The following is a 50,075-nucleotide window of genomic DNA, read 5'->3' as shown; positions in this document are numbered from 1 at the left end:
TTTGTCATGCTCACTTTTCAAGAATAAATCTAAATAAAATTCTAGTCTTATTTACTTGACTTCATATAGTTAGTCTAATAGAGCCTTGTAAATGTTTCATAGTGATCTTTGGTATAATAGATGAGTCCATCGTTTGAAAAGACGATGCGGTATGCGTTGCGATAGCCACCTTCGTAGTTCACATCACATTCATAGTACTTGCGTCCAGTGGCCTCTGCCAGCTTGTCTTCATAGTTACCAAAGTAATCGCCACCGATGACCATGCCCTTAGCGACATCCCATAGGTTACCTTTATCAGCGACCCAGCCCATTTCCTTGGCCTGATTTTTAGTGATATAATTGGGGGGAAGATGTCCAAATGTGTAAAGGTATAGTGCCACGTCATTTGCTGTATAGTAGTAAGAAGATTCATCTATAGTGGTTTCGTCGACAGCTTGGGTTGTCGCCTCAGTTGGTGCCTTAGTTGGTGCCTCAGTTTGCACCTCTGTCATAACTTGAGTTACAGTTTCGGTGAATCCTTCGCTTGCCGATTCAATTATAGCTTTAGATGTAGTATCAATTTCAGTTTCAAGTGTTGTAACATTAAGATTTGCATAAATATCATTTGAGTTTGTCAACTCACCAATGATTTTTATACCAAAGATCATGATCACTACAAGTAAGATCACAACTGGCAACATGCCATTATATCGTGTACTGCGTTTGTTCATATGTATCCTCCTGATTGACCTTAAAAAATTTTAAGCGTTAATTCGATTTCTTTTTTAGAAATTTGGTAAAATTTAGTTTCAAAATTGCATATTTCATTATATCATAAGATTATGACGTACGAATATAGGAGGCTTAATATGAGTGGTTATGTCGTGTATTTTACCCGTAGTGGTAATTCAAAACGCATCGCTGAGTCAATTGCTAAGAACACAGGATATGAACTTGTAACTTTATCAGATAACATGGACTGGAACGGACTATTGGGGTATCTTAAGGCTGGTTATTATACGATGAAGGACAAACAAATTGCAATTCGAACTTCCGTTGAAGTTCCTGCTGATTCAAAGGTCGTTGTTGTTACACCTCTTTGGGCTGGTGGTGCCGCACAAGCCGCAAGACAGTTCCTTGCCACTAGACCTGTTAACAAAACATGCCTTATATTGTCTTCAAATGCCAGTGTCGCTGCAAAACTTCCAAATAGAGAAAATTATTTATTTGTTGGCGATATTGTAAAAAAACTAGGTAATGAAGAACAAATTGTTAGCGCTATCAGCAAACGATTAGTTGATTGATTTTAGCTTTAATATAGTTAAGGAAGGTAATTAAGTTGAATATCCAAATATTTGGCAAAAAAAAATGTTTTGACACACAAAAGGCTGAACGTTATTTTAAGGAAAGACGGGTTAAGTTTCAAGCGATTGACTTAGTCAGTAAAGGAATGAGTAAAGGCGAACTTGAAAGTGTCGCTCGAGCTGTTGGACTTAAAAACCTCATTGATGTAAAGAGTCCTTTATATCAGACTAAGAATCTAGATCGCATCAGCACCCCAAGTATCATCCAAGAGATATTACTTGAGAATCCTAAATTGATCAAGACACCTGTGGTGAGAAATGGACAAAAAGCAACGGTTGGTTATGTTCCAGAAATATGGAGTACATGGGAATAAGTTTTCCCATCCTCCTTTAAGATGAGATAACGAGGTGTGTACTATGAAACTCGAAAATTTGTTTGACGAGAACATCATCAAGATTGATCAATACATATTGACCCATCTCAACTCCGCAGATGTGCCAAGTATATATGAAATCTATAAAGATCCAAGATGTACTGAGTTTCAAGCACTGAAATCGATGCATGACATTTCAGATGCAAGTCACTATCTCGATAACACCAGACTGCATATATCAAAGCGTTATTTTATGAAATGGGCGATAAGAGAAATAAGTTCTCATGAACTTATAGGGCTTTTTTCTGTGCATCATTTGGACTTAATCAATCACACTTGTCAATTTGGCTATATTCTAAATCCTCGTTATTGGCATATGGGAATCATGAGTAAAGTTTTATCTCATATGACAAGCGCCCTGCTAGACGAGCATGCTTTTCACCGAATCGAACTCAACATACATCCAGATAACAGTGCGTCTATCCATGTTGCTACGCGCTGTGGTTATGAACGAGAAGGGTTAAAAAAACAATGTGCTTTTAATCCCACTTCCCATACTTATGAAGATCGTTATCTGTATAGTAAGCTGCGTTAACCATATTAGATTTTCATTAAACACATTTAAACTGGAGGCCTCATGCATAACAATAGCGTCAAATGTAATCATTGCTCAAAAGAAATAACTTCAAAAGAAGATTTGGTCATTAGCAAATGGTATAGTTTTATCTTCAAAAAATACCACAAAGAATGTTATACACAGGTTGTCAGTGAACATCAAAATAAAGTCTCAAAACCTTTGGACTTAAAATCAAATATCATCTCACTTGCAATACTTAATGTGATCATATTAGCTTTTGTAATACTTACTGTGGGTACCACTAAACTTACTTTTGTAGGTTTACTTTTACTTGCCATTATCGGCCTTGATATCCCTTACTTCTTGATCTGGCTAAAAGTACTGCGTCCGCTTACTAAGTAAATCACATAAATTTTTCAGAAGTTTTTAGATGCTTTTAATACTTGTTTAATATCTAGACATTAAAATGGTGTTATATTTTAAGCAGAATATCAAAGCTATTCTGAAACTCCCCTTACGAAACCCTCAGTTAGATGAAAGGAGCGCTTTTATGGACGATCAACCTAAAGAACCAATTGAAATGAGTGAACCCGTTGAGATGGTAGAGAAATCTGAAATAACTGAACCTTCCACTCTTCAACCAAAGAAAAAAGGCACTAAGGCGGTAGATAACGACTATTTCGCTTTATGTCTGTGTTTCGGTGTAACATTTGGTATTATTTTTAAAAACTTAGCAATAGGAATAGCACTTGGAGTCGCAATAGGTTTAGGACTAAACAATTCAAATTCTAAAAAAAATAAAAGTTAGTTTTTCTATTTAGAAAGTAGGGAAAATGTACAAAAATCCTCAAAATACTGAAAAAGATATCCTTTTGGAATCTGAGAGACTTATTCTCAGAAGATTTACTGAAAGGGATTGGATGGATCTTTATGAGTATCTATCACTAGAAAATGTCGTTAAATACGAGCCTTATGACGTTCAAACTGAAAATGAATGTAAACTAATTGCTCAAAATCGTGCAACGAATAATGATTTTTGGGCTGTATGTCTTAAAGAATCCGGAAAAGTTATTGGAAATATATATTTTAGCAGACAAGAACCTTTAGATTTTCTCACTTGGGAAGTAGGTTACGTATTTAATCCTAACTATGGAAAACAGGGCTATGCCACCGAAGCCACTCAATTGATTATCAACTACGGTTTTCAAACACTTGGTGCGCATCGAATTATGGCAAGGTGTAATCCTCAAAACATCCCATCTTGGAAATTAATGGAGCGTGTAAATATGACGCGTGAGGGGCACTTTAGAAAGCCCGCATTTTTTACATCTGATGACTGTGGTAATCCTATATGGCATGATGCCTACCAATATGCAATTATCGAAGATGATTTTAGTAATCAAAAATAAATCCATACTCAAAAAAAGTACAGCTGAACTTAACTTTAAGTCATCTGTACTTTTTTTGAGTATATCGATATTAACATACAATAATGATATTACACAGTTTGGTTATTTTGCATAGTTTGAGTATATTGCATAGTTTGGTTTGGTATGGTTTAATTGAATAGTCTAGTTATAACCTATCGCCTCGTATCGTTAAATTACTTATTATGTTTGCTTTTGTACATCTCATACACCGCCTTTAGTGTAGTTGGTTTTGAACCATAATATCCTTGGTATGATTCACATTTTAAGGTCTTGATCAATTCCAATTGTTCCAAGGTTTCTACACCTTCCACAACCATGCTCATACCAATTTCTCCTCCCATGCTAATTATTGCTTTGATGATTTTTCCATCGTCGCGTTCAGGATAGTCCATAATAAACATGCGATCAATTTTAAGCTCATCGGCTAACAACTGCTTTAGATATCCGAGTGAAGAATAACCTGTGCCAAAATCATCAATCGATACTTCTATGTTTTCTTCATGAAGTAAATGAATGATTTCATTTGCTATTTCTAAGTTTTCAACCAACGTGGTTTCAGTGATTTCTAGGCAAAAGGATATCCCCTCTATCCTACTGGTATTGATCATATAAACTAAGTCATTGATTACTTTTCTATTGATGAACTCTTTACTTGTTAAATTGATGGACACTCTTGATGGCATCTTTTCCCAATCAAACTTCATCAGATCATCAATTACGAGTGCCGCAACGGTTTGACCCAATTGATAAATTTGATCCGTCTCTTCCATTATAGGTATAAATTTAAGTGGTGAAACATTGCCCAATGTTGCATTTTGCCATCTTACAAGTGCTTCAACACCCATAATTTCATTTGTTTTAACGTCAAACTGCGGCTGATACACAATATAAAATTCTTGATTTGAGAGTGCGCCTTTTAATTCATTCCTAAGTGTATTCTCATATTTAATAAACTCATAATATTTTTCATCATAAACCAAATAAGAAGATTTTTTATACTTTGTAAGTGCCTCAAGTGCGATCAAAGAATTCTGAATTATATCGGTTCCACTATCAGTTTTCAAACTTGATATAGCTACCCCAGTTTGATATTTGCACTCTAAGTTAGAGTAACCTAGTCTAATCTGAAGTTTCTTTAGCATAGCATCTATGTCCATCATAGCTCTCTCGACGATGATATCCTCTGGTTTTATGAACGCCTCTCCTGGCGCAATTTCTAGATTAGAAACCACAGGACTAACGAGTATTAAAAGGTCAGTCCTTGGCACTGCTATGAGATTATAGCCCATATCGATCTGCATTTCTTGCTGTCCAGCAGTGATGAATTTTCCATGAACTGATTGACTAGATTCTAAAAGCTTACGGCTATCTCCCATCAATTGTACGGTTATTGCCATATATTCTTCATACTCTTTTTCCATCTCATCAATATATCGCCCTATTTTCTGAATATCATCTTGATAGATTAAGCTCGATTGGTATTCAAGTTTCTCTAAGGATTTATTTAGCGGATTTACTTCGACAGGTGTGGAATATATGCCTATATAATAGATCAAAATATCTTTAGAATCTCTTATTTCCTTTATGGTGAGGTTTTTAAGTATCCAGTTCCCCGCTTTCGTTTTATTCCATATGTTATCACTCCAAACTTCATCAGCGTCATTGGCAATTTCAGATTTATGAATATTGCCCTCAAAAAAATCAGTTATTTTTCTGTTAAGTAATTCATTGAGTTTATAGCCATATATATCTTGAAATACAACATTGCAATACACGACTTCATAGGATTGGTTAACCACTAAGATACCATCATGTGTATTATTTGAAATATATGCTGAAGTCAAGATGAGAATCTGTTGATTTTTCTTCTGTCTAAGCAATCGACTTATTGTAAAGCCAATGAAAAAGACAATTATACTACTACCTATCTGAACCATAACTCGATTGGCATAATAAGGATGATTATTAGCAATCAACATCTTTAAATCAAAGAAACTCACAAAGTACCATGAAAATGATTTTCCCTCAAACACATATTTGCCTTCATCTATTTCATCTATCTTTTTATAGTAAAAATGATAACCATTATTTCGAAATTTGCCTTCATCTTTATCTTTGCTATTGATCTGAACTTTTTCAAATATATCTCTCATTTGGTCAGATTGATTTGACTTTACGGTGACTACGATTTCATCTAGGTCTGTCATATCAGAATGGTTTAAAGACCAATAATTGTTAAGATCAAGGATGCCAATTTCAAGATTTTCTACATCCAAGTTCTCATATTTATTAATAACAGAAAAGAATTCCTCACCATCAAAATTTAAGATTAGGATTCCTTTCACTTGATTTGAGGAATCTATAAGTTTCGCAGCAAACCTAATCGTTGGCTCATATGGTTCAACGATTACTCCGTTTTCAATGTTTAAGTCAAAGTCTGATACATAAACTTGTGTTTCATCAATCACTATTGCATGTTGAAAATAATACCTATCAAATTTATTTTGTAGATCTGATTTGGGAACTCTTTTAATTAGTTCTTTCGCTTTATTCACTCGTACTATTTCTTCGCCAGTTTCATCTAGTATTCGAATCTGCGTTAGACCATTTTTGTTGCTTGCATATCTGATAAACATGTCCTCTACTTCATCTATTATAGGCACCGCATCAGGTTCGCGGAGATAGCTCGTCATCTCACTTGAATTTCTGAGTATATTTAACTCCTCATATATATCTACAAATTTATCTGAAATGAATAAATCAGTTATATCCACTGCTGTATGTTGATTTTCTTGATAATTGCCAACCAGTGCATTCATTTGATTTGAAAACACGATTGAAAACCCAATATTATAAATAATGACACAAATAATCGCTATAGCTACTGCATATGTATTGGTTTTCTTTGGTAGTTTGTCAGGCTCAAAGAAATTTTGCATTAAATTCTCCTTCCTAAATATAATTATTTCCTTTTCATATATTCAAAAATTACATATCTTAACTTATAGAATAAGTCTTTATTACCCAAAATAGTTCTAATATAATCTCGTTCAAAAAACTAATTGATTATTTCGCTGTTTATACATCAAAAGACTCTACCTTAAAAAATGAGTTGGCTTAAAACCTACTACATCTATAAGATAGAGCCCTTTTTTATAAGTTGATTAATCATCTACATCCGTTTGATTCGATTTTACGATCATTCTATGAATATTCTCTAATTGAGTTGGTTTTGAACCATAATACCCCTGATAATAATCACATTTTAATTCTTTAATGAGATCAAGTTGTTCAGCAGTTTCAACGCCTTCAACAACGATATTCATCTCAATTTCTGCCCCCATACTAATAATTGCTTTTATAATTTTACCGTTATCTTCATGTGGGTAATCCATTATAAACATGCGATCAATTTTTAATTCATCTGTTACTAATTGTTTAAGGTAGCCCAACGATGAGTAGCCCGTCCCAAAATCATCAATTGAAATCTCTATATTTTCTTTGTGTAGTAACGCAATGATTTCATTTGCTTGCTCTAAATTGTCAACAATTGTAGTTTCTGTTATTTCGAAACAAAACTTAACTCCATTTATCTTATTTTTATTGATAATCTCAATTAAGTCTTTAATTACGTTCTTATTTGTAAATTCTTTGCTTGATAAATTGATTGATACTCTTGTTGGTGTATCTTTCCAGTCAAAAGTCTTCAAATTAGCTATTACTAAGTCAAAAACTCTTTTCCCAAGACTAAATATATCGCCCGTCTCCTCTAAAATTGGAATGAATTTATCAGGCGGTACATTTCCCAAAGTTTTATTTTCCCATCTTACAAGCGCTTCAAATCCAATTATTTTATTTGTTCTCACATTATATTGTGGCTGGTAAACCGTGTAAAACTCATTATTATCAAATGCTGATCTTAATTCACTCTTTAATGTATTTTCATATTTAATGAAGTTATAATGTGTCTCATCATAAATCAAATATGAAGTTTTCTTATATTTATTCAGTGCTTCTAAAGCAATCAACGAATTCTTGATTAAGTCTGAACCACTTTCAACTTTCAAGTCAGAAATTGAAACGCCAACTTGATACTTAAATTCAATCGTTGAGTATCCAAGATTTATTTGAATTTTATTTAGAAGGCGGTTAATATGTTGTATAGTTTTTTCTACGAGTATTTCATCTTTATCATGATATTTCTCATTGCCAAGATAGTTATCTTCATCTCGTGATAATACATCATAATTTAATGGAAGTACAAATATAAATAATTCAGTTTTAGGTAAAGCTATCAATGTATATTCAGGGTCCAACATGACATCTAATCGACCTTCACCAAAGAATTTTCCATGAATTGATTGACTAGATTCAAGTAATTTCTGACCTTCACCTCTCAATTGAACTGTTAGTGCCATCATCTTTTCACTTGATTTATCCATTTGATCAATTACATTACCGATCTTTAAAATATCTTCTTGGTCCATCTTACTCGAATAATAATTATAATCTTCGCTTAAATTTGTCATTTTATTTGTCTCAAGAGGTGCTGAGTAAATCCCAATATAATAGATCAATTTGCCTTTCGCATCTCTGATTTCTTTTATCGTCAAGTTTTTAAGTAACCAATTGCCTGATTTTGTTTTATTCCATATATTTTCCTTCCATTGTCTCCCGTTTTCATTTGAATACTTCTGTTTGTTGATTTTACCTTCAAAAATATTAATTACCTTTGTATTTTTTATTTCTTCTAGCTTATAGCCATAAATATCTTCAAAAACTCTGTTACAATATACTATTTCATATAATGAATTTAGCACTAAGATGCCATCATTTGTATTTTCAGTGATATAGGCTGAAGTCAATATCGTTATGTCTTGATTTTTTTTCTGACGTAATAAATAGGTAATAATATAAATCGAAAAAAACACTATAATGCTACTAGAAATTTCAATTAAGTACCTATTATTTAACAATATGTGCTTAGCATCAATTATCTTGTTAATGTCAAAATAACTAATAAAATACCACGCAAACTCTTTTCCCTCAAATACAAATTTACTTTCCTCAATTTCATCTATTTTTTTGAAATAATAGTTTAGTCCTTCATTATCAAAGTATCCAAAGGAAGTTGCTTTTTTGTTCTTTTGAAATTTTTCAAAAATAGTTCTCATCTGATCAGACTCATTAGATTGTACCGTTAAAAGAATTTCTTCTAAGTCCACATTTGCTCGATTCAAAGACCAGTAATTGTTAAGATCTAAGATTCCTATTTCTAGATTGCCAAAATCTAATTTTTCAAATTTCTTTATGACTGAAAAAAAGTCTTCACCATCAAAATTTAAAACAAGCATCCCCACCAACTGATTGTTTTCATCAACAAGCTTTGCAACAAATCGAATAGTGGGCTCATAAGGCTCAACAATTTTTCCGTTTTCAACATTTAAATCTATATCAGAAATGTATATCTGATTTTTGTCGATATCTAAAGAATGTTGAAAATAATATCTATCACTTTTATCTTGTAATTCACTTTGTTTGACAATTGATATTTCATTATCTTTTTTGTTGACTCTTATGATTTCATGACCTTCTGTATTGAGCATTCTTATCTGGGTTAAACCGTTTTTGTTCTTTATGAACCTGGTAAACATTTTTTCCACTTCATTTTTCTTCACTGTATCTAATGGAGCGTTAACATAGTCATACATCTCGTTAGAATTTCTTACAATATTTAGCTCATCATATGCTATATCAAATTTTTCTGAAATAAATAAATCAGTTATATCAACTGCTGACTTTTGATTATATTCATTGATTTTAATTAGATTTTCTTTTTGCACATAAAAAATAATTGAAAAAATGATATTGTATAAAATGATACTAATCAAAGCAATTTTAAGGGCGTATGTATGTGTTTTTTTATTTAATTTTTCAGGCTCTATATAATTATGCATTTAATCACCTTTCATTAGTTAATTGTAATTACGACAAGTATTTATTTCTTATTATATCCCAAACTTGTCTATCCTAAAATTGATTTTCATATTTTCCTATTTACATATTTTTCTATTTTCATATTTTTCGTTTATAAATTATTTGTAGTCATTTTAAATTATATAAATTTCTTTGAGGTATATTCATTCTTCTCATCCTCGCCCTATACCGTTACGCACCTTTGGCTCAAATAAAAAGCTCAGTGACTACATGTTCTGTAGTACTGAGCTTTTAGTTTATTTATGAGACTATGCTATCCATGATAAATTAATTGTCAATCTTGGCATGTTCTTTCTTGGCTTACTCTATCTTTGTGCTTCAAATTGTCTTAAGAGTTTTACAAAAAGTTCAGGAATCTTTGCCATGTTCTCAGGTGTTTCAACGAAAGAGATTCTAAATTGAGTGCTTCCTGGGTTTTTATCGCCTGCCTTAATATCGTAGAAACCTTTCATTGGCGCAACTAAAAGTGTCGTCTCTATTCCATCGATATTTACAGCGCCTTCCTCGGCACAGTAAAGTACGAAATCAATTGCATCAAAACCAGGTTTTACAACATTTCTAACATCTATTACTGTATATATAGATGCATCTGGACTCGATACGATTAGGCCAGGTTCTTGCGTTTTAAGTCCATTATAAACCATCATAATCTGTTCTTTATAGTATTCTCTGATGTTTGTACACCAACCCATGATTTGCTCAGGCGTTTCATGTGCAAGTGCGCCAAAGATATATTGACCTATAACATTTGCACAAAGATTTGCAGTATACTCAGCGATTGATCTGTTGTTAAATTCAGGACTATCAGTGATCACAGCGCCAATTCTAAGGCCACATGCATTCCAAACTTTAGAAGCTGTTTCTATGCTGATGCGTCTACCTTCGATTCCCTCTACGTCTGCGTCTGTTATGCCCCAAATACTTACAAGGTCTTTTCCTGCTTCATAATAAAGTTCTCTATAGGCTTCGTCGCTGATCATCCACATGTTATATTTTACGCAAAGTTTAGCGAGTTTAACTAATGTTTCGTGATCATAAAGTTGACCTGTTGGATTATCATACGGGATGACGAGAAGTGCACCCGGTTTATTTTCAATGATTGTTTTTTCAATAAGATCCATTTCTGGGAGTGTAAATTTACCATTCTCTTCTAAGTGGCGTTTAACAGTTACTGTTTTACGGCCGACTCTCTCTGCAAAAGAGATATAGTTTGTATAAGCGGGGTCTATCATCATCAATGGTTTTTCATCTGTTCCCGCAGGACCACATACACCTATTAATAAAAGCTCCATTCCTGAAGAACCACCATCGGTAACTTGGACATGTAATTTACTTGTATCGAAACCTTCACATTTAAGAATATTCTTAAACGCATCTTGACATTCAGGTGTACCAGCAGTGCCTGAATATCTAACAACACCCTTTGAAAATGGGCTTTCTGGTGCACTAAGTTCGAACATTCTTTTCATCATTGCAGGATTGGTTGGAAGTGATACATTTCCGATACCTACGTTGATAACAGCTTGTGGTTTAACTTTACGTTCATCATATTTCATCTGAGCCAATCTAACATCAGATGGCTTTCTAGATTCAAAGTGTGCCGAGAGAATTGGTTTACTCATAATACATCTCCTCTTAAAATAGATTTATCCTTTACCCACTGTCATTATAATATATTATCGAACTTATTTACACTAAAATTTGATAACTACTGTCTATTTTAGGATAAAAGGTGTCAGGTCATAGTTATCCTTTTGGATAACTATGACCTGACACCTTTTATCCCTTTTTATCTACGGTTGATCACTTTAGCAATTTCACCAAAAAGAACAGGTAAAATACTAAACCCGATAACTGTTAACAGTTGAATTGGTGTCAATGCTATTGTACTAAATATACCTTGTAGTGAAGGGACATAGACGACAATCATTAAAAGTGCAATCGCCACCACAACTGATAGGTTGAGGTATTTATTGGAGAAAATGTTGAAATGCCAAACAAACTGATTTTCTCGTCTTGCTGAATAAGCTCTTAACATCTCTCCAAATATGAGGGTTGCAAACGCAAATGTTCTTGCTGTTACGATTTCGTTGTGTCCATCTGCCATCATATAGCCAAGTCGATAAGATGTAAGTACTGCTACCGCAAGGCCAATACTTTGAAAGATTATGGCGATTGCCATCTTTTTATCGACGATTGGTTCATCTCGTTCTCTAGGTGGCACATCCATAATCGTCTTTTCACCTTTTTCCATACCTAAGGAAAAGGCTGGCAGTGAGTCTGTTATAAGGTTCACCCATAAAAGTTGTATCGGAACAAGCGGTACGCCCCAGTTGGCAACCATGGCGATAAAGATAATGAGGATTTCACCTACGTTGCACGAGAGCAAGAACCCAACGAATTTTCTGATATTACTGTAAATAATCCGTCCTTCTTCCACTGCGCTGACGATGCTTGCAAAGTTATCATCCGTCAAAATCATATCTGCAGCTTCTTTACTGACGTCTGTTCCTGTGATCCCCATCGCGACACCGATATCTGCATTTTTAAGTGCTGGTGCATCGTTGACGCCATCACCTGTCATAGCGACGACTTCACCACCCGCTTTAAGTGCTTTTACGATTTTTACTTTATGCTCTGGTGAAACTCTTGCAAATACACGCTTATGTTTTAGAATTTCCAAAAGTTCAGTTTCTTCAATCCCGTTAACTGCTGCGCCTTCTATGGCTTCATCATCTTGAGTGATAATCCCCATACGTTTCGCAATTGCTGTGGCAGTTGTGATATGATCGCCAGTGATCATCACTACTTTGATGCCAGCTTTCTTACAGATCTTGATCGCTTTGATGGCTTCTTCTCTAGGCGGATCAATCATACCCGACATCCCTATAAATGTCATCTCCTCTTCAGCATCTACTGCACGTTCACCTGAGTCCATCGTTTTCTTAGCATAGCCAATCACTCTAAGTGCATTTTGTGCATAGGTTTTGTTTTGCTTTAATATCACTTCTTTAAGTGCGTCAGTAAGCGGTTTGATCTCCCCATCTATCATCACGGTATCACATCTCGAGATCAGTTCATCTGTTGCACCTTTGGTTAACAATGTTTTTACACCGTCAAACTCATGGACGGTTGACATAAGCTTCCTATCAGAGTCAAATGGAAACTCATCTATACGAGGATACTCTTTTCGAAGTGATTTGTAGTCTATGCCAGATTTTTGCGCCAATACCACCAAGGCACCTTCTGTTGGATCACCTATGCAGTTTTCATCCTCTATCTCAGCATCGTTACAAAGTGCCGCTGCTCTAAAGAGCCATGTCGCTTCTTTGGGCAAACTATTGTCAGGTGTATTTTGTGTATTTTGTGTATTTTGTGTATTTTGTGTATTTTCTATTTTATCGTTTTGACTTGTTTTATCTGATCTAATTTCTCCTTCAAAGCTGTATCCAGTTCCTGTTACTTCATATAAATCTTTATTGATAAAGATACTTTGAACGGTCATTTTGTTTTGTGTGAGCGTACCTGTTTTGTCTGAACAAATGGTTGTAGTAGAGCCTAACGTCTCAACTGCACTTAACCGTTTCATAATAGCGTTGCGCTTTACCATACGCTGCATGCCGAGTGCAAGTACTGTTGTAACAACTGCTGGTAATCCTTCTGGTATCGCTGCAACGGCGAGTGAAACTGCTGTTAAGAAGATTTCCAGCATATCTTCACCTCTAACAAATCCCAAGATGATGATGATCAAACTTACTGCCAAACAGATGATCCCTAGCATCTTACCAAACTGCGTCAGTTTCTTCTGAAGAGGTGTCATCTCGTCTTCTGCTTCGTTTAACATTTGAGCGATTTTTCCGATTTCAGTATCCATCCCCGTGTTAACGATAACACCTTTGGCACGTCCATAGGTGACGATGGTTCCTGAGAAAGCTGAATTTGCTCTGTCGCCGATCCCGGTGTTCGCTTCTAATGTCACTGTTGCGTCTTTTTCTGATGCAACAGATTCACCTGTCAGTGCAGATTCATCTATTTTAAGGTTTGTACTCTCTAGTAGTCTAATATCTGCGGGGACAAAGTCACCCGTCTCAAGGTGTACGATATCTCCTGGGACAAGGCTTGGCGAATCCACCTCAGAAAGGGTTCCATCTCTTGAGACTTTCGTTTTTGGCGATGCCATCTTTTTAAGGGCTTCTAGTGCGTTGCTCGCTTTGTTTTCTTGGTAAGTGCCCAGACCTGCGTTAAGTGCAACGATACCAATGATGACGATTCCATCTACCCATTCTTTAAGGACCATAGACAGTACTGCTGCAACGATTAAGATAATCACAGTAAAATCCTTAAATTGATCAAAGAGCATATTGAAGATTGTTCTCTGTTTTTTCGCTTCCAGCTCATTTTTGCCATAGGTGTTTCGATTGGCTTCCACTTGGCTATTGGTTAATCCGCTTTCAAAATCGGTTTTAAATTCACTTTTCAGTTGCTCCAGTTGTTCACTATGTACATTTCGCAAATTGTTTCTCCTTCCACTAAAAGGTGTCTGGTCATAGTTTGCCTAGTTTGCCAAAACGACTTACTTGCCGACGCTCTTTTTTTCTTAATAATCATCTCGAATTTCTGCTTTGATCTTGTTTTGTGACTACACTATATCTATTATATCAGTTATAATTATATCTGAAAGATTAGGAGGCTATTTTGTATAATTTATTCACTATTTGGGGTGTTTTTCAGACTTTTATCCCATCAAAATCCATAGATTTTATATTTTCATTTGTTTTGATTATACTAATCAGCTTTGCAGGGTATAAATTTCTTGAAATTTTAAAGTTCCCAGCAAGTAAAATTGTAGGACCCATCTTGGCCATTGCCCTTGTTCAACTCACTGGTATCACGTTTGAGATCCCATCGATTTTTAAAACAGTGTTTTCAATCGTTTTCGGGATTTTTCTTGGGTTAAGATTTGACAAAAAAGCTGTCAAGCAGCTGCGAAAGCTTGCTATCCCTACAATCGTTATCTCTTTGGTCTATATCTTTATCACTCTTGGCTATGGTGAACTTTTGATGCGCATCAGTGACATGGACCAAAACACATCTTTCCTGTCAGTGATCCCTGGAGGCGTTGCAGAGTCAGGTGTTTTAGCGGTTTCATATGGTGCTGACCTTGCGCAAGTATCAGCCTTCCAACTACTGCGCTATCTCTCTATTGTGATGATTATCCCTCTTCTCACAAAAACAATAATCATAAAAGTGGTTAACTCAAAATCAAATACGAGCACAAAATCAGATATGACACTCAATAACCAAAAATTTTCAGAGGATTTTACACCTCTTAACACAATGCGTTACGCATATTACTGGCTTTTCATTGTAGGTATCTTTGGTGCGATGTTGTTTAAATGGCTTCGCTTTCCAGCGGCACTCCTTTTAGGCGCAGCATTTGGCGTTGCCATACTGCAGTTATCGGTCAAATCAAGTTTTAAGAAACCACCACAGGCCATCTATGGATATTCACAAATTGGCATGGGCGCTGTTATTGGCACGAGTTTTACCCTCGAAAGCATGCGCATGATCCTCTCTTTGTGGTTTCCGATGCTTGTGATGACCACACTGATCTTGACTACCAGCATTATCCTTGGATTTGTCTTCTCAAAACTTTTTAAATTAGATTATCTTACTGGACTTATGAGTGTTCTCCCTGGCGGGCTCTCCACCATGATCGTATTAGCAGAAGACTTCGATGTAAATATAGTAACCATCAGCACATTGCAGCTTGCCAGATTACTAACCGCCGTGATGGTCATCCCAATACTCTACACCATCATACTTGGCTAAAAGGTGTCAGGTCATTGTTTGCTTTTTACTAATTTTTTCCAAATTGTTAATATGTCATTGAAAGGTGTGATATTATGATTTCATTACGAATATTAATGCTTGATATTGAAAGTGAATTGCAGGCGTTCATTACAAGTGAGTTAAAAATTATTGACTCTTTTAGTCTACTTGACATTACACTTTTAACTGACACGTTAGATCAATATTCGATTCACCAGCAATTTGAATTTGATCTAATTATCTTTGATAATAATACATCTACATTTCTCAAAAATTACTTTTCATCAGTAAAAAGTAGTTATTTAAATACAAAAAGAATTATCCAAGTTAATGAAGATGCTTCCTACACTGAGGTTAGGAACTCTTTTTTTGAGGGTGCTTATGATTATTGGATTAAGCCTTACAACTATGAATTAATTAAGAGTACACTGACTAAAGTCGTTAGTGAAGTTTACTTTAAAATAAGTGTGACAAATGCAAAACGCAATATTCAAAATGCAATTACTGGAAAGTCTGCTTTACTTAATCATGATCTTAAAGTATTCTTTCATGAAAATATCCCGCCCTCAATAAGTCAAAGTCATCAGTCTCTCAACTTATATGTTGCTCTACTAGATCTATTAAGCGATATTTCATTTAATCCTATGCCACTTGAGAAGTCTACTATCGCAGATATCTGCTCCACTTGGATCTCTAAGCATGATCATCAATTCCTTGCTTTTCAAGAGTGTATCAAAAAAATCACTTCGATTTATCAAGAAATATTTATTCCAAATGTTCAAACTATTATAGTGAGAAAAGCGATTTTCGAAGTATTATCTCCTTCTACTCATATCAAGACAGTCAGTTATGTTGCTAAAAAACTTTATATCAACCAAAGTCATCTTAGTATGACTTTTAAACGCCAAACCAACATTTCACTCTCTGAATATATCAAGAAAATAAAAATCTACGGTGCAATGTTGATGCTACTTGATCAAAACTACAGCATCGATGATATCTTAAATATACTCGGCTATAAAGATGAACAACATTTCTCTAGAATTTTCAAAACATACACTGGTACCTTACCTATTTCATACCGTCAACTTAACCATCGCCTTCTTAAACAAAAATCTACTCAAAAAGGCATCCCACTAGATTAGCATCTACTAATATAGTGATGATTTTCATCAAAATACCAATATAATTCTCTAACTCCCACTATTCTTCTGTTATAAACTCAGTACAGATTAATTAAACTGGAGGTCTAGATGAATTTAGGAAAAAAGATTGGAATTGCAATTATTACTTTGGTACTTATCACTTCTTTGGGATTAGGCTATTATTCATTAAAAGTTAGCTCTAAAGAGTTAACTAATATCATATACGATAATATGCTTAGTTATGGTGCAGAAACTGCAAATCAAACGGGATTTACATTAGATCAAGAACTAAAGATTCTTGAAGAGATTGCGCTTCGTGATCGTGTGAAAAGCACCTCTTTACAAACACAATTAAGTGCAATTAAAAACGATGTTGATCGTCTGGATTATCTCGATTTGGCAATTATTAGCTCCAACGGCGATGCTTATTTTTCTAAAGCAGGCAGTTCACGTAATTTAAGTAATGTCCAAGTAGTAAATGATGCACTTTCTGGCAAATCCTCTTTTTCAGAGATTTATATGGGCGAAACGGATGTACCTCTGATTATGAATGCTGTTCCTATTTTAAATGGCACTCAAGTTGTAGGTGCTATTTTAGGTGTAAAGGAAGCCTCTTATCTTCAAGATGTCATTTCAAGGTTTAAAATTGGGGAAAATGGCTATGCTTTTTTATTAGGCCCTACAGGTGTCATCTATTCACACCCCGATATGAACTTAGTACTCTTTCAAACCAATGTACTTGAAAATCTAGATAGCGATTCGGCAACTTCTGCTTTTGGTAAAAAGTTCAAAGAACTTGGTTTCGGAGTTTCAGGTATTATTGATTATGAATATGATGGTATAAAACGTATTACTGCAGTGACACCTATTCAAGGCACAGACTGGACCATGGCAATAAGCTCAAATAAAACCGAGATGTTAAGTGGATTAACGGCATTACAAGCCAAACTATTTTGGATGGCGCTCTTTTTCTTAGCACTTGGAATTGCCATGTCATTTATAATCGCACGTTCAATTAAGAAGCCTTTAAGCGAACTGAAAATTCATGCTGAGGAAATCTCAAGACTAGATCTATCAAATACCATCAATCCAAAACTAATAAACCGTAAAGACGAAATTGGAATACTAGCAAAAGCTTTCCATGAAGTGCTGGGTGCACTGAACAATATAATCTCTAAAATCGAAAATTCTGCTGATCAAGTTTCAAGTTCGGCAAATCATCTCAATGAAACGGTTCAGTCTACTACATCTGCATCTATCGAAATTGCTAAAACTATAGAGGAAATTGCGCAAGGTGCAAGCGTTCAAGCATGTGAAACTGAGCATGGCGTTACGATGCTTAGTGAACTCGGTTTAATTATCAATCAATCTGGGAATGCTGTTGAGCTTCTTGGTGATGAAGCAAAAAATGTCAATGAATTGAAATCTCACGGTTTTGAACTGATGAACTCACTGACAGAGAAAAATGATAAAGTTAAATCTGCGAGTCAATTGATCTATACACGTGTAAATGAAACCAATCATTTTACAGAGAAAATTCACCAAGCGAGTGAAATGATCAAAACCATCGCCGATCAGACAAATCTTTTAGCCTTAAATGCCGCAATTGAAGCTGCAAGAGCTGGCGAAAGCGGTCGTGGTTTTTCGGTGGTGGCAGATGAAATTCGAAAACTTGCCGAGCAATCTACTCTATTTGCCGGTGAAATTTCAAGTGTAATTGGTAATCTAGCAATTAAGACGAAAGAAAGTATAGCTGCTATGGCTGATGTGAGTGAAGCCCTAACTGAACAAACTACTAGTATAGACATGACTCAAAGTAAATTTAATGGCATCGCAACTTCTATTGAAGAAATTCAGCAGTTGATCCACCAAATAACTGAACTTTCTGGAGCGATTGACCATAACAAAAATAGCTTGGTAGAAACGTTCGAACAATTTTCTGCTATTTCAGAAGAAAATGCTGCAAGTACACAAGAAGCTTCTGCTTCTATCGAAGAACAAACTGCTTCTATGGAAGAACTCTCTGAATCAAGTAACACACTTAACAGCTTATCTATAACACTTAAAGCATTAGTAAATATCTTCACAAGATAAAATTTGAACGCGTACCATGTGGACATAATGTTATAATAAAAATGATACTTTTTATACTATAGTTGCCTAATCACTAACGAAAGTCTCATTAATAGGCAACTAAGGATAACTAAAAGGATAACTATGACCTGACACCTTTTATCCATTTTATCCTAAGGAGGTTCACATGAACGCAATTCAAATTGAGCTACTGAGTGAAAGAAATAATCGCATCATAAAGGCTGTTATCCAGAAAGCGGAAACAGTTTGCCCTGGTTCTGTTGCACTTATAGGCATCTACGGGTCCTTCTTAACTGGTGATATCCATGATAAATCAGACCTTGATCTTTTTATCGTTATAAACGATGATGATGGCTGGAAAGTTGCTACTTGCTTTATTTTAGATGATGTTGGCCACGATATTTATTGTAACTCTTGGGACTATCTTGAAAAATCAACGCAGGATATATCGCCCCACCTATCACGTATCTTAGATAGTAAAATTGTGTATACAGCAGACGAAGCAAGTCTACACAGGCTGGAAAAGATAAAAGCTCAAATTCTCGATAGACTTGAATTACCTCTTTGTCTTGAAGAATTAAATCAGGCTAAAAAACATCTTGACCAAGCCACTACTGCCTTTGGAAGACTAATGCTCGTTGAGACACTTAGTGAAGCAAGACAGGACCAAGCTAAATTAATTGAGGCAGTTGAAACCACAATATGTCTGCTCAATAAAACTTATTTTAAGAAAAGCATCAAACGTATTAGAGAAGAACTTAGTGAGATGCAAAGAATGCCTGCTGACTTTATGCACGGTTATGATCAAACTGTATGTGCAAATTCACTGGATGCGCTTAAAACTTCGTCACGTAATTTAATCCGTTCACTTCATCAGTATGTCGAGGAAATAACTCAAGACCTCAGTCCCAATAAAGCCAAACCAACTGTTGATGCTTTACGGTTTTCGTATGAAGAGATATTTTCAAACTGGCGTCACAAAATGACACTTGCAATGAAAACTAACAATATACATCTTGCTCTCATGACACTTAATAGTTGCCAATCTTTTTATGATGATATGTATAGTCAGTTTGATATGCCACACTTCGATGTGATTTCTCACTTTGATGCTGATGATCTGACTAAAAGTGAAAAGCACTTTATTAAGGTACTGGCTGACTACTTAAAAGAATATGAGAAAGTAGGACTTTCTCCAGTGAGTTTTACAACACTAGAAGCATTTGAAAACGAATATCTTAAAAACTCATAAAACTAAAAAAAATCTGGTCAATGCCACTTAAATTAGAGGCAATGATCAGATTTTTAACTTTTATATTTCGACGTTTTTACGCCCTTTCCCAGTTACTTACTTATTACTTTCCAAGTTATTTACTTATTACTTTCCGGTTACTCTCCTGTTTCTTTCCATTCAAGTGTTTCAATTGCTATGTCTTGAACGACTTCAGAATCAGAATTGTAGTTGACACTGTATGACCCTATTGTAATTTCAACATTTGCTGTTAATTTGGTTTCTAACTGCTTATATTGTGCATCCGTAAGCTGTTCTAAAATCGAATTATCAAATTGGGCATAACTTGGACGGTCATAATCATTTGGTAGTCCATGAATCATGATCCGAATAGGAGCTGATAATAGTGCGACATCACTTTTAAATATAAATGATGCGCTTGCTTCATCCCAAATAATCTGTCCTTGCAGTTTTGCCTCACCACTTAATGTGAAGCCAACCTTGTTCTCACTATTATAATATGCGTCCTCTATTATGAATTGTTCCAGCATCTGACCGTTTTTAAGACTATCTAATAGATAGACTTCACCGGTTTTGCTAGCCGTTTCACTGGAAGGCTTTGCAATTTTTTCATCCAATAACTCAACTTGATATTTTCCCGTTTTAGTGTCCAATTTATATAATTCTGTCTTCTCATATTCGATGCTTTGCGTATCATCATTTATTTCAGAATAATGGTATTCAAACATCAACCAGCGGTCATCTGCATTGCCTATTTCATAGGATAAATCGTCAATTTCGCCAAGATAGGTCATGGTGATTCCGTCTGGATTTGATTCAGTAGGTGGAACACCTAGCTTTCCCTCTAAAGTCAACATGACACCTGTGTCTACAATCTTACCATTTAATACATAGTAGAGGGAAATCGAGCTGACCTGAAGGCCAGTTCCACCACCAGTATAGGCGTGCACAATGAAATTTCTTTCTTTCATAAAGGTCTGACCATATGCAAACACTGGCACAAAATCACTAGAGACTATTGTCACTTGGTCACCAATTAAAGTAAATAATACCACTTCTTCAAATGTTGATGATGGCGTCTCTGAATAACATAGGACATCTTCTTGTCCATCTTCGTTGAAATCATCGTACTGATAAATGATATGTTCCTTGACTCTTTCGGGAATTTGAAGCGATCCTAGATTGGCTTTGCTTTTATATACGTCATAAAAATGTTCAAATATCAAGTCTTCATCATGTAGTATATTATTAGTGTCCACTTCTTCTGTGGTTTCATTGGCTGATTTTGATGTTGTTACTTCGATTTTGTTAGTTGTTGTATCTTCAATTTTTTCAGTTGTTTCAGTTTCATGATCGCCTGAGTTACATCCTGTCATTAATAGAATTGCACAGAGTATTATAAACGCCAGCATTTTTTTCATATGATGTTCCCCTCCATGGTCATTTTATTTTTTTATTATATCATTATTTTCCATAAAGTGGGGAATGTTCTGCAAATTCAAATAAGTCGCCTAGATGATACTTTAAAAGTCTGCGTTAATTTAAAAACTTGTATTAATATAAAATCTAGTGTATAATAAATCTTGTAGTTGTTTAGTTTTAAATTTTTATTTTATGTTCGTTTTTTAAAATTCACGTCATATTAGAGATTATAAGCACAGCAATATATAATCTGTAATATTATGTGAATTTTTTTTGTTTCATAAATTACAGAAACAATAAAAAGGAGGTACCTCATATGAATGGTACAGTAAAATGGTTTAACGCGGATAAAGGTTTTGGTTTTATCACAACAGAAGAAGGCAAAGATGTTTTTGCACATTTTTCACAGATTAATGCAGATGGATACAAGTCGTTGGATGAAGGCGATCAAGTAAGTTTCAATGTTGAACAAGGTGCTCGTGGTGAACAAGCAGAGAATATAGTGAAGTTATAAATAACTAATATATATATAGTTCGCAAAACAAAACATCCAAGATGATGTTTTGTTTTTTTTATTAAAGGGGGGAATTTTTATAGAGATTTTTATTAATTTAACGGTTATACTTTTTCTGAATATTTTAGGCTCATGCCTAAAAAACTTAAAAACAGTTTTTCTATCACAAAATGCAATTAAACCGGTCTATATTACTACATTTATAGATTCAGTAGTGTTTTTTTATGCGTTTAAGCTCACAACAACTTCATCAGGGGTTGCTTTTGTTACTGTTTTTGCTATAGGAAAATTGGTGGGTGTATTTTTAGGAAATATTATCGAGAAGAAGCTTGCTTTCGGACTTCTTGAAGTTGATGTATATAAGCATAAGGATCAAGGAAAACTATTGGCAGATGCTCTACGTGAACAAGGCTATTCCGTAACAACAACAGTTGGGTATGGTGTTAATGGGCTTGAAAGATTAATGTTAAAAATAATATTACCACGAAATTGCTTTTCTGATTTACATGAAGTTTTGAAAAATGACGGCAATGTAAATATGACCATAAAGACTATATCCAGTGTCTATGGCAAAGTTGGAACAGTATACTAGTTTAGTTGAATTCTAGATCAGTTCTTTTTGAACTGTCTTATTAAAAATAAAATTACACAGAAATGAAGGTATCAGCCTAAGATTATATAATGGTCTTAGACTGATACCTTTTTTTGTAGTATTCATCACTAAATTACATGTACATCTTGTTCATCTACTGCTTCATCATCCACATATTCGAGCAAGTCGCCTGGTTGGCATTTTAAAAACTTGCAGATTTCATTTAGCGTTGAAAAGCGAATCGCCTTTACTTTACCTGTTTTTATATTGGATAGGTTGACGTTTGAGATACCTATCGCATTGCTAAGCCCATTTAAAGAAACTTTGCGATCTGCCATCACTCGGTCAAGCCTTAGTATAATTGCCATAAAAACTCCTTTTATAATAATGTGTCCATTTCAGTTTGTAGATATGTGCCATACTGTAAAATTTCTGATACCACATAGATGATAAAACCCATTAGTATGAGATAAAAGTTAATGTTAAAACGAAGTATAAGACTTCCTGTTATAACAGTATTTAAAACAGTACTCCAAAGCGCATTATTGAAAATCCCTATCAGTATCAATACAAACCCTAAAAAACTCAGTTTTCTGTAGATTTCCTTTGTGAAGGGTGTACTACTTTTGGCAATTTCTCTGAACAAACTATACGTTAACCATAATACAAGTAAAGTTGGAAGTCTAAAAATAGTACTAATTACTACTATTCTTGAAAAAAGTGCACCTTCTGAATACTTATAAGTAGTTTTCGGTATAAGTATATCACGCGACAAGTGTATATAAGGTAGTGCATCCGCTCTAATTGTGGTTGAAAGCGCAGATTCTGGTGATGTGCCATCATATGAAATATTATATGTATATCCTTCTGTTAAGCCAAATACTTGCATAACCGGAAAGATAAACCCATATGCAGTTTGAAGCGATATTCCTATAAAAATTAGTAAGAATATGATTTTCAGCGTTTTTGCTTTTTTTGTAAATAATTGTTCTTCACTCATAAAGCACCTCTCATTTTTTGTCTTATTCGCTCATTATCAACTTAGGTAAAAAGCATAGTATGCGAATTTTCCGCTACTTTATCACCAAACTTTATAGCTTAATCTATTTGGTTTAAAAACAGTGTAATATTAACAATCATGAAAGTCAATGATTTTTAATGATAATCGTTAAATTTATAGTTTTATTCATTAATTATATAAAGGTATTCGTTAATTTTTAAAAGATGGATTGAATTGTGAAACGCTCGTTTGTATGTCGAGATTCCCATTTTGAAATATACTGTTTCTGTTGCTCTATACCTATTTTCAAGAATTGTTTATCTTTTACGTGTTATATAATCTATAAACCCTTGTTTGATGCGCTCGCCTTCATATATTCGTTCAATTATTCTGCGCTCTTTAACAACAAATTCCATGTCATCAAAATACTGCTCTGCTTCATCATAAGTAAAATATGAATGTATAACAGGTTTATCATCCATTTGCTCATATTGGTGATTACCTAGATTAGGTCCTTCTCCACATCTAAAATCATCTATCGACAGGAAATTAAGAAATAGTAACCCGTTTGGCTTTAGAACTCGTTTCATCTCATTTATCGCTTGAGCAATTTGAACTTTTTTCATATGGAACACAGAATTATAAGAATACACAAAATCAAAGCTATCATCATCGAATTTAAGCTCTGTCATATCGCCCTTTACAATGCCAAGCACTAGATCATTTTCCGAAGAGAAAATCTCAGCTTTCTCGATTTGCTTTTCATCAAATTCTATCCCAGTGGTTATAAAAACTCCCTATTAGTTAAAACAACTTCATTTATTGAATGATAATAAGTATTGAAATGATGGCCATTTATTTCGAAAAATTTTAGTTCAAATTGGAACGCAAGCTCCTGATCACAAATAGAATCACCTATGTACACTGAACTTGGTAAATCAATATTTGGGTACTTTTTAAGTGCTATATCAATTAATCCTGTTTTGGGTTTTTTACAGTTACATCTATCTGCATCCGTATGCGGACAATAAAAAGTATCTAAGATTTCTATATTATTTGATTTCAACAACTTTAGTAAATTATGTTGAAAATCATGATACTGCGTTATCGTGATGATTCCCTCGTTTATAATATATTGATTTGTCACGATGATAATTTCGTACCCTAACTCCCGAAGTAATAACAAACCTTCAATTGAACCTTCTAAAATCTCAGGTACTGTTCGGTCTTTCCAATCTTTATCTGGATAATCTTTATTTATCGTACCATCTCGATCTAAAAAAGCAATTTTCATATCATACTTCCTTTAACTTCACCTGCTATTTCACCCCAACAAATATAGTTTAACATCAATTCTCTAAATCTAGAATTAATAAAATTCATCCTCTATCTATTTATAGCTTATTAGTTATTAGTTTTTAGTTATTAGTTTTTTGTATAAAGGAATTTAGTTTTCTTTGTCGAATATAATTTATAGTCCTCGGGCTTCATACGGCTGTCGGCTTGGGCTTTGATCATGAAAGGAGTTCTCTAAAATTATGAATCAATCTATTGCACATATGGCACTCGTGGTTAAAGATTATGATGAAGCCATTGCATTTTATACTGAAAAGCTTCATTTTACTTTAGTCGAAGATACTTATCAACCTGAACAAGATAAAAGGTGGGTTGTGGTTGCACCACCTAGTAAAACAGAAAACGCAAACACAAAAGCTAATAAAACTGCATTATTACTTGCTAGAGCTTCTTCTCCTGAGCAAGAAGCATTTATTGGCAATCAAGCTGGAGGACGGGTTTTTATGTTCCTTTCTACGGATGATTTTTGGAGAGATTATAAAGAAATGCTATTAAAGGATATCCATTTCATACGCGAACCTAAGGTGACTGATTATGGTACTGTTGCTGTCTTTGAAGACTTATACGGCAACCTTTGGGATCTTGTAGAGTTTGTGAAAGGGCACCCATTCTCACTTATATAACATTGGTTTTACTTTAAAAGTTTTTATGTGATACCAAAGTTCTTATACCACCACATCATATATCTAAAGTTTAAATAATAAATTTTAAAGTGAGGTACGGATGATTAGAAAAGCAACTATAGCAGATGCAAATCAAATTTGCGATATTTACAATTATTATGTGCTAAATACTACCGTTTCTTTCGAAGAAAGCGCTGTAACAGCAGCTGAAATGGCTGAACGCATAAACAATGTTATCACTACACTTCCATGGATTGTCTATGAAGAAAATGGCATCATCATCGGCTATGCTTATGCAAGTAAGTGGCGCGCACGAAGTGCTTATCGTTTTTCTGTTGAATCTTCGGTTTATATGAGACATGATCAAAAAGGAAAAGGTATCGGAACTATTCTGTACCGTTCATTAATTGATCAATTAAAAATCCAAGGCGTACATACCGTTATCGGAGGCGTAGCAGAGTCAAACCCTGCTAGCTCCAAATTACACGAGAAGTTTGGATTTGAGAAAGTAGCTACTTTTAAAGAAGTTGGCTTTAAGAATGACCAATGGTTAGAGACTTCATACTGGCAATTGATATTATAAAAGTCACCATACACAAATTAGACTACCAAACGCATCAAATATTGATAAGGAGATCTTATGACACACGTTCACGATACAAAAAACAGCAACTCTATTCACTATTCTTTAGACCTTGAAGCCTTAAAACAATTTGCAGAAAAATCGATACAAGAAATAGAAAGGCCAAATCGCTATCCTTTTAGAGACCGTTATCTGCATACGCTACGTGTACTTTCGTGGGCTAGAAGGATACAAGCACTGGAAGGGGGCGATTTAGAAACTATAGAAGTCGCAGCGATATGCCATGATATTGGTTGGGATGAACACATTAACCATGCTATTATTAGCAGGCAACTTGCCAAGCCCTATCTTCTTGCGCATCATTACGATGAAACTAAACTTGAAAAAACGCTTCAAGCCATTGAAATGCATAACAATAGAAGTGCTGACAAAGCGCAATTTAACATAGAGAGTCTGATTGTTATGGATGCAGATATACTCGATGAAGTTGGCGCTCTTAGTGTCACATGGGATATCATTAGTGCTTCATATGAACCTACAGTGTCTTATCGATCAATCCTTGAGAAAATTAAAGAATACCATGGGTATATTGCTAATCGTAGAGAATATCTCCAAACTGAAACCGGTTTAAGATTTTACAATGAGCGCATAGGTGTTATTGAAAGATTTATAGCAGACTATCAGTATGAGTTAGGCTAAAAGGTGTCAGGTCATAGTTAGCTAAAAGGCTAACTATGACCTGACACCTTTTAGCCATCTTGTCAATTTTGAGTAAACACGTTATGATGTTATGTGAAAGGAGGCAGCTATGAAAGTTAAGTTTGATCATGTCCTTAAAATCGGAACCAGTCGCGTGTTTGAAGCGATTTCTTTGATGGTTGCTTTGCTACAGCCTGATGCGCATAGCGGCACGCTTGACCTTGCGCCTTTTGATGATATTGTAAATCACCACCAAAATTTTATAGATACTTTTGCGCCGCATCCCTTTTTTCATTTTAATTGGCTTGAATTTGCGATTCCTATCGCTGAAAGGGACTCTGTTTCAGTATTTTTTGATGCACTTGATGCGCTTTCGCCAACACTTTCACTTGTTACCTTTCTAGGTTCAGAAATAGATGAAGCTGAAGCGAATGTTGCGCTTAAAGATATCACTGCCATGGAAAATTGCCTTAAGGGTTTGAAGATTGATCCGGTCATGGCTTTGCATTTTTCAAATTTGAAAGAGGTCTTTGAAGGGTTTAAAGCGATCATTTTTGAAATCGATGCACATCCTGCGTTTAATCTCAAGATTGCTGAAATAAAGGCATCTGGGCAGTATGAAGAGGTCATTGCATCTTTTAAGGAAGGGATGCTCTATCGACATCCACTCTCTTTTGCTCAGGAGCAAATGGGAAAACCGTTTTGGAATATTGCGGACTATCAGGAATATGAATTTCTCATCACTTATTTTTTAAGCCCCTACAGACTTAGGCTGATGAATGGTGAAAAGATGATCTATGTGCATTCTCTCCTTAGGAAAAACAACGGCGAAGACCTTAATCCCGATGTCCTTTCGGAGCGACTTAAAATCATAGGTGATCCCACAAGGCTGAAGATTCTGAAGATGCTTTATATGAAACCTATGTATGGTAAAGAGATCGCTGATGCGCTCAGCCTCACTACTGCAACGGTTTCCCATCACCTTGACGCCCTTAGACAGCAAGGGCTGATCAATATGGAGCAGGTGAAACAAATCAAGTATTTTAGTACCAATTATCAGCGCGTGCGGTCACTTCAATTAGACCTCAACCGTTACTTTCATATGGATAAAGAGATTTAGATAACCTCAAACTTTATTGTTTGGGGTTTTTATTTTTTCGCAACCGGCTTGTATTACACGAAGATCAATAGATGACCTCTTATTTTACACTGAAGATATGATTTTTATATTGACAAAAAATATGGTGTTGATGTAATATTAGATGAACATCTAATTAGACGAGTGTCTAATATGCTATCGATTAACAAAATCGCTAAAACTACTTATGTAATTTAACACTTTAAGGGGGATTTGGAATGTCACAAAGTAGCACTAAAAGGGAACTACATATAGGTAAATTGCCTGTTATTTCTGTGAAGGATTTAAAGAGAACCTACCAAACGAAGGTTGGGTTACTCAATCAAGAGAAAAAATCCGTTGAGGCACTTAAAGGGATCTCGTTTGAGATCTACCCTGGTGAGATATTTGGATTACTTGGGCCAAATGGTGCTGGGAAAACTACGACGATCAAGATTTTGACGACGCTACTCGCCCCCACTTCTGGCGAAGCTAAGGTTTTTGGATGCGATGCTTTTGGCGAGGAGAAAAAAATTAGACCGCGGATTAATTTTATCTTTGGCGGTGAACGCAGTTTGTACTGGCGCTTAAGTGGTGAGGACAATTTAAAGTATTTTGCAGATATCTACAAGATTCCAAGAGCTAAGCAACCCGAACTACTCAATCGGTTGTTTGATCAAGTGGGTTTATCTGATGTGAGAAAACATAAAGTTGAGACTTACTCAAAGGGGATGAAGCAACGGCTACAGATTGCACGGGCTTTACTCAATAACCCTGAGATCATCTTTCTTGACGAACCGAGTTTAGGGCTTGATCCTGTTGGAGCACGTGCGCTTAAGCAAATGATTCGCGATATCTCCGCACAGGGGAAAACGGTGCTTTTGACGACACATTATATGCAAGAAGCGGATGAACTTTGCGACCGTATCGCCATCATCAGCGGTGGTGAAATGGTGGCACTTGATACAGTAGAAGGGCTAAAATCAAAAGCGAATACGGCAAATGCAAGCCTTGAAGATGTGTATGTTCAGCTTGTTAATGGTGAGGTGGCATCATGATTTCTACGTTTAATGTCCTAACGAGCAGTGCAGTTCAGCAGTTTAAAACTTCCATTGGAAGACCTATGTTTCGGTTTTGTGTGATTGCTCAGCCGATCATCTTTGGTCTTTTGCTTGGGATGATCTATCTTGAAAAGTCTTCGGTTGATTTTACACTTTACGCAGTACTTGGCAGTGGTCTTTCAACCTTTTGGTCAAGTATCTGTTTTTCTTCAGCAAGTGATATTCACCGTGAACGCTGGTATGGAACGCTTGAAACGATCTATGCTGCGCCTGCTGGTTTTAAATGGATTGTGCTTGGGAAAATTATCGGCAACTCCATATGGGGATTTCTCAGCATCTGCCTCAGTGTCACGGTGGTGACGCTCTTTTTTGATAAGAGCCTTGTCATTGCACAGCCGCTATGGCTCGGCATTGGACTATCTTTGATGACGGCCTCGCTAATTGCCATCGGATATCTTTTCGCAGCTCTTTTTACGCTTTCTCGAAATGCGCGTGTGATGATGAATTTTATGGAGTATCCCGTGTATATTTTATGTGGGATTTTGTTTCCACTTGAGATGTTACCTAAAGCGGTTCAGGTGTTATCTTATGCTTTCTCTCCTACTTGGGCGGTGAAAATTCTGCGTTTTGCTGTGGCTGGCGGCGAGGTGTCCCAGGTGCTCCCTTATGTCTACGGACTGATCTCACTGACTTTGATCTATGGGTTATTCTCGGTGGTCATGTTTAATCGCATCGATGTAAAATGCCGTGTTGATGCAACTTTGGAGGTGTACTAATGACTAAAAATTCAACTATTTTACGTGTCGCATGGGCTGATCCTTTTAAAAGGCTCATACGAAAGGCAACGCTTTCTTATAAAGGGCTTTTTGGTGTGATGAACTGGCAACAATACTTGATGGTTAACCTGGGGTCGCCGATCATGCAGATGCTTTGTTTCACTTTGGTGGCAAACTATGTATATGGCTATACGGATTTGTCTAAGTGGCTTATCGGCAATGCGCTTGTCATGACTTATTTCAATGCGGTTTTCGGTGTAGGTAGCCAGCTTTCGGCGGAAAGAAACAGTGGCACTTTGAAACTACTCATTGCCTCACCTTCTGATCGCATCGGCATCTTTTTGCCACGGGCGATTCTCCATATCTTTGATGGGCTTTTCGCTGTGATTTTAGGGTTTGTCGTTGGTGCTATTTTTCTAGGGTTTACGCTTCCACTTGTCACATGGCCTGCGTTTTTACTAGCATTACTTGTTGCCTCCTTCTCAGCCATGGCTTTTGGACTGATTATCTCTTGTCTTGGGCTTCTTTCAAGGGATCTCAACCTCATCCTCAATATCGCTTCTATGTCGATGCTGGGGCTAACAGGTGCAAACTTCCCTATCGAACGGATGCCCGTCTGGCTTCAGACTATCAGTCATGCGATGCCACTGACGAGAAGTATCGAGCTGTGCCGTGCACTTCAAGCGGGCGAGGTGTTATCAGCTCATATGAACTTGCTATACGGCGAGGTACTGGTGGGTATGGCACTTATGTTCGTCGGTGTGTTACTCTTTAGTTTTATGGAGAAAATTGCGGTTAAGCGTGGGGCACTGGAGATGTTTTAGGCTAAAAGGTGTCAGGTCAAAGTTTGCCTTATTCCAAATAATGGAATGAGGTGAACTTTGGGCTGACACCTTTTTTTGTTGTTTAAGATATTTTTTTGATTAGTGTTGACAACTTTAGTTGTCAGTGATACGATAGATATGACAAATAAAGTTGTCATATTGAAAAACAAATTTGTCATTCAACAGACTCAATCGGTTAATAATTTTTTCATTAGATTGGATAAAGGAGTGAAAAATATCTTATGGGATTATCTAATACTTTAAAAGTTCAAAGAGCAATATTAGGAATCAATCAATCTGAGTTAAGTAATTTGGTTGGTGTTTCAAGGCAAACAATTAGTCTAATTGAAAGAGGCGATTACAATCCCTCTATCACTTTGGTTCTAAAACTTACAAAGGTTTTCGGTGTAACAACTGAGGAACTTTTCCATTATGAGGAGGATAACTAATGTTTAAGAGTACAAAATTTAGAATTGCAACAAAATATGCATTAAGTTTGGTTGTAGGCACAATTCTAGCATTGTTTTTATTGATTGGAAATGACATTGAAAACATGGAATTGTTTATTAATATTCAGAACTTTTTATTCAATCACACTATTTATGTTTACTTTTTAAGCGCAGCTTTGTTTTTACTGCCATCGACGATCCTATATTTTGCAGGAAAGAAGGCTTATTTAAAAATGTTACTTGATGAAGATGATCTTGATATCGATCAAAAGAAAAAGGCTGGCTATTTGGATACTTCAATGACAGTTCTTGGCGTCTTTAATGTGATTAATTTTATGCAATACGGTGTTTTATATCACAAAACAACTGAAAATCCCACCACAATTTTAATTTTGTTTATGCTTGGCATACTATTTACTGCTGTTTTACAAGTTTCAATTGTGAAATTTATTCAAAAAAACGATCAACGTTTAAAAGGTGATCCAACCAAAGTTACCTTTAATAAAGATTTCATACAAAGTATGGATGAGGCTGAACAATTAAAAGTATTCAAGTCTGCTTACAAATCATTGCAATTGCTTAAAACTATTACATTATTTTTAATTGTCATCTCAATATTCATGAATATTGTTGCTGAAACTGGTGGCTTTGCAATCGTAATTTCTTGCATATTTATGATTGCTCAACTCTTGTCTTTCACGTATTACGAAAAGCGTACAATTTAGGCTAAAAGGGCTAAAAGGTGTCAGGTCAAAGTTCGCCTTATTCCAAATAATGGAATTAAGATAACTTTGACCTGACACCTTTTAGCTTCTTTTCTTGCTTTCTTGCGTTCTCATGAATTTTTAATTACAACCATACCTTTCTCATATACAATTAACATATATATCCACAAAATATGAGGAGGCGCTATGTTTACACTATTTATCAATTTACTTTTATTTGCACTTCTATACTTTATCTATTTAATACTCAAAAGCAAAGCGTATCAAAGCAACGACAACTCGAGTATAAATCAAGATAATGAAATTCTCATCTTTCCACTTGCACTATACATATATTTTCTTTTAGCGTCTATGCAATTTCAGATGTTGAGCGATTCTGGTATAACATTTTTGGGACTATCTAATCTTTCACATTTAAAATTTATACCTTTTGAAGATTGGTTTTTACAATATGACTACTCTCGTTTTATGGCTCATGTATATGCTGATTATAATACTTTGCCAACTTCTATCATAACCCCACTACTGCAAAATTTGGGGTTTCATATAGCTTATTTAATTCCAATTGCTTTTGCACTAAAATCAATCTATCATTCTTGGAAGAAAACGATACTGATCTTCTTTCCCATCACACTTTTAGTGGGACTACAAAGCTACGAGTTAAATATTGGGATGATCATTGTAGCGGGTTTCACTTCATATATCATCGGTAGCTTACTTTCAAATATAGTCTCTTTGTTGATAAATAAAAAAGAGAATCTAAAATCAAAATTAAATTTCTTAAGTATCTATGCCGTACTACTTGTATCTTTGGCTATTTTTTTGTCGAACACTACTATCTTGAACCAACAATCGAATCGTATTCAGACTATAAATTTTACTGATCAAGAAACTTTCACAACCTTTGATGATCAAATCTCACTGAGACCTATTGACTATAAAAAAGAAGATAACAAAACACTTGATATTAAGCTTTCTGTATCACCTTTACCTACATTATCCTTGCCATATAATTATCATTTGCAGTCCATTACCTATCGCTTTGAAACAGATGGCGTTCCACTCTTAATCGGTGGTGCATTTATAGAGCAACCAAATGATCAGAAGATAGAGGATCATACAAGTTCAATATATCTTAGCAATATTGAATATAATTCTAGGTTTAGGCTTAAAAATATCTACCCAGTCAAGTTTTATGGCATTGATTCAATCTCATATTATTCCAAGGATCCTTTACTCCTTAACCAGCTAGAAGTGCTTGATGCCAATTGGTCTCACGATATGTATGACTACTATCAAATTACTTACCAAGTTCCTGTGCTAGATCAACAAGAAGTTATATGGCATGTCAATGTTACTTATGATAATCCGCTTTTAAAAGAAACAGCAACAGAAAGTAATACAGCCGCCTTTTATAATGATGAAAACTCACCAACACTCTACAGTTACTATGACGCTCCTATTCTTATAAGTGAAGACACTGCGTACAAAACATATAAGCTTAAATGTTATTTTTATCAATATGGGCACGGCGCATTTAGTAAAGAGGAAATTAAAGGGATCAAAACTAATAGTCGGGATGTACAAATTGATTTATCTCCTGAAACTAAGAGCGAAGAGCCTATCTGGGTAATTGAAGCAGACACTTTAGAATAGCTCAATTTTGATAATATCGTCCAGGATGTTGTATGGATAATTTAATTATTTTCAGTTGACACTTAATTTTTCATATGTTACGCTTTTAATGAATTTAAATGATAGGAGTTGAGAGAATGAATAATTTTTCTTGCTAGTAATTTTATAGAGTCGACGGTGCATCCAAAGGATTGGCACGTTTTTTTGTCGTACTCAGCAAGAAAGAATATCTGCTCATTCGATCAATGTACTTTATTTTCATACTGATTTTCATGTAACGCTATTAAGAAAAGCTTTCATGAATCAACGCTATTTTTGTTAACATGTAGGTTATTATTTATACACGTTAATTTTAGATGTGTTTGTGTGAACTTTTATTTCCATTGACCTTTTTAGGATGCAAGAATCTTTCTTGCATCCTATTTTAATTTTTTGGAGGTACTGTATGTCACAAATAAAAATAACAAATTTAACTTTTGCCTATGAAGGTACTTACGATAACATATTTAAAAATGTTTCCTTTCAAATAGATACCAATTGGAAACTAGGTTTCACTGGTAGAAATGGACGAGGAAAGACCACTTTTATGCGACTTTTACTGGGCGAACTAAGTTATACGGGGAGTATCCATGCCAGCGTCCACTTTGATTATTTCCCGTATGCAGTCGCTGACATGTCACTTACGACACGTGAAGTGATCGGAAATATTGAACCACACTATGAGCACTGGGCGCTCTGCAAAGAGCTCTATCAGCTAGAGCTTGATGAGGGGATTCTTGATCGTGTTTTTAATACGCTAAGTCAAGGTGAAAGAACTAAGGTCTTACTTGCTATTCTTTTTTTAAAATCCAATAACTTTCTGCTGATTGATGAACCTACAAATCACCTCGATTTAGAGGGGCGTGAATGTGTCTCAAATTATTTAAGGCGCAAGAAAGGATTTATCTTAATTTCCCATGATCGAATGTTCCTAGACCACATTATCGACCATGTGTTATCTATCAACAAAACAAATATTGAGATTCAAAAGGGTAATTTCTCTTCTTGGATGCAAAACAAAGCTTACCAAGACCAGTTTGAAATCGCAGAAAACGAAAAACTGCTAAGAGATATTCATAGACTTGGTGAATCTGCTAAACGTACAGCAGGATGGTCTGACCTTACTGAGAAAAGTAAATTTGGAAGTGATGTTCCTGATAGAGGATATGTCGGCCATAAGGCTGCTAAGATGATGAAACGTGCGAAAGCTATCTCGCAAAGACGTGAAAAAGCACTAGAGGATAAAAAGAAACTGCTTAAAAATATTGAGTCCAATGATGCGCTTGAAATTAAGCAAGCTGATCATTTTTCAAATACGTATCTTGTCATTGATACACTTAGCGCAAGCTATGGGGAAAATGTCGTTTTGTCAGACCTCACGTTTAAAATAGAAAAAGGTGACCGTGTTGCTATCATAGGGGCCAATGGTTCTGGGAAGTCTAGTATTTTAAAAGCGATCATTCAATCACTTAAGCTAAACGCTGGCATTTCATACTCAGAAAATGAAGCTATACAAGATTTACACACGAGTGGAAATATCAAAGGTGCTAAGGACCTTGTCATCTCCTATGTTTCTCAAGATACGAGTCACCTTAAAGGCACGCTAAAAGAATATGCGTTAGAACATGCACTTGATGAAGGTCTTTTTAAATCTATGCTATCTAAACTAGATTTCGATGTGATACAATTTGAGAAAGACATTCGTTTTTTCAGCGAAGGTCAGAAGAAAAAAGTACTTCTTGCGAAAAGTATATGCGACCGTGCGCACCTTTATATTTGGGATGAACCACTTAACTATGTAGATGTTTTATCCAGAGTTCAGCTCGAAGACATGATACTCGCTTACGCCCCTACTATGATTTTTGTAGAGCACGATCAAGCATTTATAGAGAATATTGCGACAAATATTATTGAATTAGGCTAAAGGCTAAAAGGTGTCAGGTCATTATTAGCCAAATGGCTAACTATGACCTGACACCTTTTAGCCCTCAAGAAAGTGAGGAAACTTAAATGAGCCTCAGTAAGATCGCCATTAACAAAATTGGAATGAGAAATATAAAGACAGGAATCGCAGTGATGATTACCCTTTTAATCTGCGAACTATTCAAAGTAACCAATCCATTTTTCGCAGCAATCGCTGCTATCTTTGCTATGGAATCTTCTATAGAAGCCACTTTTGTCGTCGTGAGGGATCGGATGTACGGTACGGTTTTAGGTGCCCTTGTTGCTCTAGGATATGTAACTTTCTTTCCTGTGAATCCTATAACGATAGGACTTGGCATCATAGTTGTAATCTATATTTGCAATCTCTTTAAATGGCATGGCACCATTAAGATAACGACGATTGTTTTCCTCGCAATCGCACTTGGGGTGCATGATGGTGATAATGTTTCATATGCTTTTTTTAGGACAATTGATACTTTTATAGGGCTCTCCATAAGCGCCCTTGTAAACGTGTTGATTTATCCTATAAGAAAAAGCTAAAAGGTGTCAGGTCATTATTAGCCAAACGGCTAACTATGACCTGACACCTTTTAGCTTATAATATTAAATAAACTTAATATTGTTGACAGACCAAATATGTATCAAGTATAATCCATTTCATAGCTAAGACAATTTAATAACTCTTATCCAGAGTGGCGGAGGGACTGGCCCTATGATGCCCGGCAACCAGTTTAAAAAGTGAAGACTTTTTAAGCGATGGTGCTAATTCCTTGGATTATTCCACAGATGAGAGAGTGCATATGACGATAAGCCTCTTTCTGCATGCGGAAAGAGGCTTTTAGTTTGTCACAAGATTCGCGAATTGAATATAAGTACTCATATCCAGAGAGGTGGAGGGAACGGCCCGATGATACCCAGCAACCCGTTTAAAAAGTGTAAACTTTTTAAACCACGGTGCTAATTCCGTCAGATTAACTGGAAGATGTGAGAGGAATGGTCTTTGACTCCTTTTACATGTCCGTAAAAGGAGTTTTTTTATGATCAAAATAGGTGCATTAACCAAAATATATAAAAAAGAAGATCAAATCATCAAAGCGCTAGATGGTGTTGATCTTCACATCAAAAAAGGCGATATCTTTGGCATCATTGGCCTTAGTGGCGCTGGAAAATCATCTTTAGTCAGATGTATCAATCGAATTGAAGACCCTACTTCAGGGGATATATTCGTCGCAGATACAAACATTCTCAAACTCAATGGTAAGGCGCTAAGAGAGGCACGACAAGGTATAGGAATGATCTTCCAAAATTTCAACTTGCTCAGTAGCAAAACAGTATATGAAAATATCGCATTTCCATTAAGACTACAAAAATTAAGCAAAGAACAAGTCCACAACCGTGTGATGGCGCTTCTTGAAAAAGTTGAGCTTACTGATAAAACAAATGCTTATCCGGTTAATTTAAGTGGCGGACAGAAGCAGCGCGTTGGCATCGCAAGAGCACTTGCTAATTCACCTGAAATTTTGCTCTGCGACGAAGCGACGTCCGCTCTAGATCCTAAAACGACAAAGCAAATATTGAATTTACTCAAAGATATAAGCCGAGAGTTTGGAATAACTCTTGTTGTTATTACACACGAGATGGAAGTCATCAAAGCAATCTGCAACAAAGTAGCGATACTTGAGGCAGGAAAAGTACTCGTTCAAGGCGATACAACTGAACTCTTTACAAGCAAAACCGAAGAAAAAACCAGACATTTCTTTGGCGAAGTTGAAGCACCTACTTGCTTACCCGTAAAAGGAACAAGACTTTTGCTTACTTTCGCCAAAGGCAGTGCAAAATTTCCAATACTCTCAAAATTAATTAGGCAATTTGAAATCGATATCAATATCCTCTCCGGTAATATTGAATCCATACAAGACGAAGTTGTTGGAAAGCTTTTAATTGAACTCCTTCCTCAAAAAGGATTAGCAGAACAAATGCCCAGCATCCACGAACTACTCGACATTCTCAAATCCGAAAATGTCTTAGCCGAAGTGATCATATGAAAGGGGTAAGCTGATGAATCAAATGCTCATAAAAGCAACTTTAGAAACTTTATATATGGTTTTTATAGCCACAAGCTTTACCGTCCTCTTTGGACTGCCGCTTGGCACAGTGCTCGTCATTACCTCAAAAGGTCATATCCTTGAAAATCAGGCACTCCACAAGACACTTTCATATGTCGTGAACATGGCAAGATCATTGCCATTTATCATACTCATGATTTTCATCATCCCATTTACGAGACTCATCGTAGGCACATCAATAGGGACAAATGCGGCAATCGTGCCACTTGTAGTCGCGGCGATTCCCTTCTTTGCAAGGATCGTCGAAAGTGCGCTTTACGAAGTTGAAGGCGGTGTTGTTGAAGCTGCTATCGCCATGGGAGCAAGTGAGTGGGAAATCATCAGGCAAGTTCTCATTCCAGAGGCACTGCCATCCTTGATCTTAGGAACAACCATTACGATCATCAACCTCATCGGCTATTCTGCCATGGCAGGAGCAGTTGGAGGCGGCGGAATCGGTGACCTTGCAATAAGATATGGTTATCACCGCTTTAGACTTGATATCATGGCAGAAACCATCGTCATACTAATCGTCTTGGTGCAGTTGCTCCAATCCACTGGAAACCTACTCGCAAACAGCATTTTAAAGCATCGCAAAAGATAAAAAATAAATATAATAAAAGTCTAATTAAGAAGGCTAATTAAAGGCTAATTATGACCAGACACCTTTTAGCCTTATGGCTAACAATGACCTGACACCTATTTGCCGTAAAAAAGGAGAATACTCATGACAAAAAAATTAACGATCCTCACACTTATTTTGATATTAGCAATTTCAGCATTTTCAGGCTGTGCAAAAAAAGAAACTGAAGAAAACATACTAAAAGTTGGGGCGACACCAGTTCCACATTCTGAAATTTTAGAATTTATCAAACCGACACTGGCAGCTGAAGGCATCACACTTGAAATCGTTGAATTTACAGATTATGTAACACCTAATCTCGCACTTAACGATGGTGAAATCGATGCAAACTTCTTCCAGCATGTGCCTTACATGGATTCATTTGCAGCAGAACACGGCATCGAACTTGCAAGTGTTGGCACTGTTCACGTTGAACCACTTGGACTCTATTCATTAAGCTTTACTGATGCAGCAAGTATCCCTCAAGGTGCAACAATTGCGATACCTAACGATCCAACAAATGAAGGGCGTGCCTTACTTTTACTTGAGGCTAACGGGCTTATCAAACTTAAAGCTGATGCAACACTCGAAGCGACTGAAGCAGATGTTGTTGAAAATCCACTAGGACTTGTTTTTAAACCAATCGATGCAGCACAACTTCCAAGAACACTTGAAGATGTTGATGGCGCTGTAATCAACACCAACTATGCACTTGAAGCAGACCTCAATCCTGTTGAAGATGCAGTTTTACTTGAAGGTTCAGATTCACCATATGCGAATATCGTCACTGTAAGACCTGCAGATGTTGATAACGAAAATATTCAAAAGCTCATCAAAGCACTTCAATCAGATGAAGTTAAAAAATTCATCGAAGAAAAATACAATGGTGCTGTAGTACCAGCATTTTAAGGAAAATTCTATCTTCGCATATCATAATACAATCATAAAGTAATATCCAAAATAAAATTTCTATAGTGATGATTGTTTTGTTTTATAGATTAATCCTCACTAAAAATAACAATTAAAAAGGGCTATCTAACTTGGATGCATTATATCAATATCATATCAATATTAAGCACAATACCCATTTTAGATAGCCCCTTTATTAAAGGGATGAATATAAAGTTTAACTGTCGTTGCATTTACCACATTTAGGACAATATGAAAAAATAATATCAAAAGATTCACCGCAATTTTTACAGCTTATAAGTTTTGATTCAACTTTTAATTCAACTTTTGAATCAAATTTAGAATTCCCCCAGTATTTTTGACTAATATTTTCAAATTTTCCAGTGAAATTAAAATCAAATCTATTTGATCCGGATCTACCAAAATAATCAGTATCCGTTGTATGAAAATCATGTCTAGTGATGTATTTAATAAAGAGCGTTGCTTGTATGATCCCTACTGTTATAAAAAACACTCCAATTAAAGGAAACAATATCCCCATGGGACCAAATCCACCTACTATGCTTATGAAACGATGTACCATCATTGTCCATAAAATCCCAAATCCAATAGTAAGAATAGAACTGATAAATGATACAGCCGGTTGCCCTCTATTTGACTTCACTACTTTCATCAATCCTCCATTACAGTCTGACAAATCTATACCTTACTTTCATTGTATAGCTGCTTTCTATAATGATAATTTGATTTTCATTAAAATAAGATTAGAATGCTGCAAATTTTTTCCCAAACTGATAACATTCATCTTCTCCTTCTGAAGTTGGCTTATCACCTAAAATTAAACCTTCCTCAAAGAGTTGAGCACCTGCATTCTCAGTTCTAGTTTCCCAATCACGCATCCACTCACCATCTCCCCATCCATATGAACCAAAAAGTGCAACTTTAATCCCTGACAGATTACTTTCCAACTTTGTAAAAAAAGGATCAAATTCAGTTTCTTCAAGGACTTCAGCTCCCATAGATGGGCAACCAAAAGCAATGTGTGAAAACTTTTTTGCATCTTCAACAGTAATTTCTGAGACATTATAAATTTCTACTTCACTGTTTAGCTCTTTTATACCTTTAAAGACTGATTTTGCCATAATTTCAGTGTTTCCCGTACCACTCCAATATATTACCGCGTAATTTTTCATATGACTCTCCTCTCCAAATAAAGTGTGCTTTCCGCATTTAGAATATCAACTACACTAAATCCATTTTGTACTTGAGCACACATCTCATCTCTTGCTTTACTGTATGAATCAAACAAGCACCTTGCTTCTTGTTCATCTCCATACACCTTCCAATAGCCACAAATTTTGCAATTTCTGCCCTTGTTTTTAATAAAACCTAGCACATCTACAAGTGGGTATCCTAGAAATAGACCTACTTCATGTGGAAAGCTACCATTTTTACTTATTCTCGTTTTCAAATGAGATATTATCGCATCAAGGTTACTGTACATAGGATAACCTTGTACTAATAAATAACCCCAAATTTCAGGCGATTCCAAGCTAGATAGTAGCAGATCCTTATTAAAAATGAGTGTCAGTTCTTTGTACTTAGACTCCCATAACTTTTCTAAAAATACACCTTTTCTATTTAAACTATTCACAGTATCTATTATATTGTTGTTTGACACGATTTTTTGGTGCGCAATTAGGTTGGCAGGTTTAAGACCTCCAATGGTTGGTGCACAGTGAAATGCAAGTACCTGATCTAGATTCAAAAAAATTCTCCTTTTTAAGCATGTACTAATAATCGATTATCCGCTTAAATGATAACGATTATCACTCGCAAAGTCAAGTGTCAAACCCTCACATTTGTTTATATTAATTATTTTTCATTGAAATTAATAATAGTTTTGCTACCTATTCATTTTTATCTCACATTTAATTTAGAAAATCGCAATCTTAATAAAAAAGTCACTCTAAAATGATGGTTATCATTTAAAGTGACTTCTGCGAAATTTTCAACAAAATCTTCAGTTTTATTACAATTTAAGATTTTTTTATTTCTAAATTTTTGATTCCTAATTAGATGTTATTATAATGAAATTACTGATTTTTACCAATTACTTCAACAATTTTATACATGATGTCAGCTGCTTCAGCTCTTGAAATATCAGCTTTAGGTGATAAGTTTCCCATATCATCTAGTGATATAAAACCATAGTACAATGCTCTTTGCAAAAGCCCACTGTAATCTGCAGTAATATCGGCTTCATCTTTGATTTCTACAGGTGTAATTTTGATCATTGGCATATCGTTCTTTTGTTCATACGTGCTAACGATATGATAAATAAATTCTTCTTTTGTCCAAACTTGATTTGGATCTAAGTTTGCATCAAGTTCCACGCCGTTGACACTTGCAGCAATAAAGCCTTGTGCATACCATGCCGTATCATCGGCATTTTTAAAATAATCAGTCGCTTTTGGTTCTTTAATAAACCTAATTGTATCTAGGTTTAGATCAAATGTGTTGACGATCATCAAAATACCTTCTGATGCTTTTAATGATTTTTTTGGCATAAACAACTCGCTTGATGTGCCATTTATAATTCCTTTTTCATGCAATGTCATAATAGCATTTTCTTGTGAAATGCCACTAATATCTTTGAATTCTAATCCAGCAAAGCTTGCACCAGTTACTGTTAATGCTGCTAGCACTAAAGCTATTCCGTTTTTTTTCATATTAAATTTCATTTAATCACCTCTCTAAATAGCATGAAATAATACTTATAATATTAAGACGTAATAAAAATAAAAAAGTTCCAAGGCTAAAAGGTGTCAGGTCATAGTTATCTTTTTCCCATAAAATGGTAAAAAGATAACTATGACCTGACACCTTTTAGCTAAAACATTGATAACTGATTTTTGGGTCTTTCCCATTTATATGCTTTAATAATGTCTTCCATTTTATATGCTAATCCATGTTTTTCACATTCTATCCTAAATAATGCTTTCAAGTTTTTGGCATTGGGGCTGCCACAAGAATAGTTATTTCCAAAAGTAGTTACGTACTTTGATTTAATGCCAGGAAAATCTTTCTCTAAGGCTTCATAAAAATATTCACGATTCCCTTCTCTAAGCGTTAATCCAAAGGCTGGTGATATAAATTTTGCGCCACTTTTTATAGCTTGCTCGATGATTGCTAAGACGTTTTCCTCCGTATCATTAATAAAAGGTAATATAGGCATCATCAAGATCCCAGTGTAGATGCCTGCATCGGACAATTTTCTTATGGCCTCAAATCGTTCGGATGGGGGCGATACATTAGGTTCAATCAATCGACTTAGTGTATCATCAGCTGTCGTTACGGTTAGCTTACAAATGACCGGTGCTTTCGTACTAATCTCTGTTAATAAATCGATGTCTCTTTGAATTAATGCACTTTTGGTTGCTATTGCGACACCAAACTCGTGTTTAGAGATGATCTCAAGTGCACCTCTTGTGAGATTGTATTGCTTTTCACAGGCATTATAAGGATCACTCATAGCGCCTGTTCCGATAACTCCGGAACGTCTTTTTCCCTTCAGTTCTAAGTTTAGCTTTTGTAGTGCATCACGTTTTCCTCTTACGGTATCAAAATCCTCTAAATGATAACAAGTACTCCTGCTATCACAGTAAATACAACCATGATGGCACCCTCTATATAAATTCATGTTAAAGTCAGTGCCAAACCAAAAGTCGTTTTTTGTACTTGATACAATTTTTTTTGATTCAATCCATTCCATTTATCACTCCATGGCTAAAAGGTGTCAGGTCATAATTGGGAAACTACCATATAATGGAATTTTGCTAACTATGACCTGACACCTTTTAGCCTTTTACTTCTCGCAATATGAAGTCTTCCATTTTTCCATATTGGACATTCTTATTAACCGACATCAACCATCGTTCTAATTTCTCACCTGAAATATTATAAAAAAAGTCATGACTTTTTCGATCCTTGGTAAATTGAATATCAGAGACTTCTTTTTTACTATAGTCTTGATAAATCTGCTTCATTTTTTTTACCAGATCTATATTTGAATATGCTTCTTTTCCAGGAACATTAAAAATCTCACCTACAACCGAACTTTCTAAGAGATACCATATGATTTGAGAATAAGTCTCTACATCAAGCCATCGGCGCATCTGTTCGCCTTTTCCATATACAATTATTGGGGTGTTTTCTTTTATTGCCGACATGGTCTTGGGGATAAATTTTTCAGTATGCTGTAATCCACCAAATACGTTACTACTTCTCAATATTAAACATGGCAATCTATCTGACCTCATCTTACCAATCACAAGTTGGTCTGCAGCTGCTTTTGTTGCAGAATATGGATTAGAAGGATTTAAGACGCTTAGCTCATTGGCTGGCTCTTCTTCCACTTTAATACTACCATAAACCTCGTCAGTACTGATATGGATTAATTTTTTTCCATTAAAACCTTCGGGCGTATTTATCCAAATTTGTGTGGCACATTCAATTACATTAGCGGTTCCCAAGATATTAGTTTGGATGAAAGGCATATCATCCTTAAGACTTCTATCAACATGGCTCTCAGCAGCAAAATGTACGATATGTGTAATCTCATACTTTTTAAGAGTTTCTAAAAAAAGACTTCCATTACAGACATCACCTTCAATGATAGTGGCATTAGTTCCATATAGACGGAGTCGATCGGCTGCATAAGTTAATTTATCATAGACAACTATTGTTACATCGTTACCAAGTTTATTTCTTAAGAACTTTACAAAATGACTTCCAATAAATCCAGCGCCACCAGTTACACATATTTTATAGTCTTGCATTACGCCTCCAGTTAAAACTCAAAAAATTTAATTAGTGTATCTATAACACGATCTTGATCTTCGTTTGACATACTATAATATAGAGGTAAACGCAAAAGTCCACTATGTACATCAACTGTTCCTTTCATAGTAGTTCGCGTTGTGCCATACTTTTTCCCCGCTATTGACTGATGTAGGGGTTCATAGTGTGTAACAGCTTCAATGTTATTTTCATAAAATAAAGTTAAAAGTTTTTTTCTTGATTCCAAAGTCTTCATTATTACTGGGAAAATGTGTCCGTTTATGCTTGCATCTTCGATGATTTCAATCAAACTCATTTGTGCATCCCATTTATTTTTATGAAAGAGCAAAGCTTCCATATAACGCTCAAAAAATTTTTTTCGTTTATCAGTTACATTTCTAATATATTTGAGGGATTCCAAAAGGTAAGTGGCCTGATAGTTAGACATCTGATATTCTCCACCTAATGTCTGCCAAGAGTATTTGGAACACTCACCCTTTATGTAGTCAAGTCGATTTGTACCTTGAAAGTAAATCATATCACAATTATTAATGTGTTCTTCTTGGTCTCGGTTAACATAAAGAACTCCTCCAGCTCCTGCTGCGTGGATATTTTTGGTGTGATGAAAACTCACACATCCCATCTCTCCCACCATTCCAAGGGACTTGCCTTTATAAAACGAGCCAATTCCGTGAGCTGCATCTTCTAATAACAAGATATTGCGCCCCTCAATCAATCGACTAATACTTTGAAGATCTGCTGCGCAACCGCCATAATGAATAGGAATAATTGCCTTGGTATGATTTGTGATCAAAGGCGCCACTGTTCGACTAGAAATATTCAAGGTTTCTTTTTCGATATCAGCAAAAATTACCTTAGCACCTGTTCTTGCAAAAGCATTAGCAGTAGCAGCATAAGTGTAAGAGGGCATGATTATTTCATCAGTATTTTTCAAGTTTAAAGAAAGTGCCATCATCTCAAGGGCCTGTGTCGCTGACTGTGTAAAATAAGTTTTATAGGCGCGCTCAGAGCAATGAAACTCACTGTAAATTTCGTTGAGATCTTTTAAAATCGCATCATCATCAATTGACTTAGTACTCATCCATTCTAGTGTTCGACTCAATATCTGAGGATGTTCAAAAGGAATATGAAAAGGTATTTTTTTAGGCATAAGAACCTCCACAAAACTGTCAAAACTACAGAATGATTTCTAAAATTTCTTACGGTTATTGTATCATAGTTAAAATTAAAAAAGATGCCCCTCATGATTATATCACGAAAGGCACCTGATTTTTATATTATTGAACGACTGGGAAACCTTTATTAGCCCAACCCATAGGTGCGTTTGAAGCAGTACCCATACCACCGTTTAATGATACAGCATCATAGCCCATTAATCTAAGAATAGCGTCAACTTGACCCGCAGTTTGACCAGTATAACAGTAAACCACAATTTTCTTATCCATAGGGAGCGTTGTTTTAAAACCATCAATCATCGATTTCCCAAAAGGAACATTTGAAGCGCCCTCAATATGTCCTAAAGCAAAATCTTCTGCTTTTCTAACAGAAAGAATATAGATTGAATCGTCTTTAGCATCTACCATTGCCTTTAAATCATCTTCAGATACTTTATAGTTTTTAAAACGTGCATCTTCAATTGTTGCAAGTCCAGCATAATAGGCTGTCACAGCATCTTGAATTGCTGGCGAAATCTCTAGGCCAGCGCCTTCGAATGAAACCGCATCTGTCACAGTTACATCTGCAACACCTTCAACTTTTGAAATGCCTAAGTTCCATCCAAGATTTACACTTCGTGCATTTAAGCCTGCTAAATTAAGCGTAACCACTGCTTGACCAGCAGTTTGCCCAGTATAGCAGTAGATAAAAACAGGTTTGTCAGCTGGAATACTTGCTAAGTTTTCAGCAATTGCTGGCCCCCAAGGCAAATTTACAGCACCCTTTACATGACCTTTTCCATAATCATCAGCTGAACGGATGTCTATAATCGTCATCGCATCACCTGCTTTTACCATATCAATAAAATCTTTTTCGCCTATTTTATAGATATGATCTGGCATCTCAGCATAAAGTTTTTCCAAAGTAGATGTTACTTCAGAAACAAGTGGGAAACCATTGTTTGCCCATCCTGAAGGTGAATTTGAACCAGTTCCCATACCACCGTTAAGTGATACAGCTTCATAGCCCATTAATCTTAAAGCAGCAGTCGCTTGACCTGCAGTTTGTCCTGTATAGCAATAAACTACGATTGTTTTGTCCATTGGTAATGTCGTAAATTCTGCAGACATTGTTTTCCCAAAAGGAATATTGCTTGCGCCTTCGATATGACCTTTTTTATAATCATCCGCTTTTCTCACTGATAAAACATAGATAGAATCATCTTTAGCATCTACCATCGCTTTAAGTTCAGCTTCTGAAACTTTATAATTTTTGTATTTACTATCTGCAACACCAGCAAGACCAGTATAGTAATCTGTCATAGCAGTTTGAATTTCAGGATCAATTACAGTTGCTCCTGCTTTTAGCGTTGCTACATCAGTAACTGTTACTGATTCTACGCCATCAACTTTTGAAATACCTAAATTCCAACCTAAGTTGACACTTCTTGCATCAAATCCTGCAATATTAAGTGTTGTAACTGCTTGTCCAGCAGTTTGTCCTGTGTAGCAATAAACAAATACAGGTTTATCTGCGGGAATACTTGAAAGCCCCTCTGCTATGGCTGGTCCCCAAGGCATGTTAACCGCACCTTTTACATGACCTTTTCCATAGTCTTCTGCACTTCTAATGTCAATAATCGTCATTGCTTCATCCGCATTGACTTTTTCTATGAACTCCTTTTGATCAATTTTATAGATATGCTCAGGCATGTTCTCGAAATATGTTGTCACAAGTTTAGACATGTCAAAACTCATACCAGCTTCTGTTGTACTTTGAGTTGTTTCAACTGTCATTGAAACTGGTTCATCAGTATTACCACATGCTGACATGGAAAAAACAAGTACTAAAGCCAATAGAATTGTTAACCATTTTTTATTCATCTCTTCATCCTCCATCAAGATTCCATCAGGATCCGTCTGATTCCCCTACGGGTGCAGTATCTTCTTGCATATTACTTACATCAACCTTACTTGACCATTCAATCCAAGCGCCATCATATACCTTTAAGTTGGTATAACCGGCCTCTTGAAGTAAAGCCACTGTCTGTGTTGCTCTAAAAGACGACTTGCAATATACAATTATGGTATCTGACTTTTCAAACCCTGCGTCTTTATAAAAAAGACCCAAGTCTCTACTCGACATAAAAGTACCATCTTTATACAAATTTTTAGTATGTGGATACAAAATTGCTCCTGGAATATAACCTTCAGCATATTCTGCTGCAGATCTAACATCCAGAAGTTTAACCCCTTCAACTGGTGTTTCAGCAAACGTTGAAACTTCATCAAAAGTTGCAATCATATTTGTGTTTGCTTCACTTGCATTATATGAAGTTTCACTTAGTTTTGTAGCATCTGCAGTGAGCTTACCCTTTGCTTTTACAAGTTCAGATGCACCACCATTTATCAACATTACTTGGTCGTGACCATACACTTTCATTGTCCACCAGATTCGACCTGCATTTACACCACCATTGTCATCGTAGATATACACGATGCTGTCATTGGCAATTCCATTTGCAGACATAATTGATTCAAAGCCAGTTTTATCAATCAAAGTCATGGGTATAGGTGATTCTGCCACTAAAGCTAACGGCGACAAACAGATAGCACCTTCTAAATGCCCGTTGTTGTAAGCCTCTTCACCCCTAGCATCAATAACAATCACCTTTGGATTAGCGTTTAAAGCATCAATCGCTGCAGTGGCTTCAATCACGTTAAGATCACCTGGATAGGTCGTGTCAATTCCACATGCAGTTAGAGCAAGTAATGAGGCCATGATTACGATCATAGCAAGGATCCTTAATTGTCGTTTCGTCATTTCGACCTCCTAAACGAATTTGTGAGATTGCTTTGGAGTAATTTGTTAAATATTAGACAAACATTTTGTCGTAAACTTAACGATTTCTAATTAATTATATGTTATTACTCTTTCTTTTGGCTATCGTAATTACTTATATTAAATTCTATATTTTAATGATAGAATTTTAACAAGCTCAGATTTGATATGTACAAAATCTAATTCTTCTCATATGATAAGAGAAAGCAACTATATAATTTCAATTATTTGTACATTACACATTCTTTATCAGAAGTTAGGGGTCAATTGCCTATATGAAGCTCAAGCTCAATTTCAAGCCAATTTCATCTACAAAAAAATATATGTGTCATCTTACAACCGTTGATATCGTCGGAATATTCCTTTTGTCACTCTATGTACTTGTAAGCTTTGCGTCGATTACGCAATTTCCAGTCATACATTCAGATGAGTTATGGTTAAACGGCATTGCCAGTGAGATGGCTTTGCAAAAATCTTTAGCGATAACAGAGCCATTTTACGACCTTTACCCACGAACCATTCATCCGTTTAGATGGTTGTATAATGGCCTGATCATATTGGTAAGACCCGTACTTGGCAGCTCTATTCGCAGTATAAGAACACTTTCATTTATTTTTGCTATTACCAGTTTGATTCTTTTATACAAAATCCTCAAAGTCTCTATAAAAAACGAAATCTTACCACTTATAGGATCCATTCTTTTGGCTATAAACATACAATTTATTTATAGCTCTCACCAAGGACGCCAAGAGATGATATTGGTTTTTTTTATGTTGCTTGGTTTATTTTTCCTAACCCGACCTGGCACTTCAAAACTCTCTCTTAAGTTATCATTTATCCTGTTTTTAGCAATGGGAATTCATCCCAACAGTTTCTTACTAGGCGTAGCTTTTACAGCCACTTTATTTATCCAGGGCTTATTGGCACCTTCCAGCTTTAAACGATATCTAGTAATCATCTTACGCCTCGCACTCTATACATGTATTGGTGTGATCACCTATCTCATCGTCGGCTTTTCGATGAACCCCAATTTCATAACTGAGTATATAAATTATGGAACCACACTTGGAATCGACCAAGCTCTTACAGGTAGATTTCAAGGATTCTACTGGTTTTTTTATAAACTCTATCAGCAAATCGGCGGCACATATGATCTATTCAATATAAAAATTCAACTATTGACGCTTGCTCTCATCATTATTATCGGAACACCTATCATTATAGGTATGAAAATCAAAAAAATACATCTAAATTCCTCAAGTAGTGTGCTGTTTGCCAACGCATTCGGCGCTAATATTGGGCTATTACTGGGCCTTCTGATCATTGGAAGATACAATCAGACGTCCATCATATTCTTTATTCCGGTTTTAATCTTATCTTTAGCCGCAACCGTAGGGTATTTTCTACAAAAAACTACGTCAAAAGTCACTTCATCAATTTTATTAGCCACTAGCTTAATATTTGTACTCTTAAATGCAAATCAACTTTGGAATAATTTGCAAAGCTATGACCGACAACACTTCTATACCGTAAGTTATGATACTATGATCGAGACACTTCAAAAAAACATTCCCAGCGACGCAACTGTGCTTGGCAATCTCAACACAATAGAAGCTTTTCAATCTCAAAAATTTTATGACATCAGAAACTTAGGCTATTTGGATACTACGATAGAAAATTACCTTGAAACTAGAGCAATAGACTATATCGTTATTCATGAAGAAATGGACTATATCTGGCGAACTTCTCCAAAATGGGATTTCTTGTATGTCAACCTAGATTACTACCCAGCTCTAAAAAGTTATTTGCAGGCAAATGCAACACTTGTAAAAACATTTGATAATCCCATCTATGCAATGAGAATTGCAAGATACAGTGGGACTTATCCTTGGACCACTACAATCTACAAACTAGAAAGATAAAAGGTGTCAGGTCATAGTTAGCCATCTGGCTAACTATGACCTGACACCTTTTATCTTTTTTTTGCATCTTTATAGGTAATCACCAAATTCTTTCCCTGTTCATCTTGAATCTCAAACATTGCATAAATCTTTTCGATATTGCTCTCTACTTCTAATTCGTTCTTTCCAGTTACGATAAAATAACCTGCACGCTGCGAAGCATCTTTAATTGCTCCAATCTCATCACCTATTCTAAAGTTATACCCAGCATCTAAAACAAAAGGCAAGTTTTTCAATACTGATATAGGCGTCATAGCGCTTATCTTTCCTGGCTTT

General features: G+C 35.6%; 48 protein-coding genes and 2 riboswitches (1 of these 50 only partly in view). Of the genes, 28 read left to right on the top strand and 20 right to left on the bottom strand.

Annotation, left to right across the window (positions count from 1 at the left end):
- Positions 1–74: 74 nt before the first annotated feature.
- Positions 75–710 carry a ribonuclease domain-containing protein gene (locus tag QE109_RS15655; RefSeq protein WP_281095493.1) on the bottom strand — a complete coding sequence of 212 codons (636 nt, stop codon included), beginning with the start codon at positions 708–710 and terminating at the stop codon, positions 75–77.
- Positions 711–848: 138 nt separating this feature from the next.
- Between QE109_RS15655 and QE109_RS15650 the strand changes: the two genes are divergently transcribed.
- The 6 genes from QE109_RS15650 to QE109_RS15625 all read left to right on the top strand — a co-directional run bounded on the left by QE109_RS15650 (position 849) and on the right by QE109_RS15625 (position 3,643).
- Complete coding sequence (locus QE109_RS15650) at positions 849–1,283, top strand: hypothetical protein (RefSeq protein ID WP_281095492.1); 435 nt, start codon at positions 849–851, stop codon at positions 1,281–1,283.
- Positions 1,284–1,318: 35 nt separating this feature from the next.
- Positions 1,319–1,657: an arsenate reductase family protein gene (locus QE109_RS15645; RefSeq protein WP_281095491.1), complete on the top strand. Its 339-nt coding sequence runs from the start codon at positions 1,319–1,321 to the stop codon at positions 1,655–1,657.
- A gap of 43 nt (positions 1,658–1,700) precedes the next feature.
- The gene (locus QE109_RS15640) at positions 1,701–2,252 is read left to right on the top strand and encodes a GNAT family N-acetyltransferase (protein WP_281095490.1); all 552 of its coding nucleotides are present in this window, start codon (positions 1,701–1,703) and stop codon (positions 2,250–2,252) included.
- 42 nt (positions 2,253–2,294) lie between these two features.
- A complete protein-coding gene (locus QE109_RS15635; protein ID WP_281095489.1) occupies positions 2,295–2,636 on the top strand; it encodes a hypothetical protein in 342 nt (113 codons plus the stop codon).
- A 148-nt stretch (positions 2,637–2,784) separates the two neighbouring features.
- Complete coding sequence (locus QE109_RS15630) at positions 2,785–3,042, top strand: hypothetical protein (protein WP_281095488.1); 258 nt, start codon at positions 2,785–2,787, stop codon at positions 3,040–3,042.
- Between the two features lie 25 nt (positions 3,043–3,067).
- Entirely contained in the window at positions 3,068–3,643 is a 576-nt protein-coding gene (locus QE109_RS15625; RefSeq protein ID WP_281095487.1) for a GNAT family N-acetyltransferase, read from the top strand.
- 194 nt (positions 3,644–3,837) lie between these two features.
- On the opposite strand, the gene QE109_RS15620 is transcribed toward QE109_RS15625, so the two are convergent.
- The 4 genes from QE109_RS15620 to QE109_RS15605 form a co-directional block, all read right to left on the bottom strand.
- Positions 3,838–6,603, bottom strand: a complete 2,766-nt coding sequence (locus tag QE109_RS15620) for an EAL domain-containing protein (protein WP_281095486.1) — start codon at positions 6,601–6,603, stop codon at positions 3,838–3,840.
- 225 nt (positions 6,604–6,828) lie between these two features.
- Positions 6,829–9,621: an EAL domain-containing protein gene (locus tag QE109_RS15615; protein ID WP_281095485.1), complete on the bottom strand. Its 2,793-nt coding sequence runs from the start codon at positions 9,619–9,621 to the stop codon at positions 6,829–6,831.
- 345 nt (positions 9,622–9,966) lie between these two features.
- Complete coding sequence (locus tag QE109_RS15610; protein WP_281095484.1) at positions 9,967–11,283, bottom strand: pyridoxal phosphate-dependent aminotransferase; 1,317 nt, start codon at positions 11,281–11,283, stop codon at positions 9,967–9,969.
- Positions 11,284–11,450: 167 nt separating this feature from the next.
- Entirely contained in the window at positions 11,451–14,174 is a 2,724-nt protein-coding gene (locus tag QE109_RS15605; protein WP_281095483.1) for a cation-translocating P-type ATPase, read from the bottom strand.
- Between the two features lie 182 nt (positions 14,175–14,356).
- Here QE109_RS15605 and QE109_RS15600 point away from each other — a divergent pair, with 182 nt between their 5' ends.
- The 4 genes from QE109_RS15600 to QE109_RS15585 all read left to right on the top strand — a co-directional run bounded on the left by QE109_RS15600 (position 14,357) and on the right by QE109_RS15585 (position 19,984).
- Positions 14,357–15,493, top strand: coding sequence for an AbrB family transcriptional regulator (locus tag QE109_RS15600; RefSeq protein ID WP_281095482.1), 1,137 nt, complete (start codon positions 14,357–14,359; stop codon positions 15,491–15,493).
- A gap of 74 nt (positions 15,494–15,567) precedes the next feature.
- A complete protein-coding gene (locus tag QE109_RS15595; protein ID WP_281095481.1) occupies positions 15,568–16,638 on the top strand; it encodes a helix-turn-helix domain-containing protein in 1,071 nt (356 codons plus the stop codon).
- Positions 16,639–16,746: 108 nt separating this feature from the next.
- Positions 16,747–18,732, top strand: coding sequence for a methyl-accepting chemotaxis protein (locus QE109_RS15590; protein WP_281095480.1), 1,986 nt, complete (start codon positions 16,747–16,749; stop codon positions 18,730–18,732).
- Positions 18,733–18,898: 166 nt separating this feature from the next.
- The gene (locus QE109_RS15585) at positions 18,899–19,984 is read left to right on the top strand and encodes a nucleotidyltransferase domain-containing protein (RefSeq protein WP_281095479.1); all 1,086 of its coding nucleotides are present in this window, start codon (positions 18,899–18,901) and stop codon (positions 19,982–19,984) included.
- Between the two features lie 137 nt (positions 19,985–20,121).
- Here the strand turns inward: QE109_RS15585 and QE109_RS15580 are convergent, their stop codons facing one another.
- Entirely contained in the window at positions 20,122–21,405 is a 1,284-nt protein-coding gene (locus QE109_RS15580) for a hypothetical protein (RefSeq protein ID WP_281095478.1), read from the bottom strand.
- Positions 21,406–21,722: 317 nt separating this feature from the next.
- Between QE109_RS15580 and QE109_RS15575 the strand changes: the two genes are divergently transcribed.
- Both QE109_RS15575 and QE109_RS15570 read left to right on the top strand, forming a co-directional pair.
- A complete protein-coding gene (locus QE109_RS15575; protein WP_281095477.1) occupies positions 21,723–21,920 on the top strand; it encodes a cold-shock protein in 198 nt (65 codons plus the stop codon).
- 49 nt (positions 21,921–21,969) lie between these two features.
- On the top strand, positions 21,970–22,512 hold the full coding sequence (locus QE109_RS15570) for a hypothetical protein (RefSeq protein WP_281095476.1): 543 nt from the start codon (positions 21,970–21,972) through the stop codon (positions 22,510–22,512).
- 128 nt (positions 22,513–22,640) lie between these two features.
- On the opposite strand, the gene QE109_RS15565 is transcribed toward QE109_RS15570, so the two are convergent.
- The 4 genes from QE109_RS15565 to QE109_RS15550 form a co-directional block, all read right to left on the bottom strand.
- A complete protein-coding gene (locus QE109_RS15565) occupies positions 22,641–22,880 on the bottom strand; it encodes a helix-turn-helix domain-containing protein (RefSeq protein WP_281095475.1) in 240 nt (79 codons plus the stop codon).
- Positions 22,881–22,891: 11 nt separating this feature from the next.
- The gene (locus QE109_RS15560) at positions 22,892–23,512 is read right to left on the bottom strand and encodes a DUF2975 domain-containing protein (RefSeq protein ID WP_281095474.1); all 621 of its coding nucleotides are present in this window, start codon (positions 23,510–23,512) and stop codon (positions 22,892–22,894) included.
- A 317-nt stretch (positions 23,513–23,829) separates the two neighbouring features.
- Positions 23,830–24,288, bottom strand: a complete 459-nt coding sequence (locus tag QE109_RS15555) for a class I SAM-dependent methyltransferase (RefSeq protein WP_281095494.1) — start codon at positions 24,286–24,288, stop codon at positions 23,830–23,832.
- Between the two features lie 8 nt (positions 24,289–24,296).
- Complete coding sequence (locus tag QE109_RS15550; protein WP_281095473.1) at positions 24,297–24,806, bottom strand: HAD-IIIA family hydrolase; 510 nt, start codon at positions 24,804–24,806, stop codon at positions 24,297–24,299.
- Positions 24,807–25,050: 244 nt separating this feature from the next.
- On the opposite strand from QE109_RS15550, the gene QE109_RS15545 reads away from it, so the two are divergent.
- The 15 genes from QE109_RS15545 (at position 25,051) to QE109_RS15475 (ending at position 38,979) form a co-directional block, all read left to right on the top strand.
- Positions 25,051–25,491: a VOC family protein gene (locus QE109_RS15545; RefSeq protein WP_281095472.1), complete on the top strand. Its 441-nt coding sequence runs from the start codon at positions 25,051–25,053 to the stop codon at positions 25,489–25,491.
- Between the two features lie 100 nt (positions 25,492–25,591).
- Entirely contained in the window at positions 25,592–26,074 is a 483-nt protein-coding gene (locus QE109_RS15540) for an arsinothricin resistance N-acetyltransferase ArsN1 family B (protein ID WP_281095471.1), read from the top strand.
- A 57-nt stretch (positions 26,075–26,131) separates the two neighbouring features.
- A complete protein-coding gene (locus QE109_RS15535; RefSeq protein ID WP_281095470.1) occupies positions 26,132–26,773 on the top strand; it encodes an HD domain-containing protein in 642 nt (213 codons plus the stop codon).
- A gap of 109 nt (positions 26,774–26,882) precedes the next feature.
- Positions 26,883–27,893, top strand: coding sequence for an ArsR/SmtB family transcription factor (locus QE109_RS15530; protein WP_281095469.1), 1,011 nt, complete (start codon positions 26,883–26,885; stop codon positions 27,891–27,893).
- A gap of 236 nt (positions 27,894–28,129) precedes the next feature.
- Positions 28,130–28,948 carry an ABC transporter ATP-binding protein gene (locus tag QE109_RS15525; protein WP_281095468.1) on the top strand — a complete coding sequence of 273 codons (819 nt, stop codon included), beginning with the start codon at positions 28,130–28,132 and terminating at the stop codon, positions 28,946–28,948.
- Complete coding sequence (locus tag QE109_RS15520) at positions 28,945–29,727, top strand: ABC transporter permease (RefSeq protein ID WP_281095467.1); 783 nt, start codon at positions 28,945–28,947, stop codon at positions 29,725–29,727. Before QE109_RS15525 ends, QE109_RS15520 begins: the two co-directional genes overlap by 4 nt.
- On the top strand, positions 29,727–30,551 hold the full coding sequence (locus QE109_RS15515; protein ID WP_281095466.1) for an ABC transporter permease: 825 nt from the start codon (positions 29,727–29,729) through the stop codon (positions 30,549–30,551). The genes QE109_RS15520 and QE109_RS15515 overlap by 1 nt, the downstream gene beginning before the upstream one ends.
- A 242-nt stretch (positions 30,552–30,793) precedes the next feature.
- Positions 30,794–31,000: a helix-turn-helix transcriptional regulator gene (locus tag QE109_RS15510; protein WP_281095465.1), complete on the top strand. Its 207-nt coding sequence runs from the start codon at positions 30,794–30,796 to the stop codon at positions 30,998–31,000.
- Positions 31,000–31,725 (top strand): DUF3169 family protein, encoded by a 726-nt coding sequence (locus QE109_RS15505; RefSeq protein WP_281095464.1) that lies wholly within the window; start codon positions 31,000–31,002, stop codon positions 31,723–31,725. Before QE109_RS15510 ends, QE109_RS15505 begins: the two co-directional genes overlap by 1 nt.
- 186 nt (positions 31,726–31,911) lie before the next feature.
- A complete protein-coding gene (locus QE109_RS15500) occupies positions 31,912–33,381 on the top strand; it encodes a hypothetical protein (RefSeq protein ID WP_281095463.1) in 1,470 nt (489 codons plus the stop codon).
- A 424-nt stretch (positions 33,382–33,805) separates the two neighbouring features.
- Positions 33,806–35,323 (top strand): ribosomal protection-like ABC-F family protein, encoded by a 1,518-nt coding sequence (gene abc-f, locus QE109_RS15495; protein WP_281095462.1) that lies wholly within the window; start codon positions 33,806–33,808, stop codon positions 35,321–35,323.
- Between the two features lie 86 nt (positions 35,324–35,409).
- Positions 35,410–35,883: an FUSC family protein gene (locus tag QE109_RS15490; protein ID WP_281095461.1), complete on the top strand. Its 474-nt coding sequence runs from the start codon at positions 35,410–35,412 to the stop codon at positions 35,881–35,883.
- A gap of 140 nt (positions 35,884–36,023) precedes the next feature.
- Positions 36,024–36,136: riboswitch (SAM riboswitch) on the top strand.
- 82 nt (positions 36,137–36,218) lie between these two features.
- Positions 36,219–36,332, top strand: a riboswitch (SAM riboswitch).
- Between the two features lie 48 nt (positions 36,333–36,380).
- Entirely contained in the window at positions 36,381–37,388 is a 1,008-nt protein-coding gene (locus QE109_RS15485) for a methionine ABC transporter ATP-binding protein (RefSeq protein WP_281095460.1), read from the top strand.
- Positions 37,389–37,401: 13 nt separating this feature from the next.
- Entirely contained in the window at positions 37,402–38,052 is a 651-nt protein-coding gene (locus QE109_RS15480) for a methionine ABC transporter permease (RefSeq protein ID WP_281095459.1), read from the top strand.
- A gap of 123 nt (positions 38,053–38,175) precedes the next feature.
- Positions 38,176–38,979, top strand: coding sequence for a MetQ/NlpA family ABC transporter substrate-binding protein (locus QE109_RS15475; protein ID WP_281095458.1), 804 nt, complete (start codon positions 38,176–38,178; stop codon positions 38,977–38,979).
- A 217-nt stretch (positions 38,980–39,196) separates the two neighbouring features.
- On the opposite strand, the gene QE109_RS15470 is transcribed toward QE109_RS15475, so the two are convergent.
- From QE109_RS15470 to QE109_RS15430, 9 genes are all read right to left on the bottom strand, one after another.
- Positions 39,197–39,652: a hypothetical protein gene (locus QE109_RS15470; protein ID WP_281095457.1), complete on the bottom strand. Its 456-nt coding sequence runs from the start codon at positions 39,650–39,652 to the stop codon at positions 39,197–39,199.
- A gap of 91 nt (positions 39,653–39,743) precedes the next feature.
- Positions 39,744–40,172, bottom strand: coding sequence for a flavodoxin (locus QE109_RS15465; protein ID WP_281095456.1), 429 nt, complete (start codon positions 40,170–40,172; stop codon positions 39,744–39,746).
- Positions 40,169–40,747, bottom strand: a complete 579-nt coding sequence (locus QE109_RS15460) for a DUF3793 family protein (protein ID WP_281095455.1) — start codon at positions 40,745–40,747, stop codon at positions 40,169–40,171. The genes QE109_RS15465 and QE109_RS15460 overlap by 4 nt, the downstream gene beginning before the upstream one ends.
- Before the next feature lie 328 nt (positions 40,748–41,075).
- Positions 41,076–41,723 (bottom strand): S-layer homology domain-containing protein, encoded by a 648-nt coding sequence (locus tag QE109_RS15455; RefSeq protein ID WP_281095454.1) that lies wholly within the window; start codon positions 41,721–41,723, stop codon positions 41,076–41,078.
- A gap of 149 nt (positions 41,724–41,872) precedes the next feature.
- Positions 41,873–42,754, bottom strand: a complete 882-nt coding sequence (locus tag QE109_RS15450; protein WP_281095453.1) for an SPL family radical SAM protein — start codon at positions 42,752–42,754, stop codon at positions 41,873–41,875.
- Positions 42,755–42,839: 85 nt separating this feature from the next.
- Positions 42,840–43,820, bottom strand: coding sequence for a GDP-mannose 4,6-dehydratase (locus QE109_RS15445; protein WP_281095452.1), 981 nt, complete (start codon positions 43,818–43,820; stop codon positions 42,840–42,842).
- Positions 43,821–43,831: 11 nt separating this feature from the next.
- Positions 43,832–44,992: an aminotransferase class V-fold PLP-dependent enzyme gene (locus QE109_RS15440; RefSeq protein WP_281095451.1), complete on the bottom strand. Its 1,161-nt coding sequence runs from the start codon at positions 44,990–44,992 to the stop codon at positions 43,832–43,834.
- A gap of 127 nt (positions 44,993–45,119) precedes the next feature.
- Positions 45,120–46,880: a rhodanese-like domain-containing protein gene (locus QE109_RS15435; RefSeq protein ID WP_281095450.1), complete on the bottom strand. Its 1,761-nt coding sequence runs from the start codon at positions 46,878–46,880 to the stop codon at positions 45,120–45,122.
- A 25-nt stretch (positions 46,881–46,905) separates the two neighbouring features.
- Positions 46,906–47,820 (bottom strand): sulfurtransferase, encoded by a 915-nt coding sequence (locus QE109_RS15430; RefSeq protein ID WP_281095449.1) that lies wholly within the window; start codon positions 47,818–47,820, stop codon positions 46,906–46,908.
- A gap of 293 nt (positions 47,821–48,113) precedes the next feature.
- Here QE109_RS15430 and QE109_RS15425 point away from each other — a divergent pair, with 293 nt between their 5' ends.
- Positions 48,114–49,760: a glycosyltransferase family 39 protein gene (locus QE109_RS15425; protein ID WP_281095448.1), complete on the top strand. Its 1,647-nt coding sequence runs from the start codon at positions 48,114–48,116 to the stop codon at positions 49,758–49,760.
- Between the two features lie 50 nt (positions 49,761–49,810).
- Here QE109_RS15425 and QE109_RS15420 read toward each other — a convergent pair whose 3' ends face one another.
- Positions 49,811–50,075 carry the 3' end of an ATP-grasp domain-containing protein gene (locus QE109_RS15420; protein WP_281095447.1) on the bottom strand. 974 nt of this gene lie beyond the right edge of the window, so the window shows 265 of its 1,239 coding nt (coding positions 975–1,239); the start codon falls outside the window, past its right edge — the gene reads right to left on this strand; its stop codon occupies positions 49,811–49,813.

The organism is Fusibacter bizertensis, assembly GCF_029914245.1.
GTDB lineage: Bacteria > Bacillota > Clostridia > Peptostreptococcales > Acidaminobacteraceae > Fusibacter_C > Fusibacter_C bizertensis.
Note: the sequence above shows the minus strand (reverse complement) of the source record. Positions and strands in the feature narration are given on the sequence as shown.

Coding starts and splice junctions, on each gene's coding strand:
- QE109_RS15655 (WP_281095493.1), bottom strand. CDS start 710: ATGAACAAACGCAGTACACGATATAATGGCATGTTGCCAGTTGTGATC.
- QE109_RS15650 (WP_281095492.1), top strand. CDS start 849: ATGAGTGGTTATGTCGTGTATTTTACCCGTAGTGGTAATTCAAAACGC.
- QE109_RS15640 (WP_281095490.1), top strand. CDS start 1,701: ATGAAACTCGAAAATTTGTTTGACGAGAACATCATCAAGATTGATCAA.
- QE109_RS15635 (WP_281095489.1), top strand. CDS start 2,295: ATGCATAACAATAGCGTCAAATGTAATCATTGCTCAAAAGAAATAACT.
- QE109_RS15630 (WP_281095488.1), top strand. CDS start 2,785: ATGGACGATCAACCTAAAGAACCAATTGAAATGAGTGAACCCGTTGAG.
- QE109_RS15625 (WP_281095487.1), top strand. CDS start 3,068: ATGTACAAAAATCCTCAAAATACTGAAAAAGATATCCTTTTGGAATCT.
- QE109_RS15620 (WP_281095486.1), bottom strand. CDS start 6,603: ATGCAAAATTTCTTTGAGCCTGACAAACTACCAAAGAAAACCAATACA.
- QE109_RS15615 (WP_281095485.1), bottom strand. CDS start 9,621: ATGCATAATTATATAGAGCCTGAAAAATTAAATAAAAAAACACATACA.
- QE109_RS15610 (WP_281095484.1), bottom strand. CDS start 11,283: ATGAGTAAACCAATTCTCTCGGCACACTTTGAATCTAGAAAGCCATCT.
- QE109_RS15595 (WP_281095481.1), top strand. CDS start 15,568: ATGATTTCATTACGAATATTAATGCTTGATATTGAAAGTGAATTGCAG.
- QE109_RS15590 (WP_281095480.1), top strand. CDS start 16,747: ATGAATTTAGGAAAAAAGATTGGAATTGCAATTATTACTTTGGTACTT.
- QE109_RS15585 (WP_281095479.1), top strand. CDS start 18,899: ATGAACGCAATTCAAATTGAGCTACTGAGTGAAAGAAATAATCGCATC.
- QE109_RS15580 (WP_281095478.1), bottom strand. CDS start 21,405: ATGAAAAAAATGCTGGCGTTTATAATACTCTGTGCAATTCTATTAATG.
- QE109_RS15575 (WP_281095477.1), top strand. CDS start 21,723: ATGAATGGTACAGTAAAATGGTTTAACGCGGATAAAGGTTTTGGTTTT.
- QE109_RS15565 (WP_281095475.1), bottom strand. CDS start 22,880: ATGGCAATTATACTAAGGCTTGACCGAGTGATGGCAGATCGCAAAGTT.
- QE109_RS15560 (WP_281095474.1), bottom strand. CDS start 23,512: ATGAGTGAAGAACAATTATTTACAAAAAAAGCAAAAACGCTGAAAATC.
- QE109_RS15550 (WP_281095473.1), bottom strand. CDS start 24,806: ATGAAAATTGCTTTTTTAGATCGAGATGGTACGATAAATAAAGATTAT.
- QE109_RS15545 (WP_281095472.1), top strand. CDS start 25,051: ATGAATCAATCTATTGCACATATGGCACTCGTGGTTAAAGATTATGAT.
- QE109_RS15540 (WP_281095471.1), top strand. CDS start 25,592: ATGATTAGAAAAGCAACTATAGCAGATGCAAATCAAATTTGCGATATT.
- QE109_RS15535 (WP_281095470.1), top strand. CDS start 26,132: ATGACACACGTTCACGATACAAAAAACAGCAACTCTATTCACTATTCT.
- QE109_RS15530 (WP_281095469.1), top strand. CDS start 26,883: ATGAAAGTTAAGTTTGATCATGTCCTTAAAATCGGAACCAGTCGCGTG.
- QE109_RS15525 (WP_281095468.1), top strand. CDS start 28,130: ATGTCACAAAGTAGCACTAAAAGGGAACTACATATAGGTAAATTGCCT.
- QE109_RS15520 (WP_281095467.1), top strand. CDS start 28,945: ATGATTTCTACGTTTAATGTCCTAACGAGCAGTGCAGTTCAGCAGTTT.
- QE109_RS15515 (WP_281095466.1), top strand. CDS start 29,727: ATGACTAAAAATTCAACTATTTTACGTGTCGCATGGGCTGATCCTTTT.
- QE109_RS15510 (WP_281095465.1), top strand. CDS start 30,794: ATGGGATTATCTAATACTTTAAAAGTTCAAAGAGCAATATTAGGAATC.
- QE109_RS15505 (WP_281095464.1), top strand. CDS start 31,000: ATGTTTAAGAGTACAAAATTTAGAATTGCAACAAAATATGCATTAAGT.
- QE109_RS15500 (WP_281095463.1), top strand. CDS start 31,912: ATGTTTACACTATTTATCAATTTACTTTTATTTGCACTTCTATACTTT.
- abc-f (WP_281095462.1), top strand. CDS start 33,806: ATGTCACAAATAAAAATAACAAATTTAACTTTTGCCTATGAAGGTACT.
- QE109_RS15490 (WP_281095461.1), top strand. CDS start 35,410: ATGAGCCTCAGTAAGATCGCCATTAACAAAATTGGAATGAGAAATATA.
- QE109_RS15485 (WP_281095460.1), top strand. CDS start 36,381: ATGATCAAAATAGGTGCATTAACCAAAATATATAAAAAAGAAGATCAA.
- QE109_RS15480 (WP_281095459.1), top strand. CDS start 37,402: ATGAATCAAATGCTCATAAAAGCAACTTTAGAAACTTTATATATGGTT.
- QE109_RS15475 (WP_281095458.1), top strand. CDS start 38,176: ATGACAAAAAAATTAACGATCCTCACACTTATTTTGATATTAGCAATT.
- QE109_RS15470 (WP_281095457.1), bottom strand. CDS start 39,652: ATGAAAGTAGTGAAGTCAAATAGAGGGCAACCGGCTGTATCATTTATC.
- QE109_RS15465 (WP_281095456.1), bottom strand. CDS start 40,172: ATGAAAAATTACGCGGTAATATATTGGAGTGGTACGGGAAACACTGAA.
- QE109_RS15455 (WP_281095454.1), bottom strand. CDS start 41,723: ATGAAATTTAATATGAAAAAAAACGGAATAGCTTTAGTGCTAGCAGCA.
- QE109_RS15450 (WP_281095453.1), bottom strand. CDS start 42,754: ATGGAATGGATTGAATCAAAAAAAATTGTATCAAGTACAAAAAACGAC.
- QE109_RS15445 (WP_281095452.1), bottom strand. CDS start 43,820: ATGCAAGACTATAAAATATGTGTAACTGGTGGCGCTGGATTTATTGGA.
- QE109_RS15440 (WP_281095451.1), bottom strand. CDS start 44,992: ATGCCTAAAAAAATACCTTTTCATATTCCTTTTGAACATCCTCAGATA.
- QE109_RS15435 (WP_281095450.1), bottom strand. CDS start 46,880: ATGAATAAAAAATGGTTAACAATTCTATTGGCTTTAGTACTTGTTTTT.
- QE109_RS15430 (WP_281095449.1), bottom strand. CDS start 47,820: ATGACGAAACGACAATTAAGGATCCTTGCTATGATCGTAATCATGGCC.
- QE109_RS15425 (WP_281095448.1), top strand. CDS start 48,114: ATGAAGCTCAAGCTCAATTTCAAGCCAATTTCATCTACAAAAAAATAT.